This is a genomic window from Fimbriimonadaceae bacterium (genome assembly GCA_023957775.1).
In the GTDB taxonomy this organism is placed as follows: domain Bacteria; phylum Armatimonadota; class Fimbriimonadia; order Fimbriimonadales; family Fimbriimonadaceae; genus JAMLGR01.
Window position 1 is genome coordinate 285,527 of record JAMLGR010000001.1, and the last position, 53,745, is coordinate 339,271.

Consider the following 53,745-nt stretch of genomic DNA (forward strand, 5'->3'; position numbering starts at 1 on the left):
CGAGTCCACCTTCACCTTTCCGCCGCCGCTGCTCGCGTGCACGAACTTGCCGTCGCCGATGTAGATGCCGACGTGGTTGATCCGGGTGCCGCGATTGGTTTTGAAGAAGACGAGATCGCCCTTCTTGAGCGACGCCTTGCCCACGGCCTGACCGACCTTGGCCTGCTCCCCGCTGGTGCGGGGCAAGGCCACGCCGGCCGCCCGGTAGACCTGGCTCGTCAGACCCGAACAGTCTGTGGCCGACCGCGACGCGGCGCCGTAGCTGTACCGGACGCCCCGGTAGCCGAGCGCCCTCTCGACGATGCCCTTCCCGCTCGTGTTCGCCACGACCAACTTCTTGTTCTTCGCTCCGGCCGTCGCCGAACTCCTGCTCTTCGTGCTGGTGGTCCGACTGGCCACCTGCGCCGAACTCACGGACTTCAGCAGGTCGCCCCGCACCCATCCCACGGTGCCTTTGGGAAACTTAAGCTTGTACCAGGAGCCTTCGCGATCGAGAACGGTGACGCGCGTTCCCCGTCCCACTTGGGTCACCTTGCCGGCGCTGGTCGAGGGGCCTCGGCGGATGATCACGCTCTCCGCGTTGATGGCCGCATAACGCGAGCGGATCGCGCCGGTGTCCACGGCGTTCTGAATCTTGCCCTTCGGAACGATCAGTTTCGCACCGATTTGGAGCCGATCCCAGTTCACCTTCGGATTGAGCGCGACCAACTGCTGGCGCGTGATCCCGAGGCGCGAAGCGATCAGCCAGTCGTTCTCGCCCTTCCGCACCACGTAGGTTCCGGTGGGAGCCGCCGCCGGCTTGGCGGACGCCTGCTTCGGAGCGGCTTGCTTGGGCGGGGCTGCGACCGGGCCCGATCCGTTGGGAATGGTCAGCTCGTGGCCGATCTGCAGCTTGAGCCAGTCCACACCCGGGTTCGCCAGGTGGATGTCATGGACCGTGACGCCGTACTTCTTCGAAATCGTCCAGTCGCTCTCACCGTTGCGGACCACGTGCGTGATCGCCTTGGGAGCTTGCTTGGCCTCCACCACCGGCTTTGCCTGAGGCGCCGGCTTCTTGGCCGCAGGCTTCTTCGCAGGCTGGTTGGCGTCCGCCAAACCCAGCACAAGTCCACCCGATAAAACTACAGCCCCGAGGGCCAATATCCCAATGCGCAAGTCGATCCTCCTTTTTGCCTGGGCTTTCCCTTACGGAGCGAATCGCAACCCACTCCCCGCCGACAGTCTCCGGGACCATACCATTGTCGGCACGTTCCTGTCAATGACTGTAGTGTCGCTTACACTATCGCGAAGCCCGTCCCTGCCCTGTTGTCTCTCTGAAACCAGAGACGATCCGAACCCTGTTCTCGATGCGCACGGGGTACGATTGCGCCGCCGATGCTCAGTGTCCTCGTCGTGAATTGGAATACGAAGAGCGTGCTCGGCGAGTGCCTGCAATCCCTGAAAAAATACGGGCCAGGTTCCCCGTTCGAGGTCTTGGTCCTCGACAACGCCTCCTCGGACGGCAGCGCCGAGATGGTCCGCAGGGACCACCCTTGGGTCCAACTCGTCGAATCGGTGCGCAACGTCGGCTACGCGGCCGGGAACAACGCCCTCTTCGAGCGGGCGAAAGGCGATCTGTTGCTCACCCTGAACCCCGACACGTCGTTCGAAGACGACACGCTCGATCGAAGCGTCCACAAGATGGAGGAGCGCCCCGATGTGGCCGTTTTGGCTCCACGCCTCGTCGGGCTCGATGGCAACACCCAGCGCAGCGTCCGCGGCTTCCCCAGCGCCCTGGGCATCCTCGGCGAGCTGACGGGGCTCGGCAGGGCGTTCCCGAACAGCGTGTTCGGCAGCTACGGGTTGCCGGCCTTCGACTACGAGGCCGCGTCCCCCGCCCCGCAACCCATGGGCACGTACCTGCTCTTCCGGCGCTCGGCCCTCGAAGCGGTCGGGGACGCCCGGCGACCGTTCGACGAGCGGTTCCCCATCTTCTTCAACGAAGTCGATCTGCTCAGGCGCCTCGCAGACGAGGGCTTCGCTTGCTGGTACTTTCCCGATCTGCATGTGATCCACCACGGCGGAGAAAGCACGCGCCAGGTCCGAAAGAGCATGATCTGGGAATCGCACCGGAGCTTGCTGCGTTACCTGTGGAAGCACCACGGGGTCTGGTGGAAGGCTCCGGCCTTCGGCCTCCTCGGGCTTGTGGTCTGGGGCGCCGCGCTGGTGCGCGCGCGAGGAGTGCATGCCGGATTTCGACCTTAGCGTCACGATATGCAGCTGGAACACCGAGGACGACCTTCGCGTGTGCCTCGCCAGCCTTGAGCGCGTGCGCGACGAGGCGGTTTTCGAAGTCCTTGTGGTGGACAACAACTCGGAGGACGGCTCGCCCGACATGGTCGAACGGGAGTTTCCCTGGGTCCGGCTCTTCCGTATGGACCGCAACCTGGGCTTCACCGGCGGCCAGAACCTGGCGATGGCCGAGCGGAAGGGACGCCACGCGTTCCTGCTCAACTCCGACGCCGAGGTCCACCCTGGCGCCCTGCGCACGCTGTTGGGCTATTGCGAAGCCCATCCCGAGGCCGGCATTCTCGGACCCAAGATCCTGAATCCCGACGGGTCGCTCCAATTGAGCTGTCGCCGCTTCCCCAACCCCGTTGCGGCACTGTTCCGGAACACCCTGATCGGCCGCTGGTTTCCGAACAACCGCTTCACCCGGGAGTACCTCATGGCCGATTGGGCGCACGAGACGCCGCGCGAGGTGGATTGGGTGTCGGGTGCCGCGCTGTTTGCTTCGGGGGAACTCATCGACGCCATTGGAACGTTCGATCCGGAGTACTACATGTTCTGCGAAGACGTGGACTGGTGCTTCCGCGCGTGGAAGCACGGCTGGAAGGTCGTCTACGTGCCCGACGCCGTGGTCACCCACGCGATCGGGCGGAGCACGGACAAGGCGCCCAACCGGATGATCGGTCGGTTCCACCGTTCGATGCTGCGCTTCTACACGAAGAACATGCTGCCCACGATCGTCCTGCCCCTTCGCCCCTTCGCTTGGCTGGGCGCGGCGATCGCCCTGGCGGCGCGAGCAGGCAGCTTCATCGTCAAGAACAAAATCGACGAGATTCGGAGGCGCAGAGCTTGACGAAAACTCGGACCCTTCCACCTTGGCTCTGGCTCGCCGTTCCCCTCTTCTTGGCCCCCTTGCTGGGTGGGCAGGTGGCCGCGGAGCCCCGGCCCCTTCCCGCCGACGCGATCGGCGCCCTTGCAGCGGCGGTCGGAGGGGACGGCCCAACCACCGCCCACGTGTTCCTCGGGTTAATGGCCGTCCTGGGGCTCTTGGTCGCCCTGATCGGACGAAAGGTGATCCAGCTGCCCGCGGCGCGTCTCACGTCGGTCCTCCTGCTCTTGGCGGGGGTGCTCCTGGTGACCTCGGCGGGAACCCAGTACCGGGCGTCGACCCTGGCCGAGCTCGTCGAGTGGGGGTTTTACTTCGCGGCGTTCTTCGCCTCCGTGGCGCTGGCGGGCAGGGGACTGGGCCCACGGGCGCTCCTCGCCGCCTTGGTGGCGGGATGTGCCTTCCTCAGCCTCAAAGGGCTCGTCGAGTACGGGCAGATGAGGCAGATCGACCCAAGCTGGCGGATCTTTGCGGGCTGGGTCAACGCCAACGCGTTGGCGGGCATGCTCCTGCTCGGGCTCCCGCTGGCGATGGCCCTCTCCGTCACGTCCGAGCGACTCGGTCGACTCCTCGCCGGAATCGCCGCGTGTCTGATCACCCTGGCCCTGCTGTTGACCCAGAGCAAGGGAGGGCTGATCGGGGGAGGCGTCGCGCTCGCGCTCTTCCTCATGCTGGCGCCGCTGCGGTCCGCGAAAGCGGAGCGCGCGGCCCTTGCCGTTCGTCTCGGCGTACTCCTGGTCGCGATGGTCGCCATGGGAGGACTGCTCATGGCGTCCCAGCGAGGCGGCGGGGGTGCCACGGCTGGAAAGGCGCCGCAGGGTGCGCTGGCCCGGGTCGTGGACACGTCGGGAACCGAAGCCCAGTCGTTCACGTTCCGGAAGAACCTGTGGCAAAGCGCCGTGGCGTTGGTGCGAACCAACCCGCTGGGGTACGGGATGGGAACCTACCGCTACCAGTCGGCAAAACCCGGCATCACCCCGCAGACGCACTTCGCCCATCAGAGTTTCCTCCAACTGGCGGTGGAGGCCAGTCCGATCGCCGCCGTGCTGCTCGTGCTGTTCGGCGTGCTTTGGCTTCGCGAATCCCTCCGCAAAGATTCCACGCTGCCCGGCCAGACCCGGACGCTGAGGATCGCCGTGGCGGCCGCGCTCGTCGGCTCCGCCGCCCACAGTTGTTTCGACAGCGACCTGTACCAGTTCGGCATCGGCTTCGCTTTCTTCGCCCTATTGGGCATCGGCACCGAGCTCTGCTCCGACGCGGTGACGCCCGAGTACCTGGCTCCCCGATGGAAGGGGATCGGCATCGCCCTGGCGATCGCCCTGGGGGTGGGGGCGATCCTCGCGTCGGCGTCGGAGCTCGCTCTTGGACGGCTGGTGGGGGCCGTGGTCCGTCGGGACCGATTGGAAGCCCAGAGTGCTCTTTCTACCGCCAAGACTTGGGCCGCGAGCGATGGCGACACGTGGCGCTTCGCGGCGCTGTTGGAGCCCTCGCCCAAAGAGCGCGTCGCCCTCCTCGAGCGCGCCGCGAGAATCTGCCCCTCGCCCAAGAACGAGCGCGCGCTGGCCGCGGAACTGGTCGCCGACGGCCAAGCCGACGCGGCGCAAGCGGCCCTGTCCCGGGCGCTCCTGCTCGATCCCAACAATTTGCTGGCCCTGCGCCAACGCATGGAGCTGCGGTTGGAAATCGGGGATCGGGCCGGCGCCCACGACGATGCGCGGCGACTGGTCGCCATTGAATCCACTCCGTACTTCACGGTCCGAGCCCTTCCGGAGATCGTGCCGACCGAGACGTACGCGGCGCGGCGCGTCCTTGCCCAGGGCGCCCGATCGCCCGCGGAGAAGGTCACGGCGCTGGCACCCGCCGTTGCAGGCGGGCTCGAATACGCCGCGCGAACGGTCCCCTTCATCACCCAACAGGTCGAGTCTGGGGCCGCCGACCCCTCGCGCATCGACGAGCTTCGCAAGGAGCTCGAAGCCTTTCAAGCGGACGCCCAGACCCTGGCCGCGCTTTACCGCGAGCTGGGCCGTTCCGACGATGCCGGCGTCGCCGAAACTTCCGTTTCGGCCTTTGGCGAAGCGCTCGCGGGTTTGCCCAGCAGGTAGCGCCTGACGATGTCGCGGGCGAACGGGGCGGCGAAATCGCTGCCGTGTCCCACATTCTCGACGCTGACGCACACGACGATCCGGGGAGCCTCGAGCGGTGCCAGCCCGACGAACCACGAGTCCGTCATCTGCTGGCCGCGCCGCTCGGCACTTCCCGTCTTGCCTCCCCACTCGATGCCCGGAATCTGAGCCGCGCGCGCCGTTCCGTCCGAGATCACCAACCCCATGGCGCGCGTCAGCCGGGCCCAGCCGTCCGCGCTGACCCCGTCCACCTCGTGCGCCACCTCCGGCTGCACCTCGTGGAGCTTCCCATCGTTCCCGGGCTCCTGGCGGGCGCGGAGCAGGTGCGGGCGGTAACCAATCCCTCGGTTGGCCACCACGCTGGCCAGGAACGCCATCTGAAGGGCCGTCGCCGAAACCTCGCCCTGGCCGATCGCCAAGTTTACCGTGTCCCCCGGGTACCACCGCACGGGGTCGCGCCACCGCGCAAGCCACTCGTCGGTGGGCACGACCCCGGGCGTCTCGCCGATGAGATCGATGCCGGTCCGGGTCCCCAAGCCGCACAGAAGAGCGGTCTCGCGCATCACATCCTTGCCCGCCCGCATGGCCAGATCGGAGAAGTAGGTGTTGCAGGACTTCTCGAAGGCGCGCTCAAAGGTGATCGTCCCATGGTGGCCGAGGCACTTCGATCGACGATTGCCCACCTGGTAGTAGCCGGGGCAATAGACGGTGCGGTTCGGGTCGAAAACCCCCGCCCGCATCGCCGCCAAGGTGGTGACGATCTTGAACGTCGATCCCGGGGCGTGGTACGTCCCGATCGCCCGATTGATCATCGGATGACCCGGATCGTCGTTGAGCTGCTTCCAGTCCTTTTGGCTGATGCCTCCCTCGAACATCGCCGCGTCGTAGCTTGGCGAACTCGCCAGGCACAGGACTTCGCCGGTCCGGGGATCGAGGGCGACGATCGCGCCGCGATTTCCTTTGAGGAGGTCGACCGCCAACCGTTGCAGGTCGTAGTCGATGCTGAGGATCAGTCGTTCGCCCGGAACGGGGCTGTCCCGCCCGACCGTTCGGGTGGGGCGCCGCTTGGCATCGACTTCGAAACGTTCGCTGCCGGGTTCGCCCATCAGGTACTTCTCGTACACGCGTTCGATCCCGAGTTTCCCGACGTAGGGCGCGGCTTTGAGCTCCTGGTCCGCCAATCGCTTCACATCGTCGCCGTTGGGCGTCCAGACGTACCCCAGCACATGGGCGAGGCTCAGCGTGTCGGTGTAGGCCCGCATGGGCTGGGTCGACACCTCGATGCCGGGCAGGTGGGACCCCGCCTCGGCGATCCGCGTGGCCACTTCGATGGAGGCGCCGATGTGGATCGGCGCCGGCAGATACGGGCGCCACGCGGCGGCCTTCACCTTCTCGCGCAACTGCTCGGGGTCCGTGGCCAGCATGGCGGCAACCTTGTCGATCACCCAGGGGTTCTGCCGGACCACCGCCGGACGGGCGGAGATCACCACTCGTGGCTCGACGCTCGCCAACACCGTTCCATTGCGGTCGTAGATCAGACCCCGAGGCGCGAGCTGCGATACGGACACGCGTTGGAAGTACTGCGCGCGTTCGCTCAAATCCGAGGCGGCGACGACCTGGAGGTACCACAGCCGGATCAGCAGGACCACGAAGGCGGCCAGCAGCAGCGCGGGAAACAGCCCGTGGCGCGCATCGAGTTCGGGCTCCCTCGGCGCATGGATGACGGACATCGCTTTGTTCTACGCGTCAGCGATGCGTTCCGTGCAGGTTGCAGGTGCGTTTGGGCTCTTTGCCCACGGCGAATTTCCGCGTGACGGTCTCCGGGCAGTACCGGTTGGCGCGCAATCCGCTGTCGACGCAGACCTCGACCGAAACGGTCTGCTCCTCCCGGCGGCGCCCCTCGCCGTTCGGCGGGTTTTCGCGGGGAGGAGGCTCGGTGCGTCGCGTGGGATCGTCCGGCGGCGGCTCGTTGCCGATCGGGGGGGTCGTTCCAATCGGGGGAACGGTGTCGGGAAAGCCGTCCTGCTCGTCAGGCGGCGGATTCTCGTCGGGGATCGGGGGCGGTTCGACCACCACGTCCTTCACGGACATGTCGACGTACTCCGTCTTCCCGTCGAAGCGCTTGCGAAGCGAGCCGTCCTTGAACATGGCCTGGGCCTTCTTCATCACGCCGACCCAGGCGTCGATCGTGACCTTGCCGCCGAAGACGCTCGACGCCATCGGCTCGTAGGTCCATCGGTTGCCATCGCGCTGGGGGTTCGCCACCCAACCGATGCCGATCAGCTCGTCGGTGTAGCCGCAGAACCAGGCGTCCTTGTTGTCGGACGTCGTCCCCGTCTTCCCCCGGGCGTTGTCGATGACCCGGGCCTTGGTCGCGGTCCCGTTGGTCACCACGACGCGCAGGAACGAATCCATCTGCGACGCCACTTCGGAGGAGAGCACGTTGCGGCGGATGTTGGGCTGGAAGTCCTTGACGACCTCTCCATCCGGTCCGATCACGCGCCGGATCATGAAGGGCTCGAACCGGTCGCCGTGCAGCATGAAGACGCTGTACCCTTCGGCCATTTCGAGGGGCGAGACCTCGCCGGAGCCGAGCGCGAGGGACATGACCGCCGGAAGTTCCGAGTGAAAGCCGAACACGCTCCGTGCGGCGGCAACGACGGCCGACGGGCCCACTTTCTCCATCACGCGGACCGCCGGGATGTTGATCGAGAGGGCGATGGCCGAACGGACGCTCACGCTCCCCCCGGTGTGCCCGCCCGAGTTCTTCGGAGACCACACTTTGCCGGTGACGGGATCGGTGAGCGAATACGGGTCGTTGCTGATCGAGTCGCGCGGGCCGATCGCGCCCGAGGCGAGGGCGGTCGCGTAGACGAACGGCTTGAAGCTCGATCCGGGTTGCCGGCGCCCCTGGGTCACCGCGTTGAACTGGTCTTTGTGGAAGTCCACGCCGCCGACCATGGCGAGCACGCGTCCGTCCCGGTCCAGGAGCACAAACGCGCCGTTGTTCACCTTCCGCGAGCGGTTCTTCCTCACCAGGTCGGCGATCTGTTTCTCTGCCTCTTCCTGAAGGTCGGTGTTCAGCGTCGTTTCGATCCGGTAGCCCCCTCGCGAGAGGTCGAGTCCGGGCATGCGCTTCTTCAGCTCGTCGTCCAGCACGGCCATCACGAAGTGCGGCGCGCGGATCAGCCGGGCGCCCGTTCCCGGCGGTCGCGGGTTCAGCCGGAGGGGTTCGTGGATCGCCTTGTCGTAGGTCTTAGCGTCGATCATCCCCTCGTCGCGCATGATGCCGAGCACGACGTTGCGGTTTTCAATCGCGCGCTTCGGGGAGCGGAAGGGGTTTTCGTCGCTCGGGCGGCGCACGCAGCGGGCCAGCAACGCCGCTTCCGCCACGGTGAGCTTGTCCAGCGGCTTGCTGAAGTAGACGTCCGCGGCGGACTTGATGCCGTAGGCGCCGCTGCCGTAGTAGATCTGGTTCAAGTACAGCTCGAGGATCTGGTTCTTGTTGAGCTGACGCTCGACGGCGATGGCCAAGGCCACGTCGTCGAGCTTGCGGCCGACGGACCGCTCCGTGCTCGTGTACACGCGCTTGACCACCTGCATGGTGATCGTGCTTCCCCCTTGGCTCGTCCGGAGATCGCGGACGTTGGCCACCGCGGCTCGGGCAGCGGCCCAGTAGTCCACCCCAGGGTGTTCGTAGAAGCGCTTGTCCTCGGCCGCCAGCGTGGCGTCGATCACGATCTTCGGGATCTCCGCGAACTTGACGGGCTGCCGGTACTCCGAGCTCACCGAGTAGAGCACCTTGTTGTCCGCACTCACGATCACCGAGGGATTGCGGCTCACCTCGGCCATCACGTCGGGGAGCGACCCGATCCGAGCCTGCGCCTCGCGCAGCTTGATCGACATGACCACGCCGAGCACGGTCGCGCCCGCCAATCCCAGCAAAAGGATCAACGAGAGCGAGGTCTTGATGCGGCGCGCCCACGGACTGCGCGCCTTGCGGCGTCTTCGGCCTACGGATTTCGTCGCCACGGTCAAAGAGTATACGTCTGACGGGTGGTCAGCGGTTCATGCTGCGGGCAATCGCAGCCAGTTGCGGCTTGGGAACGCTGCCGACCAGAGCGTATGTGACGTTGTTCGCGGTCCAGATTTGCACGTTGAAATCCTGCCCTGCCAAGGTTCGGATCCGGCGCTCGTCCACCCGGTTCCTGACGATGAACAGCGAGAGCCGGGCCGTTCGGCCCAGATACGTCTGCGCGAGCACCGGCTCTCCGCCGAGCCGGAGGAGGCGCGCGGATTCCAGCTGGAACCCGGCATCGGCAGGAAGAGTCGCCGCGGGAAGGCCCGACTGCTTGGCGAGCCGCCGCATCTGCATCTCGGGCGTGACCTCGCGCGCGCCGCGCCGGGAAAGGTCGAACTCGTTCGGCCTAAAAATCGGCTCAAGCTGGACGGTCGTGAACTCGAAGAAGCCCAGGCGCGTGCCCACGCGGTCGAAGATCTCGCGTTTCAGGATCATTCCCGAACGCGGGTCGATCCACAGGCGCTGCACCACGTTGCCGTTCGGGTCCGAAAGCGCGACACTCTGCGTTCGGAACCCGGCCACCGGCCCGCCCGGACTCGCCTCCACCTTGAGCTGTCCTTGGCGCACCAACTGCAACATGCCCCGAAGCCTTTCGAAGGCCTCCTCCCGCCGAGCCGGAAGCGTCAGGATCTCGTTCGTGTCCGGCATGAAGTGCCGGCGACGGTTGCCGTCCTCGACGATGACTTGGCCCGCAAATTCGGAATCCGGCGGGAACTCGATGCGCGTCCGTTCTCCGTCCCGGCGAACGAACTCGACGTGGCGCGTCACTTCCGAACCCACTTTGAACTCGACGATCCGCGTCCCGGAGTAGCGGAGCTTGGGGCCGTTCGCCATCGCGTTCCGGAGGGCCTCGGGCAGCGCACCTTGCGCAGAGACGGTTCCCGCCAGGGCGCAGAACGCGCCGAATGCGGCACCGAGTTTCAAGGTTCGGGTGGGGCTCATAGCGTTTCCAAATCCAGTTCGTTCCAATCGTACGGCGAGGCCGCCGGAGCCGGCCGGTGGGACGCGGCGAGATCGTGCGGGGTCAGCCCGACGCCGGCGATGTCCGTCGTGCGGACCGTCTCGCGGTGCGTCAGGATGAGCGACGCCTCGAGCGAGGGCTCTGAAGCGCCCGATCCCGTTGGCACCGGGCGTGGCTGCGCGAAGAAGAGCGCCGCGGCGAGAGCCGCACCGGCCGCCAGGCCCACCGTCGGACGAAGGAACCACGGACGCGCCGGTTTGGGGGCGAGCGACCGCAGGCGCTCGTTCAATCGGCTTCGCCACTCGAGGCTCGGGGTGTCCTCGGCGAGGGCGCGCACTTGCTCCCGGACGCGCTGCTGGCCACGGGATTCCAGCGCGGCCTCGAACCGCTCCCTCTCCTCCTGCGTCGCCATGCCCGATTCCACCCGCGACGCCAACTCGATCAACGAATACTCCATGTCCCTATTCCAAATCCTTTGGATCCACGTAGGCCTTCATCACGGCCTGAAGGTGCGCCCGCGCAAGGAACAGCCGGCTCTTGACCGTTCCCACGGGCACGCCCAGCACCTCGGCGATCTGCTCGTACGAGAGGTCGTCCCGATCGTGCAGCAACAGCACCGAGCGCAACTTGTCGCTCAGCGAGGCGATCCCCTGCTCCATCGCCAACGCCAACTCGTCGTCCAACACCGCCCCCTCGGGGTTTCCGCGATGATCGGCGATCTCGAAGGGCTCCTCTTCGCCGTGGAACGCATCGAGCCGCATCTCGGCAGGCGACCGTCGCGAGCGACGCGCGCGGTCCACGCAAAGGTTGTGCGCGATGCGGAAGAGCCACGTCCGCACCGAAGAGCGGCCGTCGAATCGATGGATGCTCTGGAATGCTCGAATGAACACCTCTTGGGCGATGTCCGAGGCGTCCTCGCCGTCGCCGACCATCCGACGCACAAAACCAAAGACGCGGCTCTGGTACGCGTCCACGATCTTGCCGAACGCTTCCACGTCCCGACGACGGCACCGCTCGACGAGCGCTTCTTCGGTTGCCGCCTGCGCGCGTCGATCGGGGCTCAGTCCCATGGCCTCAAGGCAAAACTCCATCGTTCCACGGTAAAGACGCTCCCGACGACGCAGGGTTCACTTCGGGGTCGTTCCCGATGGGCCTTGTGGCGAACGATGGGCCCGAGGCGCTAGAACCTCAAGCCCACCATGACGGCGAACCCGTTGACGCGCTCCTCGAACGATCCGAAGTAGCGCGCCTCGACGAACATGTCGCTCCCGAACTGCTTGAACTCCTTCCCCACACCGAACGAGTACGCAAAGCGCGTCGAATCCTCGGTCCGGGTGATCGTCGAACTGCCCGAGGTCGAGGTGCGCGGAACCTGCGCGAACGTCACGCCCGCGCCCGCGGTCCAGTAGAACTCGGCGTTCCTCGTGACGACGTTGAACAACACGGGCACGCTTCGGAAGTCGCCCTTGGAGTGGTAATCGGCCGAAACCGTGGTCGCACGCGTCCCGTTTCGGGTCGCGCGCTCCGAAAGCTGGTACTCCAGCCCGGCGACGAGCCACTGCTTGCCCTCGGCCCGCGCGCTGACGTGGCCCGGAAACAGGTAACCCAACTTGACCGACAGACCCTTCGTGGGGGCGTCCTGCGCCATCGCGGCCGTCGCGGCCAACGCGCAAACGCCGCAGGCAATCCCTCGCATCTTCCTCGAACTCATCCTCAATCCTCCTCGTTCCTGTAGACCAGACGGTCGTTCCACCGATTCTGGCGCGTTCGGCGGAAACATTGCGTCCCGCGGCGTTTCAAACCTCGCCTGCTTTCACCAGGATGCGGTACGCGAGCCGCGCGGTCTGCACCAGGTCCGCCCGCGACACATGCTCGTCGTGCGTGTGGATTTGCTGCATCCCCGTTCCCAACACGATGCACGGCACGCCCGCGGCGTTGAACACGTTCGCGTCGCTGCCTCCCAACGTCGTGCGCAGCTCTGCGCCGAAACCCAGCTCGCCCGCGGCGGCCGCCGCCACGGCGACCACCTTCGCCTGAGGTTCGATCGAATAGCCCCCGTAGTGGCGGGCGTGGTCGATGATCACCTGGGCTCCAAACTTCTCCGCGGCCGCCTCGAAACGGCACACCATGTGGTCGATCTGCGCGTCGAGCTCCGCGACGCTCGTGCTCCGCGCTTCGGCACGCAGGTGCACCTTCGGGCACACGATGTTGGTTCCCGTTCCTCCCTCGATCACGCCGATGTTCGCCGTGGTCTCGGGCCCGATGCGGCCCAACTTCATCCCGCTGATCGCCTCCGCGGCGACCTCGATCGCGCTGATCCCCTTCTCGGGGTCTTTTCCCGCGTGGGCGGGCTTGCCGAGGATGGTCACGTCCAGCTTGTCGTGCGAACCCGTTCGCGTCACGAACGAGCCCACCGGCGGACCCGTGTCGAGCACGTAGCCGAAATCGAGGCCCAGCGAGGCGATATCCAGGGCGGCCGCCCCCTTGAGTCCGATCTCCTCGGCGACGCTGAAGAGGAGGCACACGTCGCCATGCGGAGGCTGGATCTCGATGAGGGCGCGCACGGCCTCGATGGCCGGCGCCATGCCCGCCTTGTCGTCCGCGCCCAGAATCGTGTCGCTTTCACTGAAGAGCACGCCGTCGCGCTCTCCGATCTCAAGCCCGCGGGTGGGTTCGACCGTGTCGAAGTGGGCGGAGAGAAACACCTTGGGCGCGCCGGGCACGTTGCCGTCCAACCAGGCGATCAGGTTGTTCGCGTTTCCCCCGATCTTCTCCCCGGCGCGATCCTCCTCGACCCGAAGGCCCATCTCGGTCAAGATCCCCTTCACGTGCGCGACGCTCTCGGCTTCGGCGAGCGAGGGCGCGTCGATCAGGCACAGCTCGCGAAAGAGGGAGACCAAGCGTTCCTCGTTGACCATCGCACCAGTCTAACCCGCGCCGAGGCAAAGCGGCCGTTCCTCGATGAGAACGGGGCAACCTGGGAGCGTCCTCCACCGTCTCCTCCATCGTATGTGGATCGCCCTGACCGCCCTCGCCGTGGTGCTCGCCCTCGTCATCGCGCAGTACAACGCCATCGTTTCCCTGCGCCAGATGGTCCGCAACGCCTGGTCGGACGTCGACGTGTACCTGAAGCGTCGGGCCGAGCTCATTCCGAACCTCGTCGCCGCGGTGAAGGGGTACGCGTCGCACGAAGCGGCTGTGCTCGAGGGCCTGGCGGAGGCGCGGTCGCGGGCAATCCAACTCAACGTGCCCAATTCCGAGAAGGCCGCGGCGGAGGGACAGGTCGGGGAGCGCCTCGTCAAGGCCCTCGTGTTGGCCGAGAGCTATCCCGAACTCAAAGCAAACGAGAACTTCCTCAACCTCCAGCGCGAGCTGGCGGACACCGAGAAGCACCTCGCCTCGGCCCGCCAGTACTACAACGCGTGCGTGCGCGACCTCAACATCAAGATCGAAGCCTTCCCGAGCAGCCTCGTCGCTGGGGCCATGGGTGCCAAACACGGGGAGTTCTTCGAACTCGAATCGGTCGCCGAGCGGGTCGCGCCGTCCGTGGGCTCCGGGTCGGCCCCGAAGGTATAGTCTCGGCGGCATGGCCGAACTCCTAGCGACCACCCTGATCCGGGACGTCCCCGATTTCCCAAAGCCGGGAATCATCTTCAAAGACATCTCGCCCGTTCTCCAGCACCCGGCGGCGTACAACGAGGTCGTCGACCTTCTGTGCGAGGACGCCAAGGCCCGCGGCGCCGAGACGATCGTCGGCATCGAGAGCCGCGGGTTCTTGTTCGGCGTGCCGATCGCGCTGCGGCTCGGCCTGCCGTTCGCCATGGCCCGCAAGCTCGGAAAGCTCCCGTTCGACCGCATCTCCGAGGAGTACGCCCTCGAGTACGGGACGAACACCGTGGAGATGCAGATCGATGCCATCGACCCCGGCCAACGCGCCTACGTGGTGGACGACCTGCTCGCCACCGGAGGAACGGCCGCCGCGGCCGCGCGGCTCGTCGAACGCCTCAACGGCAGCGTGTGCGGCTTCGGCTTCATGGTCGAGCTCTCCTTCCTCAAGGGCCGGGAGAATCTCCTCGGCTATCCCATCACCGCCTTGTTGGAGTATTGATCCTTATGCGACCCGCCAAACCCCTTCTCGCACTGCTCGCGCTCGGCGTCATGTTCGCCGTGGCCGCGGACGCCCTCACCGTGGACGCGCTGCTCCAGGAAGCGGCGAAGCACGACGGCAAGCCCGTGACGGTCACCGGCAAGGTCGTCGAGTTCAAGCAGAAGACCTCCCGTGCCGGCAACAAGTACTTCACCCTCCAGCTCAAGGGCAAGTCGGAGAACCTCAACGTGTACGGACACGGCGAACTGACACCCGCGCCGAAGAAGGACGACCGCGTCGAGGCGAGCGGGGTGTTCCGCCGGGAAAAGAAGGTTCAGACCTTCACCGTCAAGAACGAAGTCGACGTCTCGCCGGTCGAGGGCAAGAAGTACGGCGTCAAGATCCTGAAGGAGTAGCGTCGCCATGCACTCCGGTCGGCCGGTCCTCGTGGGCGTGTACGGGCCGACGGCATCCGGCAAGTCCGAGCTCGCCGAGGCCCTCGCCAACGAGCTGGACGCCGGCTTGGTCAACGCCGATGCGTTCCAGGTGTACCGCGGGCTCGACATCGGCACGGCCAAACCCGTTGTTCGGGACCGGTACTCGCTCCTGGACGTGGTCGATCCGCAGGATAGCTTCAGCGTCGGGCAGTGGATCGCCCTGGCGCTGGACGAGTTGGAGACCCTCTGGAGTGCAGGCCGCTCGGCCGTCGTCGTCGGGGGAACGGGCTTGTACCTGCGCGCACTGTTCGAGGAGTATGCCGAGCTCGCGGGCCCTCCGGACGCGGGCGTGCGCGAGGAGCTCGCCGCGCGCGAAAGCGACGAGGGGCTTGGCGCGCTCGCCGCGGAACTGCAGCGCCTGGCGCCGGAGCGCGCGGCGACGATCGATTTGAGGAATCCCGTGCGCGTCAAGCGCGAATTGGAGAAATTGCGCTCAAATGCACAACCCGCCCCCTTTCAACTTCCCCCCTTCGGCAAGGTAAAAATCGGACTCTGGCTTCCGAGCGAGGCCGCGGAAGCGCGGATCGCCGCGCGCGTGGAGTCGATGTTCGAGCAAGGATGGGCTCAAGAGGTTCACGGGTTGCTCGACGCGGGGGTTGCAGAATCGGCCCCGGGAATGCGGGCGATCGGCTACCGCGACATCGCCGCAATGTTGCGGGGTACTTTGTCGAGAAGCCAAGCGATCGAGCAGATCGCGAGTGCGACGAGGCAATATGCTAAGAGGCAACGCACGTGGATGCGTGCGGAGCCAAACCTCCACCCGTTGGAGGGAGGATTGAAATGCGCGCCGGTTGGGCGCGCGATGGAGTTGATTCGCGCTCGGCGCGAGGAGTTGAAATAGCCGAATGGGCAAATCGATCAATCTACAGGACATGTTCCTGAACCAGGTGCGCAAGGAAGGAATCGGCGTCACCGTCTACCTCTCGAACAGCGTCCAGCTCCGCGGTCAGGTCCGCGGGTTCGACGCGTTCACGATCTTGCTGGAAACACCCGGCAAACCCACCCAGCTCGTCTACAAGCACGCGGTGGCGACCATCGTGCCCGCACGAACCGTTGGGACGTACCGAAACACGGAGCACCCGCCGTCCGAGCATCACGCGCCGCCCGAGGACGAGTGATCCCCTTCACGAAGATGCACGGGATCGGAAACGATTTCGTGGTCGTCGACGCCGTGGCGTCCAACCCGCTCGAGGGAAGGGACGCCGCAGTGCTCGCACGTGCAATCAACGACCGGCGGTTCGGCGTCGGCGGCGATGGCCTCATCGTGGTGGACCGGCCCTCGGACGTGTTCCGCATGCGGATGTTCAACCCGGACGGCTCGGAGAGCGAGATGTGCGGCAACGGCGTCCGCTGCGTCGCACGGTTGTTGAAGGAGCGCGGCCACGCCGATTCGCCCCAGATCGCCCTGGATACGGGTGCCGGGCGCCTGACGCTCGATCTGCTCGAGGATCGACGCGTGCGCGTCGATATGGGGCCGGCCCGCCTCACGCGAGGCGCCATCGGCATGACGGGCGCCCCCGACGAGCGTTTTGTCGACCAGCCGATCGCCGTGGGAAACACGACGTTGTCGGGGACGGCGGTCGGGATGGGCAACCCCCACCTCGTGCTCTTCGTCGACGATGCGGGGGCCGTCCCGCTGGCCCGGTTGGGTGCAGAGCTGGAGCACCACGAAGCGTTTCCCAACCGGGTCAACGTCCACTTCGTTCAAGTTCTCGATCGTTCGACGCTCCTCCAGCGGACGTGGGAGCGCGGGGCGGGTGCGACGCTGGCTTGCGGCACCGGTGCGTGCGCGTGCGCAGTCGCGGGTTTCCTCACGGGAAGAAGCGATCGCCGAGCCACGCTGCGGCTGCCCGGCGGCGAGTTGGAGATCGAATATGCCCTGGACGGGAGGGTGTTGATGACCGGTCCCGCCGAAACGGTCTTCGAGGGGCACTGGCCGTTCAGGCCCGAGCCGTCCGGTTAAGCGGCTTCGCCTTTGTTGAGGAAGCCGTGCAGGTAGTACCGGGCTCCGCCGACATAGTCGAGAAACTCGAGCCCCACTCCGCCTCGTCCCGCATCGCGGGCGACGATGGCGAGGATGCGTACGGGTTGCGTGCCGAGGGTCATGTTGATCTCGACGAGCGCCCCGGGCGTCAATGGCCGGTCCGGAACGACCCAGACGCCGCCGAGGCTGATATCCTCGGTCTTGCCGCCAAAGTGCTGGACCTCGACCCCGTCTTCGGACTCGATGACCGATCGGAGCGACACGGAGGCCTCGATCGGGTGGCGCGGGAACCGTCGGCGATCCACCTCTTCCCAACCGAAGTGGCCCACTTGGATCCGCCACCCGTCCCCGTCGGGCACCACCTCGGCGATCTCGGCTTCGGCCTTGGCGTACTTGCCGTCGCTTTCGAGGACGAGCATGACGCGTTGCCCGGGTTTCAAGCGCTCGGAGGCGGGCTCGCTGCAGGTCGCGGCGAAGGGGCGCACCGAGACGACCGTCGACGTCAGGGCGTGGGGGGTCGCGTCTTCATAGAAGATGATTCCGACCTCGCTCCCGGGCGTCGCGGCATGCTGTGATCCGTTGACAGGTTCCACGATGGTAATGATCGGGAGACGATTTGGCGTTCCTCACCTGGCAACTCGTGGAATTCCCGAGGATCTTAATAATCGCCCGAACGTGCCCGCTCGATGTCCCGCCGTGTCTCGTCCTTGGCCAGTTGCCGCCGCTTGTCGTACTCGCGCTTTCCTTTGGCCAGGGCGATCTCGACCTTGACCTTCCCGTGGTTGAAATACACCTTGCTTGGGATCAAGGCCAGAGATTTCTCCTGCGCGCGCCTTTCGATCAAGGTGAGCTGCCGCCGGTGCAGCAGCAACTTCCGGTCGCGTCTGCGGTCGGGTTGGAAGTGGGCCGCGTGCTTGTACGGCTCGACGTCCATGTTGATCAGCCAAAGCTCCCCGTTGCGGAACAGGCAGTACGCATCGGTCAAGTTGGCGTTTCCCTGCCAGACGCTCTTCACCTCGGAACCGATCAGCACGATGCCGGCCTCGAACGTGTCGAGGAACTCGTAGTCGTACCGCGCGCGGCGATTTTGAATCGCCCGCGGAGGACCGGAGCCGCTATCGGAAGCCTTCTTTTTGGCCATTGGGAGGACCGCTAGGGTACCCCTTCGACCACGGGAAACTACATTCCGACGCCGGTGTAGTAGGGCAGCCCCTTCTTCCAGAACAGCTTGGCCAAGCCCGAGCACACGGCGATCCAGACGAGCTGGGTCGCGAGCGCACCCAAGGCGTCGCCGCCGGTCAGGCGCCCGATGAGAATTTCCGTCGGCGCTCCGGTCGTGAAGTAGAACGGAAAGAGGTGGGCGACCTGGCGCGCCCAGTCCGGCAAGACCGCCACGGGAAAGAGCTGGCCGGACAGGAACATCATCGGGATGTAGTACAGGCCGAAGATCGACTGGGTCTCCTGGAAGAACAGGGCGATCATCGCCATCATCATCACAAAGCTGAAGCTCACGAGGTGGCCGAGCAAGACGCTCGTCCAGAACATCCAGCCGAACTCCAGGGTCGCCTCGCCGAGGAACCCCCGGTAGGCGAACAGCAGCAGCACGAAGAACGGGGCGAAGAGCGAAAACCGGATCACGCGCCACGCCAGATTGCGGAAGAACGTGAACTGGAAGAAGTTGATGGGCCGGATCAGGTTGGTGGAGAACTGCCCCTCCTTGATCTCCATCGCCACGTCCCACATGATGTGGCTCGTGATGAAGCTGCCCAGCAGCAGCATGCACAGGTAGTAGAGGACGAAGTCGCTCGTGGTGAATCCGGCGATGGGCCCGCTCTTCCCTGCCGCGGCCCACACGAGGGGCATCGTGACGGCCGTGACAACGTCCGTCATGATCCAGATCACGCCCGCGGCCCGGTAAGCCAACCCGTCCTGGAAGTAGACGGAGAACACCGCGCGCCACTTTCGAAGCGTCCGAGGCATGGGGGATTATGGTTTGTGGTTTGTGGTTTGTGGTTCGATCAGTGGGAGACGGCGGACGAGAAACGACTCGGTGCGGGGAACCACGCCTCGAACTCCTCGTCCGTGGCGAGGTTGTTGCCGTACAGCACCTCGCCCACCAACGCGTACCGGCGCGTGAGAAAGTGGCGCAGCCACATGTGCGCGTCAAGCTCGCCCCGATCGAGCATCTCCCGCAACTGCTCGGCCCGGTAGCACCCGGTCTCCACTCCCGCGCGATCGACCGACCACTGGCTCCACCAGCCTCGAATTCCGAATCCGACTTTCATGTCTACTCCTTTAGACGCGAACGGCGCCTGCGAGGTGGCATCTTCGCGTCGGAGGTCCCACCGGCCCTGAGGTAAAACCCCTTCGATGCCCGACCGATACGAGCCGTCCACGTTTGAGGCCAAGTGGCGCGAGCGATGGAAGGAGGCCGACCTGTTCCGCACGCGAGAAGAGCCGGAGCGGCCGAAGTTCTACGGGCTCGACTTCTTTCCGTACCCCAGCGGCGCGGGCCTCAGCGTCGGGCACTGCCGCAACTACATTCCGACCGACGTGCAGTGCCGCATGAAGTTCATGCAGGGCTGCAACGTGCTGCACCCGATGGGATTCGACGCGTTCGGGCTCCCCGCGGAGAACGAGGCGATCGCCAAGCAGACCCACCCGCGCGAGATGATCGAGCGGTACGCCGCCAACTACCGTCGCCAGATGGAGCTGGTCGGCATCTCCTACGACTGGTCGCGCAGCTTCTCCTCGAGCGATCCCTCCTACTACCGCTGGACCCAGTGGATCTTCAAGAAGCTCTTCGAGCGCGGCCTGGCCTACCGAAAGATGGCCAGCGTCAACTGGTGTCCCGTGGACGCCACCGTGCTCGCCGACGAGGAGGTCGTCGGGGGCCTGTGCTGGCGCTGCGACTCGCCCGTGGAGAAGCGCTGGATTCCCCAGTGGTTTTTCAAGATCACGGAGTACGCGCAGCGGCTCCTCGACGACCTCGACGGCCTGGATTGGCCCGAAGGGATCAAGCAGCAGCAGCGCAACTGGATCGGACGCAGCGAAGGGGTCGAGTTCGAGATTCGCATCGCACCGCCCCGTCAGATCGAACGCGAGGAGCCCGAGGCGGACTTTCAGCTCCTGACCCTGGACAAGAAGAACAGCTTCCGAGTGTTCACCACCCGGATCGACACGATCTTCGGCATGACGTTCTGCGTGCTGGCACCCGAACACCCGCTCGTCGAGAGGCTGTTGGGCTGGGTTCCCGAGGACAACGCGGAGGAGATCCGACTCTACCGGGACGCCGCGAAACGCCTGAGCGATACGGATCGTCTGGCGACGACCCGCGAGAAGACGGGCGTCTTCACGGGGGCTTATGCGGTGAACCCCGCCAACGGCGAACGGGTGCCGATCTGGGTCGCCGACTACGTGCTCGCGGGCTACGGAACGGGCGCGATCATGGCGGTCCCGGCCCACGACGAGCGCGATTTCGAATTTGCCACCAAATTCCGAATTCCCATCGTCCAGGTCATCCGTCCCCCCGAGGGCGAGTCGGAGGAGCTGCCATTCGACGCGAAGGAGGGCACGATGATGAATTCCGGCGAGTACGACGGGCTCTCGATCCACGACGGGCAGAGGGCCCTCGGCGAGTGGATCGAGGCGTTGGGCATCGGCGAACGCAAAGTCCAGTACCGCCTCCGAGATTGGCTGATCAGCCGCCAGCGGTACTGGGGCTGCCCGATCCCGGTGATCCATACCAAGGAGGAGGAGATCCAGCTCGTCCCGGACGAGTGCCTGCCGGTCGAGCTCCCGGACGTCGAGCACTACGAACCGAGCGGCGACGGCACCAGCCCGCTGGCGCAGATCGACGAGTTTGTGAACACCACCGACCTGGACGGCCGCCTCGGCCGGCGCGAAACGGACACGATGGGCGGCTTCGCGTGCTCGAGCTGGTACTTCCTGAGGTTCTGCGACCCGCACAACGACGACGCCCCGTGGGACCCCGAGCGCGTGCGGTACTGGATGCCGGTCGACTCCTACGTCGGTGGGGCCGAGCATGCGGTCATGCACTTGCTGTACGCCCGGTTCTGGACCAAGGTGCTTTACAACGCGGGGCTCGTGCCCGTCTCCGAACCCTTCCAACGCCTCGAAAACCAGGGCCAGGTGCTCGCCCGCACGCCGTACCGGCTGCCTCGCGAGGACGAGCGGCTCGCCGTCGGCGAAGAGGGAGTCCGGATCTCGTTCGACGAGGCGCGTGCGCTCCGCGAAGACCAGATCTTCTACCGCTGGGCCCGGATGAGCAAGTCCAAGGGCAACGTCGTCACCCCGGACGAGGTCGTCGAGAACGAGGGCGCCGACGCGCTGCGCGTGTACGAGCTGTTCGTCGCACCGTTCGAGCAGGACGTGCAGTGGTCCAACGAGGGTCTGCAAGGCGCGGTTCGGTTCCTCAGCCGGGTGTTCAAACTCGCCCACGAGCTCTTGCCCGTCTGGGAGCCCGAGTGGCGCGCCTCGATCGGCGTCGAAGAGATGGGCGCCCGCGAGCGCGACCTGAGGCGCGCGACGCACCAGACGATCCGCAAAGCAACCGAAGACATCGACCGATTCGCGTTCAACACCTACATCGCGGCCTTGATGACGTTCCTCAACACGCTCACCGACGCCATTCGGGGCGTGGACCTCGATCAGGCGAGCCGTGCCCAACGCCTGGCGCTCAGCGAGGCGCTCGAATCCCTGGTGCTGATCCTCAGCCCGGCCGCCCCGCACAGCGCCGACGAAATCTGGGAGTCGCTGCGCACGGAGAACGCTCCCGCCTTCACATACCTCGGCGAGTGGCCTTCCTGGGATCCCGAGATCGCCAAGGACGAGTCGGTCACCGTCGCCATTCAGGTCAACGGCAAACTCCGCGACACGGTGGAGTTGCCCGCAGGGGCTTCGAAGGAGGCTCACGAAGCCGCTGCCCTCGCGTCCGAACGGGCGAAAACGCACCGCGAGGGCAAGGAGATTCGGCGCGTGATCGTCGTGCCCGACAAACTGGTGAACATCGTTGCCAACTGAATCCAAGAGCTACCGTCTGCCCGCGGGCATCGTGCTCGCGATCGGCATCGCCATCCTCGCCTGGGCCTTGACGTTCCGCGGCTGTTCCAAGGCCGAGGACTCGCCCGACGAGATTCCCGTCTACCGGACGGCCGCCGAGGCCAACCGGGCCATGGACGAGGCTGCCAAACTGTCGATCCAGCCCCTCCTGGACTTCCAGAAGGGCGACCCGTTGGGCGAGCCGCAAAAGGCCGACCTTGCGCGCGCCGAGCGGCTCCTCAAGGGCGTCGTCGCGTTCGAGCCCGGCTACTTCACCGCCTTCACGGCCGTGGGACGCATCGAATTCGTTCTCGGGGATTACGCCGAGGCCGAGCGCTACCTCCGAGAGGCCGTCCGGCTCGCTCCCGAAGAGCTGAAGGACGAGTGGGTGGTCATCGCGGCCGAAACGCACTACTGGCTATCCCGCACCCTTTACGCCAGCAAGCTGTACGCGAACGCGCTCGACGAGGCCGAGATCGCGATGAAACTGGCTCCCGACAACGTGGAGAACCTCTTCGCGCGGGCTCAGGCGTTGATTCAGGTCGACAAGCCAGATCTCGCTCGCAAGGACGTCGCGAAGGCGCTGGAGCTGGATCCCGAACACGTGCCCAGCCAGCGGCTCAAAAAGCTCCTCGACCTCGCAGAGGGCTAGTCGGCCTTGAACCACTCGCGGCGGGAGGTCTCGACGATCTCCCGGGCCGCGTCCTTCATCTCCTGGAGCCGGACCGAGCCCATCGATTGAAGCAGGCCCGACGGATCGTAGGGCGAGCCTGTCTTCATGAGCCAGTAACCTGCAAGAAACGCCCGACCGCGAAGATCGTAGGGCGGCGGGCCGTGCGCGTCGAGCGCAAGCAGCCCGAGCGGAACGTCGCCCATCAACTCGGCGCGCGCGATGCCCAGCGCACGCTCGCGGTCCTCCTCCGTCCACTCCTGGACGGCTTTGAGCACGGTGGTTTGGACCGTGTCGAACATCTCGGCGCTCCACGTCCCCCGATGCGCAAACATGAGGCGGGGCGCGAAGCCGTCGGGGTCCGGTCGGAGCATCGCCTCCTGCCGGTAGCTGAGAGCGAGCGACTCGCGCACGACCTCGTGCAGGACGGAACCCTTGCCGACTCCCAGGCCGCACAGCGCAAGGAGCCGCTGCGGCAGGGCGACGTCACGGCCCGAGAAGGGCTTGCCCGCCCATGCGAGCACGTGCACCCGGCCATGGTACTCCCGCCAAGCCTCCACCGGCGGCGCGTCGGGCAACGGGCGGGGCAGGGCCACCGCCTGCCAACCCGCAAATCGGCTCTCCAGCGCGGCGCGAGCCTCGCCTGGCTCGAACGCCCCGGCCGCCGAAAGAACGACCGTGTCCGGCCGAAACAACCGCTTGGCCAGCTCTCGAACCGTGCCCGTCCGAACGCGGCCGGCGTCTGGGGTCCCGGAAGCGAGGGCCTGCCACCAGGGCTCGTCGTGCTGGAACGGCAGCTCCTCCAACGCCCGCTGCACGTCGGCCTCTTCGAGCGAGGGGCGCCGTAGGACGGACTCGAGAAGGGCGGCGGCGATGGCCATCTGTCCCTTGGGCAGGGTGATCGTCACGCGGATCGAGTCCGGCGTCAGGATGCAGCGCATCCGGTCGCCACCTTGGAGGGCGTAAGCGAGCATCTGTCCTGGCGTGAAGTCTTGGGTCGCGAGCGGCAGCACGCGGGCGAGCACCTTCGCGGCCGCCAGGTCGCGGGGTCCCTGTTCGGGAACGGGCGCGATCGCCTGGACGCACACCAGGCCGTCCGCGGGCATGATCGTCTCGACGATCCGCGGCGCCTGCATCGCGGTCCACGCAAGCGTGGCCAGGATCATCGTCCCAACCCCACGACCACGACCGAGCGCTCAGGGCCCAACGACGCCATGCCTTCGCGGAAGTCCTCGAGGGTCATCGCCCGGACGTTCTCGCGAAAGATCTCGGGACGGAGGCTGGCCCCCTGGGAGAGCAGGTGCCCCCGGGACGCGGCGATGGCGGCGGCCCCGCCCAGCTTCTGCCCGACCCACAGCTCGAGCAATTCCCGACCGAGCGGGTAGAGCGCGTCAATCTCGGCGGGGGTGAGCGAGTCGATCATCAGTCCGAGGCCGCTGGTCGAACTGGTCCGTCCGAGCACGACCAAACCGTCGATGGCACTGGGGGTGTACGTGACGAAGGCGTTGTCGAAGCGGCTCGCGACGGCCAACGCGGCGCTGAGCGACCAGGTGGCTCGGGGGTCGAGCAACCCTGGCACGATCGCGGCTCGGGCCTCTCCGAATGCTCCTTCGATCTCGACCCGCCCGGGTTTTCCCTCCCGGCGCATCGCCTGCGCGGGCTCTTCTCCGGGCGATTTCTTCGCAAGAAAGGCCCTTCCAGATTGGATCGCCTCCTCGAGATCAATGGGTCCCACGATCGTCAGGGCAAGGCGCCCTGAGCCGAAGAGGTCGCGGGCGACCGCCGCCAGGGCCTTCGGGGTGGTCTTGCGGATGGCACCGATCGAGCCAAGGGCATCGAGGCCGTACGCCCCGTACGCTTGGGTCCATGCCGCGCGTCCAAGGCGGGCCTCATCGGTGTCGAGCGCGAACTCCTGTTCGAGGATCCGAGACTCCCGGTCGATCGCCTCTTGCGTAAACGTCGTTTGATCGAGCACTTCCATGAGGGCTGCGATCGCGACGTTCACCTTCGATGGCGGGGCCCATACGGTGAACTCCATGCTGTCCCGCCCGGTGGCGGCCGTAAGGAACGCCCCTTCCGCCTCCAGCCTCCGATCGAGGGTGCCCTGGGAGCCCTTGGCCGCGAGGTGCTCGAGCAGGTGCCGCTGGCCGTGCGTGACCGCGCTCTCCGCGACGCCCCGCGTGGAGGCGAAGAGGCTCACGACGACGTACGGGGACGCCACGCGCTCGGCCAGCACGACCGCCCCGTTGGGCATCAGAGACCGCATCCGAGGTGCGTCCTGCGGCGGTTGCAGGAGAAGCGCCGCCAGTCCGACGATCGCTAACATCGCCCAGCCGCCTTAGTGGAAATAGCTCGCCCCATTGATGTCGATCACGACCCCCGTCAAGTACGACGCCTCGTCGGAGAGCAAAAATGCGGTCGCGGCCGCACAATCTTCGGGCGTGCCCATCCGCCCCGCCGGAATCGTCCCGAGGATCTCGGGAAGACGGTCTTGCATTCCCTCGCGCACCATCGCGGTATCGACCCAGCCGGGCGCGATCCCGAACAGTTGGATGTTCTTCGGCGCGAGCTCGACGGCAAGGGAACGGGTGAGGCTGATGAGCGCGGCCTTGGACGCCGCGTAGAGCGACGCGCCCGACTCGCCTTTGAAGCCGACCCGGCTCGCCACGTTGAGAATCTTGCCTCCCCCGAGCTCGGCGAAATGGCGCACGGCGGCCCGGGTTGCATCGAGCGGCGCCTCGAAGTTCACAGCGAACGTTCGGTGGCGGTTGGCGTGGAGGACCGCGCTGGAGGCCTCGCCAAAGTCGATGGGCATGTAGACGCCGGCGTTGTTCACAAGCGCATGGACGGCCCCATCGCGCACGGCGCGCTTGAAGAGGCGCGCCCCCGCGTCCGCCTGCGTGAGGTCGGCTTGGTAGAGGCCGACGGCGCGGTCGCCCAGCAGTTTGCGCGTCTGCTCGGCCTCCTCCGCGTCGAATCCGTAGTGCAGGGCCACGTCCCATCCGGCCTCGGCCAGCCGCACCGCAATCGCCCGCCCGATTCCGCGGGAGGAACCGGTCACCAACACCCGCTTGGTTTCCACGGGAGGAGTTTACATAAAGAGTAAAATGAAACCGCGCGCTGCAAACAGCCAACCACTAGGGGTGCCCCATACGGGGCTGAGAGTTTCGCCTCGGGCGAATAACCCTTTGAACCTGATCCGGCTCGAAACCGGCGGAGGAAATGTGGAGCGGACGCCGATGGAGCCCCGTTTCACGAGAACGGCCATGGCGGCACGCAAGGAGTAGCAAATGAACACCGCGCAAAGGCCCCTGCGGGGCTTCACGCTCATCGAACTGCTCGTCGTGATTGCGATCATCGCGATCTTGGCGGCGATCCTCTTCCCCGTCTTCGCCCAAGCCAAGGAGGCCGCCAAGCGGATCGCGTGTGTGAGCAACGCGCGCCAGATCGGGCTCGGCGTGATCATGTACAACGCCGACTACGACGGCACCTACCCCATCCACTACGCCTACAACTCGCAGCCGCCTGCGGGCCAACCCGGCCACAAGGGCGTCGAGGTGGAGCTGATGCCGTACGTGGGGGGCAAGGAGCGCCAGACGGCCGCCGGCACCGTCGCGCCTCTGAACCCGCTTTTCAAGTGTCCCTTGGACTCCGGCGGGCCCTACACGGCCCTCGACGTGCCGGGTTCCACCTCGTATTGGGATGCCTACGGCAGCAGCTACCGCTTCGGCGGGTGCATGTTCTCGATGGTCGAGGGCGAGTCCTCGAGCAACAACGTGCTGCGCGACTTCACCCGTCTGGTCAACGAAGGCGCGGTGCAGTTCCCCGCCGAAACGCGGGTGATCCGGGGCGAGATGTTCCCGATCTTCGACCGGAAAAACTTCCCGCAGGCGTGCGAGGTGTACGGCTACGACTGCGACCCGCCGTACAACTACTACCGCCAGTGGCACTCGACCGGCGGCACGATGATCTTCGCCGACGGACACGCCAAGAGCGTTTCCGGGCGCGGCGGCTTCGACAACGCGCGCGTCAACCCCGAGGGGAACCGATCGGGAGACCCGCATCCGACGAGCGGAAGCTGGTACTGGGAGTGCGATTAGGCATTCCCAGCCACCTCCAAAGGTAGGTCATCACCTCGACGAACACGTGCGGGCGGCTGGTGGCCTTCCCGATGCTGTGGTCGTCGCGGGGATAGAGCATGAGGTCGAAGTGCTTGCCGTGTTCGATCAAGGCCTGCATGAGGCGCGCGGTGTCCTGGAACAGCACGTTGTCGTCCAGGATGCCGTGGATCATCAAGAGGTGGCCTTGGAGCCCGTCGGCGTACGAGATCGGGCTGGTCTTCTTGTAGATGTCCTCGTGCTCCTTCACGCTGCCGAGCCGCCGGGTGGTGTACCACTCGTTGTACGATCGCCAGTCGGTGACGGGCGCGACCGCGACGCCGGCTTTGAAGACGCCGGGCTTGGTCAGCATGACCATGTCGGTGAGGAACCCGCCGTAGCTCCAGCCCCAAAGCCCCACGTTCTCCGCGTCCACATAGCCAAGTGAGGCGAGGTACTCCTTGGCCGCCACGGCCTCGTCGCCGTCGATCAGCCCCATGGCGTCCTTGTAACCGCTGTTGAACTCGCCGCCGGTGCCCCAGCTCGCCCGGAAGTCGACCTGCAGCACGACGAAGCCCAACTCCATCGCCGCATAGTTCTCGAAAAACCCGTTCCACGCGCGCTTGGCGCTGTTCGCGTACATGTTCGAGAGGAACGCGGGATGCTTCTTCGACTTGTCGAGGTTCGGCGGCTCAATGAGCAACCCATGGACGGTCGCCCCATCCTTCGCCTTGAACGTCACGTCGCGCATCGTCGCCCACGGGACCTTGTCGAACTCGGCGGGCTGGCTGTGGGTGAGGCGCTTGACGCCGGGTTCGACCGAATAGAGCTCCCACGGCACCGTTCGGCTGCTCGCCAGGGTCGCCATGCTCCGTCCGTCGTCGCTCATGAGCGGCGAGGCCGCGTCGTCGAAGTTCTTCGTCGTGGCCATGCCGTCTTCGATCGGGACGATCGTGCGCGGCTCCTTGCCGGGATCGAGAATCGTAATCTCGGAGACGAGCGGTCCTCGGTTCATGGTCGTCAGGACGATGCGGTCGGAGTCTTTCGGGCGGGCGAGCGCGACGACGTCTCCCTGGCCCTTGTAGACCAGTTCGGTCTTGCCTGCACTATCGATGCGCACGACGTGGCGCAGGGTGAACGCGCCGTCGGCGATTTCGGTTCCCAGCAGAAGGTGCTCGCTGTCGCGCTGCCAAACGAGGGGGCGCCAGTCCGGGATGTAGTTCTTCGGCGCCTTCTCGTGGAAACGCGTGGTCGTCCAGCCGAATTCCGGATCGGCGATGGTGATCGTGAACTCTTGGAAGTCCTCGGAGATCCAACCGATCGCGAGCCGTCCGCTGTCGGGCGACCACTCGACGTCCTTGACCCACAGGTACCTCGGAAGCTCCTTGGCCCACTGGATCAGGCCGCCGTCGATGCCCACGAACCCGATCTGGTTGTTCACGCTCCGCTCGCCGGCCCACATGCGGCGGATATTCACGACCTCCGCGCGGTCCTTGCTGAAGTCCATCATCACGTGCTTGCCCATCTTGCTGTCGTCCGACCACGTCACGGCGATCCGCTTGCCGTCCGGCGAGACATAGAAGCCATCGATCGACGTGTTGGGTTTGGAGACGAACGTAAGCTGCTTGATCCGCCCTGTGGCGCGATCCAAGCGGAACAGGTTGTTGGAGGAGAGGTAGAGCAGGTACTTGCCGTCGGGCGAATACTGGACCCCGCCCAGCGAGAGGCCGCCGTTGGCGGGGGTCGAGAGGTTGGAACCGTCGGGGTTCACAGTCCACGTGCGGCCTTTGTAGGAGAAGAGGATCTCTTTCGAGTCGGGCGACCACTGGAAGCTCGAGATGCCCCCGTCGTACAGCTTCGCCTCCTTCTTCTCGAGGTCGGTTCGCGAGTCGTCCTGCCGCGGCAGGTCCTCGATGCTGTCGGCCTCGACGATGCGCCTCTTGGCGCCACTGGGATAGTCCATCACCCAGACGTCGAGTTTCCGCTCGCCCGTCTCGTTCCACCCGAACACGATCTTGGACCCGTCGGGCGCCATCGTCGCTCCGGCTGGGCTGCGTCCGTTGACCAGCGGGTACTGGTAGTACCTCTCGAGCGGGATCTTCGCCTTGGGAAGTTCTTGGGCGAAGGCGCCGACGGCGACGAGAGCGGCGAGAAAGGCGAGTGCGGTCTTCACACCGTGGGTTTACCCCGGTGCGTCGTTTCTCGTCTTTCGTTTGTCCTTTGTCCTTTGTCGGGACCGGTGGTTGGGGGACCGCCCCACGCCCGTGGGGATGAACCGCGCTACGAACCAGATCACGGGTACCTTGCCCGCGCTCGACGAGTTCGACACCGACCCGGTGCCCGTACCATAATCAATACAATGGATAAGCATCGAAAGGCGGTCATAAAGCACGAGACCGACGCCTGGGTCGCGCACCTTCGAGACTACTTCGAACAACTGCGGCGCGATCGCGAGGCCGAAGGGGTCAAGCCCGTGCCCTCGTGGGTCGAGCCTCTCGGCAGCTTCGCCGAGGATCGCCCTGAGCGACACAAGTAACGGTTGAGAATTGCCGCAGGCTTGTAAGATCGAGCCTTTATGTCCCCCGCAGATCCTCCAAATCGAGCTTGCCCGTGTACACGGCCATGCCGATGGCCACATCGATCTCCAACGCCTGCAGGGCCCGGATCTCCTCGAGGCACGCGACGCCTCCCGCCGCGGTGATCGCCATGGTCGTGGCCTGCCGCAGGCGGCCGAACCACTCGAGGTCCGTGCCCTGCATCGTCCCTTCCCGGTCCACGAACGTGCACAGCACCCCAGCACAGAAGGGTTCGAGGGCGGGCAGCAGAGCTTCGGCCTGGAGGCCCGTCCCTTGCGTCCATCCGCGCACCACGACTTCCCCGCCCTTTGAATCCAAAGCCACCAGCAACCGCTGGCGGCCGATGGATTCGGTCAGCGACCCCAGGAACTCCGTGTCCAACCTTCCTTCGCGGAAGGCGGAGGTTCCCACGATGACCTTCGCGGCCCCCAACTCGACCAGCGCCCGCCCCCGGTCCACCGTGCGCACGCCGCCTCCCACCCGGGTGACCGCTTGGGACGCCAGCGACTCGACGATCGCCGAGTTCTCTCCGCGTCCGAGCGCCGCGTCGAGGTCGATCACCTGGATCTCGGGAAAGCCATCGAACCGCCTCAGCATCTCCTGCGGTTCGGGTCCTTCGAGGGCCTTTTCGCGCCCCTGGACGAGCTGAACGACCTTTCCGCCCATCAGATCGATGCACGGCACGATCATGGGCGCACCCGCAATCCGGCTCCCGCCAGCTCGGCCTTGAGCGAAGCCACGGTGTGGTTCCCGAAGTGGAAGATCGAGGCGGCCAGCGCCGCATCGGCCCGCCCTTCCTCAAACACGCGCACGAAATCAGCAGGCGAGCCCGCGCCACCGCTCGCAATCACCGGCACCGGCACGGCATCCGCCACGGCGCGGGTGAGGGGGACGTCGAAGCCCGTCTCTACGCCGTCCGTGTCCATCGAGGTGAGCAAGATCTCGCCCGCGCCTCTTCGCACCCCCTCGCGAGCCCACTCGAGCACGTCCCGGCCCGTGTCCAGGCGGCCTCCGTGCGAGAAGGCGGTCCATAGATGCCGGGAGTCGGGAGACGGGAATCGGGAATCGGGAGACGGGAATCGGGAATCGGGAGACGGGAGACGGGAGTCGGGAATCGGGAATCGGGAATCGGGTGTGGCGTGGGCGTCGATGGCGAGCACCACGGCTTGGGAGCCGAAGGCCTCGGCCAGCTCGGTGATCAGCTCCGGGCGGGCGAGGGCCGCGCTGTTCACGGCCACCTTGTCCGCCCCCGCCCGCAACAGGCGCTTCGCGTCGTCGGCGTTCCGCACGCCGCCTCCGACGCACAAGGGGACGAACACTTCGCGCGCGACGGCCTCGACGATCTCGACGATCGTGTCCCGCTGATCGGTCGACGCCGTGATGTCCAGAAACACGACCTCGTCGGCCCCCTGCTCGGCGTACCGCCGGGCCAGCTCCACGGGGTCGCCGGCATCCCGCAATCCCACGAAATTCACCCCTTTGACCACCCGACCCGCATCGACGTCGAGGCAGGGGATGATCCGGGCCGTCGGGAGCCCCTCTGGGGCTGGGTTTGTGGTTTGTGGTTCGTGGTTTGTGGGTTCCGCAAGGGCCTGTTCCAACCAGGCCAGGCCCGCCTGGCCCGACTTCTCCGGGTGGAACTGCGCGCCGGCCACCCGGTCCAAGCGCGACGCGGCCGCGAACGGCGACCCGTAGCTGCCGACGAGCGTGGTCTCGGGACCGACGGGAGCGGCGAACGAGTGCGCAAAGTAGTAGAACGCCCCGCTTGATACCTCGGACCAGCCCATGTGCGGCACCTTCGGTACGTCCTGGAGACGACGCACCTGGCCCGGCAGGAGGCCCAGACCCGGGACGCCGGGCGCCTCCTCGCTCTCCTCGTAAAGCGCTTGGAAACCCAGACAGATACCCAGCAACTTGCCGCCGGATGCCACGTGCTCCAGAAGGGCGTCGCGCAGCCCGGCGGCGTCCAGCGCCCGCATCATCGCCCCGAAGTGCCCCACGCCGGGCAGGAGCACCGTCCTCAAACCCTGGAGGTCTCGCGGTCCGGCCACCGGGCGGTGGGGCACGCCCAGGGCGTCGAGCGCATTGCCGACCGACAGCAGGTTCCCCGCCCCGTAATCCACGACTCCAATCGGTTGGTCTGTTCTCATCGCCCGCCACTTCTTTTGAGTGAAGGCGCGGATGAATCCGCGCACTCCCACACCTTCACAACAGCCCCTTCGTCGACGGCAACTGGTCCCGCAGGCGCTCGTCCGTCGAACAGGCGAACCGCAAGGCACGGGCAAAGCCTTTGAAGACCGCCTCCACCTTGTGGTGCGTCGAACGCCCGTAGAGCACCTTCACGTGCACGTTCGCGCCCGCGTGCACCGCGAAGCCGTCGAAGAAATCGTGCAGCAACTCGGCCTGCAGGTCCCCCACGAACCGCGCGCGGACGAGGTCTCGGTACACGAGCGCGGGTCGCCCTCCGAGGTCGAGCGCGACCACCGCGAGGGTTTCGTCCATCGGCTGCACGAAATAGCCGGCCCTCAAGATGCCCTTTCGATCTCCCAGCGCGCCCGCGACGAGTTGGCCCAACACGATCCCGAGGTCCTCGACCGTGTGGTGCTGGTCCACGTCCAGATCGCCCGTCGCGTGCAGCGCCAGATCGAATCCGCCGTGACGGGCGAACAACTCCAGCATGTGGTCGAGGAACCGGATGCCCGTGGCGACGTCGTAGCTTCCGCTCCCCTCGATCGCCAAGGAGCCCCGAATCTGCGTTTCGCGCGTGACGCGCTCGATCTGCGCCGATCTCACAGCCTCACCTCCACGCTGCGGGCGTGCGCCTCAAGCCCCTCGGACCGCGCCAGGGTCGTCACGGTGCCTGCGAGCCCGGCAAGGCCCTCGCGGGACAACTCCTGGACCGAGATGACCTTCACGTAGTCCGCGGCGCTCAGCCCACCGCGCACGCGCGCGACGCCGCCCGTGGGCAGCACGTGGTTCGTGCCTGCGGCATAGTCGCCCGCGGCCTCCGGACTGTAAGGGCCCACGAACACGCTGCCCGCGTGGCGAACGCCCTCCAAGTACTCGGCAGAGGGCACGCACAGGTGCTCCGGCGCGTACCGGTTCACCATCGCCATCGCCTCGGCCACGGAACCGACGAGGACAATCGCCCCATTGGTGTCCAGGGCTTTTCGCGCCGTTGCCGCGGTGGGCAGGTCGCCCAACTGACGCTCCGCCTCCGCGGCCACCTCCTCCGCGAGGCTCTCGGAGGTCGTGATCAGCACGGCCGACGCGTCGTCGTCGTGCTCGGCCTGGGCCAGAAGGTCGGCTGCGAGCGCACGGGGATCGCCCTCCAGGGCGACGATCACCACCTCGCTGGGCCCAGCCACGAATTCGATGCCGACCTCGCCCGCCAAGAGCCGCTTCGCGGCCGCCACGTAGATGTTCCCCGGCCCGACGATGCGATCGCATCGCGGGACACTCTCCGTGCCGAACGCCATCGCGGCGATCGCCTGGGCGCCGCCCAACCGGAACACATCATCCACGCCAAGCCGGTGCGCCAGTCCGTCGATCGCGTCCGAGGCTTGGGGCGAGGCCAGCACGATCTGCTCCACCCCGGCCACCTGCGCCGGCACGACGGTCATGAGCACCGTGCTGGGAAGCGGATACCGGCCGGACGGAACGTACGCGCCCACCACGTCGAGCGGACGCACGATCGTCGAGAGGCGCACTCCGGGCATCGGCTCGCACTGAGCAGGCTGCGGCAACTGTGTTTTGGCGAAGGCCCGGAGGTTGGTCGCGGCGTTGTCCATTGCCCGGACGAGGTCCGGGTCGAGGCGTCCCTCGGCCGACTGGAGGTCGTCGTACGGCACGCGCGGCCAGTCCGCGGGCGGCTCGCCCGCCCCCGCATCGCCGAGGCGGACCGCCCACTCCCACAACGCCTCGTCGCCGCGCCGCCGCACGTCGTCGAGAATCGGGGCGACGGCCTCCAGCGCCTCGGCCATCCGACCCGCCCGCCGTCCGAACACCGTTCCCGCATCGTTCGCGCGCAGGATCCTCATGGCACGATCTTGTTCAACGGGTACTCCACGATCCCCTCGGCGCCCGCGGCCTTGAGCCGCGGAATGATGGTCCGCACGGTCGACTCCTGCAAGATCGTGTTGACCGCAAGCCAGCCGTCTTCGGCCAGTTGCGACACCGTCGGCCTCTTGAGCGCCGGCAGTTCGGCCACCACGTCTTTGAGCTTCGATTCGTGCACGTTGAGCATGAGACCCACCTTATCGAGGGCCTCGATCGCTCCCTCGAGCAGCATGCGCAGGTCCGCGAGCTTCTGGGCCTTCCATGCGTCGGCCGCCGCTTCGCGATTCGCGATGAGCTGGGTGTTCGACTCGAGCACCGTTTCCACGATGCGAAGCTTGTTGGCCCGCAGCGAGGAGCCGGTCTCGGTCACTTCCACGATCGCGTCGGCCAGCACAGGCGGCTTCACCTCGGTGGCGCCCCAACTGAACTCGACCCTCGCGCGCACGCCGTTCGCCTCGAGGTAGCGCTGCGTGGCGCCCACCAGCTCGGTGGCGATGGTGAGCCCCTCCAAATCCCTCACGCTCTGCACGGGCGAGTTCTCGGGCACGGCCAGTACCCAACGCACCTTTCCGAACGACTGCTTCGCGTAAACCAGGTCGGCCAGAGCCACGACGTCGGTCCCGCTCTCCTCCACCCAATCGCGTCCCGTCAGCCCCGCGTCGAGCACGCCGTTGGCCACGTAGCGCGCCATCTCCTGCGCCCGGATCAGCATGCACTCGATCTCCGGATCGTCGATCGACGGAAAGTAGGAGCGGCTGGAAATGCCGATCTGGAAGCCGGCGCGCCGAAACAGATCCACGGTCGCCTGCTCGAGGCTGCCTTTCGGAATCCCCAGCTTCAGTTTCACTTCGATCCTCCATAGACGGCCTGCGGGTCGTACGTGCGCTCCTCACTCACGACCCAGCTCCCGTTCTCCCACGTGCGGAAGAAGCACGAGGCGTACCCCTCGTGGCAAACCCCCGGCCCCACCGGGTCGACTTGGACGAGCACCGTATCGGCGTCGCAGTCCACCTCGATGCGCTTGACGAGCAGTTTGTGGCCCGAGGACTCGCCCTTCGTCCACAGCTTCTGGCGCGTGCGGCTGAAGAGGGTCACGCACCCCGTCTCGGTCGTGAGGCGGAACGCTTCGGGGTTCATGTAGCCCACCATCAGCACGCGGCTGGTGGCGGCATCTTGGATGACTGCGGCGACGAGGCCGTCTTGTTTTTCGAAGTTGAGATCCATGGTCGTTGGTCGTGGGTCGTTTGTCGTTGGTCGTGGGTGGCCATGCAAAAGGCCCACATCCTGGGAGGGATGCGGGCCTTGGAGTTCGTTTCGAGTCGAGTGGCTACGAACAGCTCAGCGGCGCGCCCTCCGGAAGAGGCCGGCGTGGTGATGATGCCGATGGTGCACGGTTCGGATCGCCATTCGAAGCGAGATTGTAGCACACCCCGTTGTACAATCTCACCCATGTCCACAAGCATCAAGCAACATCTGGTGGAGCGCATCGAGGGAGCGTTGGGGCGCTTTCGAAACGACTTGGAGGCCATGCCGGACGGCTCGCTCGGTACCAGCCCGGGCGGCGTCGCGAGGACGCCCCTCGACATCACCTACGAGATCGTCGTCGTGAATCGCGCACTCGCCATGCACCTGCGCGGCGAGCAAGCCCCCGAATTCGAGTTCGGAAAGTGGCACCACGCGCCGGACGATTTCGCAACCCTTGAAACCGCCCTTGCCGAACTCGATGCGAGCACCCACGAGGTGCTGGAAGCCTTCAAGGCGATTCCGGAAGATCGCCTCGATGTGAAACGCGGGCCGATGAGCGCCATCGGAACCGCCAGCCTCGTGGCCACTCACCTCATGTACCACGACGGCCAGTTGAACTACCTCCAGTCGATGCACGGCGACGACCAGGTGCATTGGGGCTAACGACGCGTCGGGCGGCGGCGTAGGAAGCCTCATGAAGCTGCTCCGCCACGCGAAGAAGATCGCGATCGCTCTGTTGTGCCTACCCGCGGCTTGGATGCTTTTGGGGATCGCCAACCGGAGCCGGGGCGACGTCCAACCCACTCCCCTCCCCGTCGTGTTGCAAAGCATCCAGGCGCTGGGAGAGCTGCACACCACGCGGTACGCCTACAACAACGTCTTCGAGTACACGTCGTCGAGGCAACCGGAAGAGTGGGTCGAACGCATGGGGATGGGTGGCGTGGTCCGGGGCGCCACGCGCAACCGCGCGCTCGTGAGCGCGCACGGCACCGTCGAGGCTGGTGTCGACTTGAGCCGGGCCACCGTACGGTACGACTTGGACGCCCAGGGTCGAACCCTGGTCGTCTCGCTGCCCGCACCCACGGTCTATGCTCCCCATGTCGAGGCCAAGGTCCACCAAGCCAGCCGAGGCATGTTCTGGCGCGACGACAACCTCGCGCTCAAGGCGCAAGGCGACGCGGGGCGCCGGTTCGTTCTCGCGGGGCGCGAGCAGGGCATTTTGGACTCCGCGAGGGAGGGCGCCCGCACCCAGGTCGCGGCGCTGCTCAAGGACCTCGTCGACGTGCCCGTCCGCGTGGAGTTCGGCTCGTAACGCGGGGTTACCCGCCCAACAGTCCTCGGGCCACCTCCGCCACGTGCGCGGCGGTGAGCCCGAACTTTTCGGCGAGCACCTTGGCCGGGGCCGAGGCGCCAAACCGGTCGATTCCCACGTGCGCGTCCGCGTACTTCGCCCAACCCAGGGTCGCGGCGGCCTCTACCGAGACCGTGGGCACGCCCGGCGGCAACACGCGCTCGCGAGCTTGCGGATCGAGGCGCTCGAAGAGGTGCCACGACGGCAGGCTCACCACGCGCGTCAAGGTGCCCTCTTGCTCGAGCAGTTCCGACGCTTCGAGCGCGAGAGAGAGTTCGCTCCCGGTCGCCACGAGCACCATCTCGGCGGGCAGTTTCGAGGCCTCGCGGAGCACGTACCCTCCCCGCAGGGCGGGGTGATCCCCTCCTCGGACGGGCGGCGTGACCTGGGGCACTCCCTGCCGCGTGAGGATGAGGGCGCAGGGCGTCTCGGTGCTCTCCAGCGCGACCTTCCAGCACGCGGCGGTCTCGTTGCCGTCGGCCGGGCGCATCACGTTGAAGTTCGGAATCGCCCGCAGGCCCGCGAGGTGTTCGATGGGCTGGTGTGTCGGACCGTCTTCGCCCAACAGCACGGAGTCGTGCGTGAACACAAAGATCGACGGGCACTCCATCAGGGCCGCAAGACGCAGAGCCGGCTTGCAGTAGTCGCTGAACATGAGGAACGTGCCCCCATACGCCCGCATGCCGCCATGCATCGTCATGCCGTTGATCGCCGCGGCCATTGCATGCTCGCGCACACCGTAGGCCATATTGCGACCCTCGGGATGCTCGGGCTGCTGCACCACGGAGTCCTTAAGCTTGGTATCCACGCTTCCCGTCAGGTCGGCGCTTCCCCCGACAAGGGTCGGGAAGTGGGACTCGATGGCATTCAGGACCTGACCGCTGGAGGCCCGCGTCGCCATCTTCTCGGTGAACTCCGGAAGGTCCTTGGCCCACCCCTTCGGCGCGACGTGCTCGATCGACGCGGCGAGTTGGCCCGCAAGGTCCGCATGCGTCTCCCGATACGCCTCCAGGCGCGCCATCCACTCCGATTCCCAGCGCGCGCCGCGCTCCACCGCCTCTCGGAACTCGTGCCGAACGTCGTCGGGCACGAAGAACGAGGGTTCGAGGGGGATGCCCAGCACCTCCTTGGTCAACCGAACCTCCTCCTCGCCCAAGGCCTCGCCGTGCGCCTTTGCGGTCCCGGCCCGGTTGGGGCTGCCGAAACCAATGACGGTGCGAGCCAATATGAGGCTCGGGCGGTCCGCGACGGCCTTCGCGGCCCCGATCGCCTGGTCCACGGCGTCCACGTCGAGCCCGTCCACGTGCTGGGTGTGCCACCCATAGGCGTCAAACCGCTTCGCCACGTCTTCGGTGAACGCCAGGGAGGTCGATCCATCGATGGTGATGCCGTTGTCGTCGTAGAGGACGATGAGCTTGCCGAGCTTCTGGTGCCCTGCCAGCGACGCGGCTTCGCTCGAGACGCCCTCCATCAGATCGCCGTCGCTGCACAGGACGTAGGTGTGGTGGTCGACGACCGGGTGTCCCTCGCGGTTGAACGTGTTGGCGAGGAACCTCTCGGCAAGCGCCATCCCCACCGCTGTGGAGAACCCTTGGCCCAACGGTCCGGTGGCGATCTCGACACCCGGCGTCAACGTATTCTCAGGGTGTCCCGGCGTGATGCTTCCCCACTGGCGGAACGCGCGCAGATCGTCGAGCGACACGTCGTATCCCGTGAGATGCAGCAGCCCATAAAGCAACATCGAGCCGTGTCCCGCCGACAAGATGAACCGATCCCGATCGAACCAGCGGGGGTTGCGCGGGTTGTGCCGCAAGTGGCGCGTCCACAGCGCGTACGCCATGGGCGCCGCACCCATCGGCAGGCCGGGGTGGCCGCATCCGGCCGCTTGGACCGCGTCCATCGCCAGGCCACGCAAGGTGTTGATACACCGCACTTCGATGCTCGTCGAGACCGCGCTCATCGGGGGGGATGCTACCTCAGGCCCCGTGGATTCGAACTCTGGCGGGGTCTCAGGTAGTCTCTCCATCGTGCTCAGGGTCGCCACGATGCTGTTGCTCGCCGCCTTGGGGTCGGCGACGCTTGCGCAACCTCGCGAAGGCACCTACCGCCCAGCTCTCGGCCCCCCTGCCAACTGGCAGATCAACGAACACCACACGCTGATCTGGGACGGCGCACCCTACCTCCCGGTCGGTCTTCGGGTGGCCGGCACCACGGAACGCGTGGCGGAAGCCAAGTCTGCAGGCATGACCGACCTCGTGTTGGAACTGCCCGCCAGCGGCGTCGGGTGGGACGCGACCCTGAAGGCGGCCGACGACGCGGGCATGCGCTACATCCTCTGCCTCAACTCGCTGGCCCCGACGGCCAAGGGGGTGGTCGTGGAGCCGCAGGGTTATCGCGTGCGGGGCATCACGGAGAAGCGTTCCGTCTCGCTGCAACTGCCAGGCGCCTCTCGAGCGCTCATCGTCCTGATGACCGATCGGGACGGGGTTGTCGAAAGCACAAAACTCGTGCCCATCACCGATGGGTTGCTTCAAACGGTGGTCGAACCCAAGAACAGCCTCGACCACACGCTGCTCGTGTACCCGGAGATGGCGAGCCTCGATTTGCCCGATTTTTGGGAGGGGTTCGATCGGCACCGGGACGCCCTGGTGGGCGCCCTCCTGCGGCACCGTCCAGGCCCGGGTCTGAGAGGCATCCTCAACCCGCTGGGCGCGTTGGTGCGGCTGGCGACCCGGGACGTCGGAACGGTTCCGACCAGTCCCTACTTCCGCGACGAGTTTCAGAGCTACCTCGAGACGCGCTACCGCAACGTCGAGACCAACCAGCGCGCCTGGTCGATGAGCTCCTCCCCGATCACCTCGTTCACACAGATGGCCCGCCTGGTGCCTCTGTGGAACGGCACCAAAGGCGTGTCGCTGCTTTGGGACCCGGTCTCCGGGGAGACCTATGTCTGCAACTCCAAATACAGCACGATTTGGAGCGATCTGCAGAGCACGATCGGGAGCATCGTGGCGAGGCGCTACAACCGACTCGTCTCGGCGATCCAAGCCGCGTGCGACGTCCCCGTGCTGCAGGAGTGGGCCGGGTGGGCGTCCGCCTACGAGTCCATGTCCCCGGCCGTGGACGGCCTTGGCATGGAGTGCTCCAGCACCAGTCCGTCCGAGATCGCCGCGACCGCCGGCAGAGCGACCAGCTCCCTGCTCCGCTGGCGCACCCCCGGTTGGCTCGTGGCCACCGACGTCGAACTCGCCGGCGCGGTGAACCCCGCCGACTCCCTCAAACCCGTGCTGGACGACTTGGGCTCCCTCGGGGCAAGAGGCTGGTTCGTTCGGAACGCCGACGCCACGCTGAAGGCGGCGATCGCCGCCGAAGCGGCGCTGCGCTCGAGGGACGCCTCGTTCTCCCAATGGTCGCCCTCGGCCGTGTACTTCCCCGAAAATGCGACCAATCCCGCCGTGGCGCAGCGGCTCGCCGGCGGCCGGTGGTGGCTGCCCTCGCCGGCCAACGGCAACCGCATCGACCTCGGCTCCGACTTCTTCGGCTACCGGTACGAGTCCGGGGCGACGAGTTTCATCGCCTTGTGGACCCTCCGCGGGACCGCGCGCGTGCAGTTGCGGATGCTGGACCCCAAGGTGGCCCAGTTCGAGAGTGCGGACGGGACCGACCCGCAGCCGAAACTCAACCGCAAGGGCGTCGAGGTCACGATCCGGGACGTTCCGCTGATCATCACCGGAACGACCGAAATCCCGGTGCCCGAGCCCGCGCTCAACGAGACCATCCAACGGTTCGATCAGTTGCTCGGAATTGCCGAGGCTCAGGGTCGGGACGCGTCCGAGGAGCGGTTCTTCTTCCGCGACGCGCTCAACGGGTTTGACCGCAACCCCTCCGGCAGCTTCGCCTTGCTGCGCCAGCAGACGTCCAAGCTCAACCTCAAGCTGGCGACGTTCTCGTGGATCGAAGGGGAGAGCAGCCGTTCGAACACGTTCAGCGAGGTCTTGTCGGTACCCGGCTGCAGCGGGGGCGCCGTGCTTTCGCTCCGCTCGCAACTCAACCCGGGCCCCGACGGCTACTACGCCGAGTACACGGTACCGGTCAAGAGCGATGCCGAACAGGAGGTGTGGATCGCCGCTAGCATTCCTCCCGGTTCGACCTCCTCCGTTCGCGTCTTCGTCGGCGGCCAGACGCTCGCCATCTCCGCCCCGTCCGTCGGGCGCTACGGCGCAGGGTACGGCTGGTACCGCCTGGGAACGACCCGCTTGGGCGGCAACTCGCAGACGCTCCGCCTCCAGGTCGATGCCTCGCGCGGGGTCGAAGTCGCGATCGACGCGATCATGATTTCACCGACCCGGCAAAAGCCCTCCGGAGTGTTTCCGCCCGAGATCGTGTCGTTCCAGCCGCCTCCCCGCTGAGCGGATCGGAGTCGTGTACCACGCCCGCTCGATGGGGGTGCCGATCCTGCCCCCTTACAGGAACGGATTCGGGCGATCCCGCATGGCCTCTTCGGCAAGCTGCTCCTGCCGCTCGTAGAGGGTTGGGTCGAGTTCGACGCGACCGTAGAGGCACTCCCGTCGTCCCAAACGGACCGCCCAGCCGGCATCGCCGTAGCTGTAGTGCCACCACTCATCGCGACAGTTGGAGAATCCCGCCGAGAGCATAGCCCGCACCAGCAGGGATCGGTGGTGGGCCGCCTCCTCGGACAGCCCCAGCGTGTAGGTTCGGCTAGCTTGGAAGCGATCGAAGGGCGCATTGACGTCGATCACGTTTCCGTCGGCGTCCACCAGGTTCACGTCGAGGGCGGCCCCGGTGCAGTGGCCCGGCGGCGCCTTCTGGTCCGTCGGGGCGACCAATCGACACACGGTGCGTCGGAGCGAAGCAAAGCTGCGGTCGGGGAACGCCTCCGCCGCCGAGCGCATCATGAACTCGTAGATACGCTGTTGGCGCGCCAGGGGTCGCCACGCTTCCGTCACCCCCAGGAAAACACCCTCGGGCAGGGTTTCTGCGGCTCGTTGGGCCATGCGCGCAACGGTTTCGCGGCAGAAAGGAATGGTCTGCTCGCGCAGGATGCGCACGCTTGGAGCCGCTTCGCGCAAATCCACGAGAGGCTCCCCGCACTCCGATTCGGCCACGCGGTTCAACGCGCGAATCGGCTCCGGGGCGCCCTGGGTGCGATCCCAACGAATCATCGGGCCATCCTTCGCGCCGCGACGAGGATGCGCCACAGCAACGACGAGCGGGATGTCGGGGCGCACTTCGGCACCTCGATCCGGTCTGCCGCGGCGAAGGTGAATCCTGGTTCGAAGACCCGCCCGTCGCCGGCGCGGATCGACCCTGTGCCCGCCCTCACGACCGTGCGCTCCATGTCGGCGTCCAGCGCCAGACCACCGACCTCTGCAAACACGTCGCGAAGCCCCATGCCGCGGAAGTAGGCCACGCGACCGGGACGGCGGACGGCCCCCTGGACCGTCACGAACAGGCGCTCGTCGATCACGCCGACGCGCAAGGTGTCCCCCGGTTGAAGCGGCATGCCGCCATCCGCGTCCAAACGGATGCGCGCCACTGTCTCACCGTCCCGTTCGACGGTGATGTCGCGCCGGTTCGCGTGAGGCGTGAGTCCCCCGCAGGCCGAGATCGCCAAGGAGACGGTCGAGGCCTGATCGTGCGGCACGTTGCGCGGCGTGTACACGCCCCCCAACACAAAGACGTCCCGAGGTCGCGTGGCCAGGTGGAAGAACACGCGGTCACCGGGTCGAAGGAGCGGGTTCTCGCGCCGCCCTCCCCAGTCCGCCCGAATGTGGCTGCCGTCGTCGCGCACGATCTCGACCGCCGAGAGATCTGCCGCCGGACTGGGATGGGCGAGGGCGACGATGTCGGACAGGGAGATGCCATCGGTTGCCTCGATCTCGCCGCTCACCTCGACGGCGCCTCCAAACCGGATCGGAAGGTCGTCCCGCTCGAGGATTCGAATGGAAACTGTCGCGCGCTCCAGCGACAACTTGAGGAGCAGCAGCGCCTCGAGTCTGCGCGCCGCGTCCTCTGGGGACTGGCCACCCACTTCGACGGCTCCGAGGATGCCGAACGATCCCACCCCCTCCTTCGAGAGGGTCACGGTTCGATTCAGCGTGGGCTCCTGCTCGCACGTCACCAGCAGTCGATCCCCGCCGCGAATCGGGCGACCCTGCCCGGGCGCCGCAGCGGCGAGGAGGATCGCGATCAGGAGGACGCCGAGACGCACGACCCTGATTTTGGCACGTCCGCTTCGGCGGCAAAAGAGAAGGCCCCGCGCCGCGGGCGGCGCGGGGCCTGGAGAGGCACTCCCTACTGGGTCACCCGCCAGATCGCGCGGTCGAGCCACGCGTGCCACGCTTGCGTCGTTTCGGCGGCGACCTCGCGGAGACCGATCTTCATGCGCATCGTCCGCGTGCCAGCTTGGACAAACCGGCTGAGCGATCCCGGCGCGGCCACAGTGATCGTGGTGTCCGAGGTGCCGATGAACCGATCGTCGATCTGGACCCACGCCGAGGCGGTGTAGTCCCACAGTCGGATCCACTGCTTCACCCCGGAGATCTGGATCCGGGACTCGAGCGAAACCTCGAGCGCCGAAGGCGTCGCCGTAGGACACGTCGTGGTGAGCAACACTTCGATGTTGGCCCCGACCTCCTCGGCGGCGAGGTTCTTGCGAACGTCCACGTACTGATCGTTGCTCGTGAACAGGTCTGCGACCGTCCCGCTCACGCGAAGGCCCGGTCCCACGGTCATCGTGGCCGGCACGACGTCGATCGGCCCGCCGCCGCCGTTGACGGTCAGGGCGCTCGTCTTCACCGTGCTCTGTCCGTCGGGGTTCGTGACCGTGAGGTCCCTCGCCCCTGTTGCGGCGCCGCCGGAGGCGCTGACGTTCAGCACGATCTGCGTCGGAGTGACGAAGTTGATGCTGTTGACGGTCAGACCGGATCCGCTGAACAGGGCGGCGATATGGTTCGGGAACGAGGGGTCCGGATCGAAGAAGCCCGACCCGCCGCTCGACGTCCCATTCACCGTGATGTTCAGGGTCTGCCCCTGATTGATCGCGTTGGGAACGAGGGTCGTGATCGAGGCAGGAGGCGGCGCGATCAACTGGGTGACCCGCACGGCCCACGAGTTCGTCGCGTTGCAATACTCCTGGAACGTCCACATCGTCATCCCGTCGAGCGGGTCGACGAGCGTAGCCGAGTAGTCGCCCCACCGCTGCGTCCCCGATTGCACGTTGTAGTTGCTTCCCGTGGCCGTCACGAACGTGGGGGACTGGATCGTCCCCAAGAGGTCCGAAGCAAACCGGCCCGCCACCTGCACGTCGGCCCTTCGCGTCGATCCTGCCACCGAAGATCCGAGCACCATGTGCCCCTGGCCCGACATCGCCACCGAGGGGATCCAGTAGCCGAGGGGAGTGGCCGAGGCATCGAAGAGCGTGCCCGACTGGATCAGCGTGGGAACGGTCGACAGATTGCCGACCTCGTACCAGCGCGAACCGTTGCGGTTGCCGCTCGAGCTGGCCACGCCGCTCGAGTTCACTTCGATGTTGTGCGCGGTCCAGAGGGTTTGCACGCCGGTCAATTGGTTCTTGTGCAGGGTCGCGGCGAACAGTCGGTCGTCGAGACCGTCGAGGGCCCCGGTGCTTCCCATGGCGACTTGGTTCTGCGGGTACCCCGTTGTGGGAACCGTGAGCGAGAGGTTCCCCGAGATCGACGGGGTGCCGCCTGGATCGTTGATCCTGCGGAACATCAGCTTGCCAAAGGTCGCCGCATCGACGCCGACGATGTAGCCCTGGGTCGAGGACGGATCATCGTTGTCGACGCCGCGAGGGGCGAACGGACCGACCCCGCCCGAGAGCAGGTTCCGGAACGCGGTGACTTCGATCGGCCCCGCTCCCAGCACCGAGCTCTTTTTGATGACCCAGGCCGTGGTGTTGAAGGACCCGTTGAACATGTTGCAGCCCACGTAGAGCGCGTTGGCGTCGATCCCCAGCGAACAGTAATCGGCGAACTGGCCGGTGTTCCCCGCCGGAGCGGGCAGGTTCTGCTGGAACTGGAAGAACGTGAAGCTGGCCATGCCGGTGATCGTCGGCCCGCTGCTGACGGCAAGGACGATGCGGTTGTTCTGGTTGACCGTGGTGATCATCAGCACGAACCAGCGTCCGGAAAGTCGGTCGTAGCGCACCTGCGGGTCCGAAACGCCGGCGCCGTTGCGGACCGAGTTGAAGAACGTGGAGGTCGACGTATTGAGCGGGCCGACGGAACCGTTTCGGTCGAAGACCTTGATCCGCCCATTGACGACCACGAGGATCTGCGTGGGTCCCACCGCGCCGTTGCTGTCCGGAGGAAGGTAACCGGACTCGGGAAGAGTGGCACCGAGGAAGTCCGTTCCGACGGGCTGCGGAGTGTAGCGCCCACCCCCCCCGCGCTCGGCCTTCTGTGCGCCCCGAGGAGCCGGGGGCCATTGGGACACCTTTGGCGAGTCGGGGTTGGGCTTGATCCACCAGCGGTCGATCTCATGCTCCGGCCCCATATAGTAGGGCGGCGGCGTTTGAAAGTTCGGCGTGGCCCGTTGGCGCGCCATGATCTCATCGACCGTCTCGTTGATTCCCCTCTCGCCAACCCAGGGGGTCAGCGGCGTGTTAATGGGAGGCCCCGAAACCTGGCCTCGCTGTTGAACCTGTTGTCCTGCGTTTGCCGTCAGGCTCAGGCCGAGACAGCCCAGCACGGCAGCCACCAAGGTGGCGCGAAATTGAGTCTTCATGTATGAGTGATCCTTTCGTGGTATGAGGGAGCGCACCATCGAGGGCGCCACCTATTCCGACTGAAACCAGCCCATTATAGTTCGTATTCGGCCGCAAGGGGCAGGGGTCGGCATCAAAACCCGTATGCGCCGACTAGTCCGAGGGGCTACTCCCGACGATAGCCGGGGCGGTTGGGTTGACCCGGAACTCCGCCGGCGGGTTTGGGGGGCGCCTCGGGCTCCGCGTGCGCTTGCGGAGACTGGACCTGGGCGGGTTCGGAGGCTCGCGCCAGCGCCACCAGGCGATCGAACTCGCCGGGGTCCTTGGCCTTCGCGCGGGCATCTTCGACCGTCGCGAGACCGCGTTCCACCAAGATCGTCAGGCACTGGTCGAGCGTCTGCATCTTGCTCTTGGCGCCGGTCTGGATCATCGAGCCGATCTGGTAGCTCTTGTTCTCGCGAATGAGGTTGCGGATCGCGTTCGTCGCGACCAGCGTCTCGAACGCCGCCACGCGGCCCCGCCCATCCGAGCGCTTGATCAGGGTCTGCGACAGGACGCCCACCAGGTTCACCGAGAGCTGCATGCGGATCTGCTGCTGCTGGTGCGTGGGAAAAACGTCGACGATGCGGTCCACCGTCTGCACCGCGTCCACGGTGTGCAGGGTGCCGAACACGAGGTGTCCGGTCTCCGCCGCCGTGATCGCGAGATGGATCGTCTCCAAGTCGCGCATTTCGCCGACGAGGATCACGTCCGGGTCCTGGCGCAGGACGTACTTGAGCGCGTTGGCGAAGCTGTTGGTGTCCACGTCGAGTTCGCGCTGGTTGATGAGGGCGACGTGGTTGTCGTGGACGAACTCGATGGGGTCTTCGACCGTGACGATGTGCACGCGCTCGTGCCGGTTGATCTGGTCGACCATCGCCGCCTGCGTCGTGGACTTGCCCGATCCCGCGGGGCCGGTTACCAGAACGAGGCCGCGCGGGCGCTCGATGAAATCCCAGCACGCGGCCGGGAGTTGGAGCTCCTCCATCGATTGGATGCGATAGGGAATCACGCGGAACGCGGCTTGGGTGAATCCGCGCTGTTGGTACAGGTTGCCGCGGAAGCGGGCGACTCCCTTGATCTCGTAGGCGAAGTCGAGTTCGAGGTCCCGCTCGAAACGCACCCACTGATCGTCGTGGAGAAGCTCCCGGATCGCGACGGTCAGCTCCTCGCCGGTGTAGTGGGGGACTTCGACCTCTTGGAGATCGCCGTGCACGCGGAAATACGCCTTGCCCGTATCGGCCTTGAAGTGGAGGTCCGACCCCATGACCTCGACGCAACGGATGAGGAGTTCGTCAATTCGCTGCATTCGCCGTCTCCACAAGTCCCTGGTTCATCGCTCGGCGCTGGAACTCCGACGCGTTCGAACACTTGGCCAATGCGTGTTCGTAGTCGATCTTGCGCTCGCGCAAAAGATTGAGCAGGCTTCCGTCGAGCGTCTGCATCCCCATGTCGCCCCCCATCTGGATGTCGTGGTAGAGCTGGTGCGTCTTGCCGTCCCGGATCATCGTGCGGATCGAGGGGGTCGCGGTCATCACCTCGAACGCGGCCGTTCTTCCCTTGCCATCCTTGGTCGGCAGCAGCGTCTGGGAAATGACCGCCTGCAGCGTGACGCTGAGCTGGGTTCGAATCTGGGCCTGCTGGTCGGGCGAGAACACGTCGACCATGCGGTCGATCGTTTGGGCGGCATCGACCGTGTGCAGCGTCGAGAGCACGAGGTGGCCGGTCTCCGCGGCGGTGATCGCAAGCTGGATGGTCTCGAGGTCGCGCATCTCGCCGACGAGGATGACGTCCGGGTTCTGGCGCATCACGTGCTTGAGCGCTCCGGCGAACGAGTGCGTGTCCGTGCCGAGTTCGCGTTGGTTGATCACGCTGATGCGGTCGGAGTGCACGTATTCGATGGGATCCTCGATCGTCATGATGTGCGAGCGCTTCGTGACGTTGATGTGGTGGATCATCGCGGCGAGCGAGGTCGACTTGCCGGAGCCCGTGGGACCGGTGACCAGGATCAGACCGCGGGCGATCAGCGCGAGGCTCTTGCACACCTGCGGCATCAGGAGATCGTCGATCGTGCGGATGTTGAACGGGATCACGCGGAAGACCGCGCCCACCTGGCGCCGCTGCCAGAACATGTTCACCCGGAACCGGGCGCAGTTCGGCACCTCGTACGAGAGGTCGAGTTCGCGGAACGAGTTCAAGCGCGCTCTGCGCTCGTCGTTGAGAATGCCCAGGAGGAGCGCGTCGGTGTCCGCCGGACTGAGGGCCGGATGCTCCGACCGGACCAGGTCGCCGTGGATACGCATGACGGGCGGCTGGCCTGCCTTGATGTGCAGGTCGCTCGCCTCCTTCTCCACCAGTTCGCGCAAAAGCGCGTCGATCTCAACGCTCATAGACGCTCCTCAGCGCCGGAGCAACTGCTTCAGCTCCGACGCGATTCCCGCGTAGTTCAAGGCTGTCTCCTCGGTGATGACACCAGCCTTTACGTAGCGAACCAAGCTCTGATTCATCGTCTGCATGCCCCAGAACTGGCCCTCGTTCATCGCGTGGTACAGGTCGCTGAAGTGGCCGTCCTCGATGAGCTTGCTGACCGTCGGGGTGCAGATGAGAATCTCGTTGGCTACGACGCGGCCGTTGCCGTCGGCTCGCGGGACGAGCTTCTGCGCGATGATCGCGCGGAGGGCGTTGGCCAGTCGCAGGCAGAGGTGGTTCTTCTCGTGCGGGGGAAACATGTTGACGATGCGGTCCATGGTCTCGTACGCGCTCGACGTGTGGACCGTCGAGAAGACGAGGTGGCCCGTTTCGCCGGCCTGCATCGCGACGCCCATCGTGGTCACGTCGCGCATTTCGCCGATGAGGATCACGTCGGGCGCTTCGCGGACGACCGCTCGGAGCGCGGGCTCGAAGTCGGCGGTGTCGATGCCGACCTCGCGCTGCGTCACGTACGCGTTCTTGTCGCGATGGACGAACTCCAGCGGGTCCTCGATCGTCACGATGTGGCACTGCCGGTTCTGGTTGATCATGTCCAGCATCGCGGCCAGCGTCGTGGTCTTGCCGCAACCGGTGGGACCCGTCACGAGGATCAGTCCCTGGCGGTGCTTGGTCAATTCCCCAAGAACGGGCGGCAGGCCAAGCTCCTCGAGCGTGAGAATCTGGAGCGGGATGATCCGGCAGACGATGCCGAACGAACCTCGTTGCATGTGGATGTTCGCCCGGACGCGGCATTTGTCGCCCACGGCGAAGGCGAGGTCCATCTCCATCGTGTCGTCGAACCGCCGCAGTTGCTTTTCGTTCATCAGCGCGGTGATGATCCGCTGCGCGTTCTCGGAATCGATCATCGGCCACTCGCCGGGCACGGGCTTGATGAGGCTGTGCTGGCGCATCATGGGAGGCGAATTCGCCTTGATGAAGATGTCCGAGGCTCGCTCGTGGAACCCCACTTCGATGAGCTCGTGGATGCCGATACTGGAAGCTTCACGCATGGATATGGACTCTCCGAGGTCGAGGCGCTACTTCTTTCCCTCCCCAGGGGTTCGAAGGAGTGCCAAGTATACCAAGGCGCCCGCTGCAATGGCAGCCAGGGCGCCCAACGCAATCAAGACGGGCGCGGACGGACCTTTCGTGCGAGACTTCGGCGAAATCGCCGCGGCCTCCTTCGCGTTTTCCGGGATCTGGATCAACGACGGGTCTTGGGTCAACAAGCGCACGCGGTATTCGATTCCCGGAGGGCTCTGGGTGACCCGTCCCTCCACGACGACCGCGGGGCTGGAGAACGTACGGACGATCTTCTCGCTTGCAGCCTCCCCATCGAACATGATCGAGATTCCCGTCACAGGGCGCCCCGAGTCGGGGTCTGCGAACGCCTTGACGATCGGCTCCAGCCGCAGAACGCCCATTGCCCGATCGATCAGGTGGTCCGTCGCGAAACTTGCGGTGAGAAAGCGCAGGCGCTCGTTGGCCGGGTCGAGCAGTTGCGACTCGAGGTGGATGCCGCGCGCGGGCGAGCCCGCGTACTCTCCGATCCGCGCCGCCTGACGCTGAAGCAGCTCCGGAGGGTAGTCAGATGCGAGGGCGGTCACCCGGACCATCTCCGCCGAGGTCGGATGCTCCCGCACGACGATCGATATCTCGGGCCGGACCTGCTCGAACAGGCTCTTCGACTCCTGCGCGCCGGCATGGCCGACACCCAGACAGGCGAGCAGCAGCACGACGGTACTCGAGCGGATCACGGGTGCAATCTACCCGCGATCGCCGGGCGCCGCCCTCTCAGCGAATTCGATATTTCGCCAGAACCTCTGGTTATTTGCCCCCGTCTATCCAAGAATTGCTGGAGAAGCGAACGCTCGTAGCGCAGCGATCGTAGACAACAGGAATTCCAACAGAACGGCGCCGAGGATGGATATAATCGCCAACTGGTCGCGAGGAAGCGAGTCAAAGCAATGAGCAAACCCGAACCGATGAACGACCCCCAGGGCGGCATCCTGCTGACCCCCGAAGGCCACGATCTGCTCCAAAAGGAGTTGGAGCACCTCACGGTGGTCAAGAGGCCGGAGATCGCGGACCGCATTCGGGAGAGCCAGCAGCACGGCGAGTTCAGCGAGGACAACAACGAACTCGACGAGGTCAAGTTCGAGCAGGCGATGGTCGAGGAGCGCATCGCCACCCTCAAACAGATCTTCGGCAGCGCCCACGTGCTCGATCCCAAGAAGATCCCCACGGACGAAGTGGGAATCGGCTCGCGCGTCACCGTACTGGACATCGAGTACGCCGACGAGTTCGAGGTTCGGGTGGTCTCCAGCATCGAGGCCGACCCGCAGGACATGCGCATCAGCAACGAATCGCCGATGGGCTTGGCCCTGTTGGGCCAAAAGGCCAAGAGCGAAGTCGAGTTCGACGCTCCCGACGGCAAGAAGAAGCTGAAGATCCTTAAGATCGCGCGCTGAGGCTCATTCGCTCGTCGCGGCCCTCGCGACTTCGTTGCCCGCTCCCGTCTTGAGCGCGCTCAGCACCTTCTTGAGCCAGTCTTGCCGCGCCTGGACGAGGTAGAGCAGGTTCAATCGTGCCAGATCGCGCATCGGATGCTCGCCCTCGTTGGCACTCAGTTCACGGTGAAGCTCGTCGAGGAACACCTTGTTCTCAAGGGCCCAGTTCTTGACGATCCGGATCTGGTCGGCCGCCTTCAACCGGCCCAGGAAGTACATCCGCGTCCGAAGCGGATCGACCATGAACGCGAACTCCTGGCGGTCTGGCGGAAAGAGGAGCCAACTGTCGAGGAGCGCCGACCCCGAGGGGGTGAGGTCGTATTCGGTCCGCTCCCGGTTGGGCACACCGACCTTGCGGGCCTCCACGACCAGCCCATCCGCCAGCAGCCGGCGCAGCACGCGGTACACGGATCCGCTCTCTGCGCTCCATCGGGCTCCGCGCATGCGCGTCATCTGTTTGCGCATGGCGTATCCGGAGTTGATCCCTTCCGAGACCATAGCCAGGATCAGATATTCAAGCTCGCTGTAGGGTCCGGACAACGACATAATTCGCTCAATGGGAACTCCGGAGGATTTCGCTCCGTAATTTCTTGTTTCACTGTATCGCGTTTGGCGACAACTTGCCAATGGAAGTTCGCGATTGGTGGATGAATTCCTTCTGCAGACCATCGGCCCGTTCGCAAAAAAATCACGTCGCCAGTGACGAGTGGGAGTGGTATCATGGGCGCATTCCCCAGGGCATCCCGGCCCGCGATGGCGTCCGATGTCCAAGACAGCACAGACTATGCAAGGCAAAACTCCCCAGCAGCAGGCTCAGATCCCGCTGCCCAAATCGAAGCGCGGCATGCGCGGCTTTTGGACCGAAGTGGTTCGCGAGCTCAAGAAGGTGACGTGGCCCGCCAACAAAGAGACGACGCGGCTTACCGGCGTCGTGCTCGCCGTCTGCACGTTCCTCGTGCTCGCCTTGATGGTCATGAACTGGGGCGCCGACACGCTGTTCAAGATCCTCTCCAACCAGAACTAACGACATGCCGAAAGCCTGGTACGCAGTCCATACAATCGCAGGTCACGAGAACAAGGTGCGCGACGTGCTCACCCGACGCGCCCAAGTCGAGGGTTTTTGGGACCTGGACCTCTTCGAAATCCTGATTCCCACGGAACAGGAGCTCACGACGCGCGGGGGCAAGCGCATGATCGTGAACAAGAAGGTTTTCCCCGGCTACATCCTCATCCAGATGAACCTGACCGACGACACGTACAAGCTGGTGAAGTCCACCAGCGGCGTGACGGGGTTCGTGCAGAGCGGCAACAAGCCGGTTCCTCTCGAGGAGTACGAGGTGCGGCGCATCATGTCGAACCTCGAGAGCAGCAAGGAAGCCCCCAAGGTCTCTTGGAACAAGGGCGATGCCATCCGCGTCGTCGAGGGGCCCTTCAGCGACTTCTCCGGAAAGATCGAAGAGGTCAACAGCGATCGCGAGAAGCTCAAGGTGCTCATCAACATCTTCGGCCGCGACACGCCGGTGGAGCTCGAGTTCACGCAGGTCGAGAAGCTGTAGGGCTCGGGAATCGGGAATCGGGAGTCGGGAAACGGGAATCGGGAATCGGGAGTCGGGAATCGGGAGTCGGTTTACGACAGACGACCAACGACAAACGCCAAACGCCCCCCGTCGCCCGTCCTTTCCCACAGGGCGCTCTTGCGGGCTTCCGCTACACTGAACGCGCCCCCCAACCGCCATGCAGATTCCCGCCACCGCCACCCATTGGAGCATCCCCACGCGCGACCGGATTCGCGAAGGGGAGTTGGCGCGGGCGCTCGACGTGCCCGAGCTGATCGCCTGCCTGCTCATCAACCGCGGGATCACCGAACCCGACCAGGCGCAGCATTACCTGAACCCCAGCCTTGACGACCTGGGCGATCCGTCCCTGCTGCCCGACTACACCGAGGCGTCCCGCATCCTGCTGGACGCGCGGGAGCGGAAGACCCGCGTGTTCGTCCACGGCGACTACGACGTGGACGGCGTGAGCAGCGCCGCGATCTTCGACCGGTTCCTCAAAAAGGTCGGGTTCAACGTCCACACGCACGTCCCGCACCGCATGAAGGAGGGCTACGGCATCCACAGCAGTGCCGTCGAGGCGGCCAAAGCCATGGGCGCGGACGTGTTCCTCACGTGCGACTGCGGCATCTCCGCCTTCGACCAGATCGCGGCGGCCCGGGAAGCGGGCATGCGCGTGGTCGTGACCGACCACCACTCGATCGGCGAAACGATGCCCCAGGCGCACGCCCTGATCAACCCGCACCGCCCGGACTCCCAATACCCGTTCACAGAGCTGTCCGGCGCCGGGGTCGTGTTCCGCTTCTGCGAAGGGCTGACTCGAGAGCTGGGGCTTCCCGTGGACAAGTACCGCAACGCGTTTCTCGACCTCGCGGCGCTCGGCACGGTCGCAGACGTGATGCCGCTGGAGGGTGAGAACAGGATTCTCGCCCGCCACGGTCTGACCGCCTTGGCGGCCACCAAGAAGATCGGGTTGAGGGCGCTTTTGCGGGAGTCCGGGGTGGAGCTGAAGGCTAGCAAGGGGCTGCGCGCCTACCACATCGGCTACGTGCTCGGCCCACGCCTCAACGCCGCGGGCCGCATCGACGACGCCGCGATCTCCCTCAAGCTGCTGCTCTCCCGCGACGAGCAAGAGGCCACGCAGCTTGCACGCCAAATCGAGCAGATCAACGAGCAGCGCCGGGCCGAACAGATGCGGATCCTCGACGAGGCCTCGCAGATGGTGCTCGAGACCGGGGCCAACGACCGTTACGTGATCGTGGTCGCGAGCGAGGGCTGGCACGCGGGGGTCATCGGCATCGTCGCGGGTCGGCTGGTAGAGCAGTTCCGGCGGCCCGCGTTCGTGGGTTCGATCGACCCCGACACGGGCAAGGTGAAGGGCTCCGCCCGCACGATTCCGTCGTTCCACCTCTACCACGCCCTGCAGGCGCACACGCACCTGATGGACGGCGGCGGCCACGCGATGGCCGCGGGCTTCTCCGCGGAGTCGGGCCGCATCGCCGAGATCGCGGACGCGCTCGATACCTACGCCCGCGGCATCCTCACGGAGGAGGACTTTGCGATCACGAGGCGCGTCGACGCCGCGGTGGACCCAGAGGAGATCACCCCCGCGTTCGTCGCCGCGCTCAATGCGCTGGAGCCGTTCGGCGACTCGAATCCGGAGCCTGTGTTCGTCGCCAGGGATATGTCGTTCGCCCAAATCACACCCACGCGCAAGCCGGAGCACGTGCAGGTCACGCTTCGGCGCCAGGATGGGCCCGTGGTCCAGGCCATGGGTTTCGGCATGGGCGCGCGCCTGGCCGAGGTGCAGGCGGGCGCTCGTGTCGACGTGATGTTCCAGCCCGAACTCGATGAGTATCGGGGCGTCACGCGGCTGAAGTGGATCTTGAAGGACTACGAGCTCTTCGGCTAGCGTCGGAACCGCCAAGCCGATTCCTTTGGCATTTCAGTGACGAGCGCCCGCTTTACCAAGTCGAACGACCGATTCTGGTCGTTCCAGTGATAGGTTCGCTCGACCCAAACGTCGTGCCCAGTGCGAATCGACTCATCAATGCCTTCGTGGCGCGGGAAGGCCCGGACCGTTCCCGTTTTTTCGAACCCTTCAACGGTGCCGTTCTCGAACTTCCCCACCATCACGAGCCGCGGCGGGTCGTTTTCGATGAGCGCGAAACGCCGTGCGCAGCCGGTACCCCAGCAAGACCAGAAATTCAGGAACGCCCGGCCGTGGTGCCTCACGATCCGTGCGGGATCTTCGGTATCTACGTAGGGGTTGTCGAGTTCGATTCGCGCGAGCCGCCGTCCACTTCGGGACCACTCGATATCGACGAGCAGGTCTCGGGAGGGCATCCTCGCCCACGAAAGGAGGTCACCGGCGACCAGGACGCCCGCGACCGGGCCGCGGAGCAGTGTTCCGCCCAGGTCCGGAAAGGCGAAGAGCCAGATCGCGATCGCAAGCACAGTCAGATACTACAGCGAAGGG

Annotated in this window: 52 protein-coding genes and 1 riboswitch (1 of these 53 running past the window's edge); of the genes, 20 read left to right on the top strand and 32 right to left on the bottom strand. The window is 66.0% G+C overall.

Annotated features, from left to right (window positions below):
* Positions 1–1,104, bottom strand: the 5' portion of a protein-coding gene (locus M9921_01355) for an NlpC/P60 family protein (GenBank protein ID MCO5295481.1). The gene continues 180 nt to the left of window position 1, outside the view; only the first 1,104 of its 1,284 coding nucleotides appear in the window; the start codon lies at positions 1,102–1,104; its stop codon lies beyond the left edge, outside the window.
* 270 nt (positions 1,105–1,374) lie between these two features.
* On the opposite strand from M9921_01355, the gene M9921_01360 reads away from it, so the two are divergent.
* Genes M9921_01360 through M9921_01370 form a run of 3 tightly spaced genes read left to right on the top strand, consistent with a single transcriptional unit; the run spans position 1,375 to position 5,256 of the window.
* A complete protein-coding gene (locus M9921_01360; protein ID MCO5295482.1) occupies positions 1,375–2,244 on the top strand; it encodes a glycosyltransferase family 2 protein in 870 nt (289 codons plus the stop codon).
* Positions 2,225–3,121 (top strand): glycosyltransferase family 2 protein, encoded by an 897-nt coding sequence (locus M9921_01365; protein MCO5295483.1) that lies wholly within the window; start codon positions 2,225–2,227, stop codon positions 3,119–3,121. Before M9921_01360 ends, M9921_01365 begins: the two co-directional genes overlap by 20 nt.
* Positions 3,118–5,256, top strand: coding sequence for an O-antigen ligase family protein (locus M9921_01370; GenBank protein ID MCO5295484.1), 2,139 nt, complete (start codon positions 3,118–3,120; stop codon positions 5,254–5,256). The genes M9921_01365 and M9921_01370 overlap by 4 nt, the downstream gene beginning before the upstream one ends.
* Here the strand turns inward: M9921_01370 and mrdA are convergent.
* From mrdA to M9921_01405, 7 genes are all read right to left on the bottom strand, one after another.
* On the bottom strand, positions 5,163–7,007 hold the full coding sequence (gene mrdA, locus M9921_01375; protein MCO5295485.1) for a penicillin-binding protein 2: 1,845 nt from the start codon (positions 7,005–7,007) through the stop codon (positions 5,163–5,165). The genes M9921_01370 and mrdA overlap by 94 nt on opposite strands.
* A 16-nt stretch (positions 7,008–7,023) precedes the next feature.
* Positions 7,024–9,309 carry a PBP1A family penicillin-binding protein gene (locus M9921_01380; protein ID MCO5295486.1) on the bottom strand — a complete coding sequence of 762 codons (2,286 nt, stop codon included), beginning with the start codon at positions 9,307–9,309 and terminating at the stop codon, positions 7,024–7,026.
* 28 nt (positions 9,310–9,337) lie between these two features.
* Positions 9,338–10,300 carry a hypothetical protein gene (locus tag M9921_01385; protein MCO5295487.1) on the bottom strand — a complete coding sequence of 321 codons (963 nt, stop codon included), beginning with the start codon at positions 10,298–10,300 and terminating at the stop codon, positions 9,338–9,340.
* Positions 10,297–10,776, bottom strand: a complete 480-nt coding sequence (locus M9921_01390) for a hypothetical protein (protein MCO5295488.1) — start codon at positions 10,774–10,776, stop codon at positions 10,297–10,299. Before M9921_01390 ends, M9921_01385 begins: the two co-directional genes overlap by 4 nt.
* Before the next feature lie 4 nt (positions 10,777–10,780).
* Positions 10,781–11,410 (bottom strand): sigma-70 family RNA polymerase sigma factor, encoded by a 630-nt coding sequence (locus M9921_01395; protein MCO5295489.1) that lies wholly within the window; start codon positions 11,408–11,410, stop codon positions 10,781–10,783.
* An 89-nt stretch (positions 11,411–11,499) separates the two neighbouring features.
* Complete coding sequence (locus M9921_01400; GenBank protein ID MCO5295490.1) at positions 11,500–12,015, bottom strand: hypothetical protein; 516 nt, start codon at positions 12,013–12,015, stop codon at positions 11,500–11,502.
* A gap of 100 nt (positions 12,016–12,115) precedes the next feature.
* Positions 12,116–13,237, bottom strand: a complete 1,122-nt coding sequence (locus tag M9921_01405) for a M20/M25/M40 family metallo-hydrolase (protein MCO5295491.1) — start codon at positions 13,235–13,237, stop codon at positions 12,116–12,118.
* 91 nt (positions 13,238–13,328) lie between these two features.
* On the opposite strand from M9921_01405, the gene M9921_01410 reads away from it, so the two are divergent.
* Genes M9921_01410 through dapF form a run of 6 tightly spaced genes read left to right on the top strand, consistent with a single transcriptional unit; the run spans position 13,329 to position 16,866 of the window.
* Positions 13,329–13,895 carry a LemA family protein gene (locus M9921_01410; protein MCO5295492.1) on the top strand — a complete coding sequence of 189 codons (567 nt, stop codon included), beginning with the start codon at positions 13,329–13,331 and terminating at the stop codon, positions 13,893–13,895.
* 10 nt (positions 13,896–13,905) lie between these two features.
* Positions 13,906–14,427: an adenine phosphoribosyltransferase gene (locus M9921_01415; GenBank protein ID MCO5295493.1), complete on the top strand. Its 522-nt coding sequence runs from the start codon at positions 13,906–13,908 to the stop codon at positions 14,425–14,427.
* A gap of 5 nt (positions 14,428–14,432) precedes the next feature.
* Positions 14,433–14,822, top strand: a complete 390-nt coding sequence (locus tag M9921_01420; protein ID MCO5295494.1) for a hypothetical protein — start codon at positions 14,433–14,435, stop codon at positions 14,820–14,822.
* Between the two features lie 7 nt (positions 14,823–14,829).
* Complete coding sequence (gene miaA / locus M9921_01425) at positions 14,830–15,744, top strand: tRNA (adenosine(37)-N6)-dimethylallyltransferase MiaA (protein MCO5295495.1); 915 nt, start codon at positions 14,830–14,832, stop codon at positions 15,742–15,744.
* A gap of 4 nt (positions 15,745–15,748) precedes the next feature.
* A complete protein-coding gene (hfq, locus tag M9921_01430) occupies positions 15,749–16,021 on the top strand; it encodes an RNA chaperone Hfq (GenBank protein ID MCO5295496.1) in 273 nt (90 codons plus the stop codon).
* Positions 16,018–16,866, top strand: coding sequence for a diaminopimelate epimerase (dapF, locus tag M9921_01435; protein ID MCO5295497.1), 849 nt, complete (start codon positions 16,018–16,020; stop codon positions 16,864–16,866). Before hfq ends, dapF begins: the two co-directional genes overlap by 4 nt.
* On the opposite strand, the gene M9921_01440 is transcribed toward dapF, so the two are convergent.
* From M9921_01440 to M9921_01455, 4 genes are all read right to left on the bottom strand, one after another.
* The gene (locus M9921_01440; GenBank protein ID MCO5295498.1) at positions 16,863–17,480 is read right to left on the bottom strand and encodes a PilZ domain-containing protein; all 618 of its coding nucleotides are present in this window, start codon (positions 17,478–17,480) and stop codon (positions 16,863–16,865) included. The two genes, dapF and M9921_01440, sit on opposite strands and share 4 nt — an antisense overlap.
* 65 nt (positions 17,481–17,545) lie before the next feature.
* The gene (smpB, locus tag M9921_01445) at positions 17,546–18,028 is read right to left on the bottom strand and encodes an SsrA-binding protein SmpB (GenBank protein MCO5295499.1); all 483 of its coding nucleotides are present in this window, start codon (positions 18,026–18,028) and stop codon (positions 17,546–17,548) included.
* Between the two features lie 38 nt (positions 18,029–18,066).
* Complete coding sequence (locus M9921_01450) at positions 18,067–18,867, bottom strand: ABC-2 family transporter protein (protein ID MCO5295500.1); 801 nt, start codon at positions 18,865–18,867, stop codon at positions 18,067–18,069.
* Between the two features lie 38 nt (positions 18,868–18,905).
* Positions 18,906–19,172 (bottom strand): hypothetical protein, encoded by a 267-nt coding sequence (locus M9921_01455; protein MCO5295501.1) that lies wholly within the window; start codon positions 19,170–19,172, stop codon positions 18,906–18,908.
* An 85-nt stretch (positions 19,173–19,257) separates the two neighbouring features.
* Here M9921_01455 and leuS point away from each other — a divergent pair, with 85 nt between their 5' ends.
* Complete coding sequence (gene leuS / locus M9921_01460; protein MCO5295502.1) at positions 19,258–21,930, top strand: leucine--tRNA ligase; 2,673 nt, start codon at positions 19,258–19,260, stop codon at positions 21,928–21,930.
* A complete protein-coding gene (locus M9921_01465; GenBank protein ID MCO5295503.1) occupies positions 21,920–22,600 on the top strand; it encodes a tetratricopeptide repeat protein in 681 nt (226 codons plus the stop codon). Before leuS ends, M9921_01465 begins: the two co-directional genes overlap by 11 nt.
* Here M9921_01465 and M9921_01470 read toward each other — a convergent pair.
* From M9921_01470 to M9921_01480, 3 genes are read right to left on the bottom strand one after another with little or no spacing between them, the layout of a single operon-like run.
* A complete protein-coding gene (locus M9921_01470; protein ID MCO5295504.1) occupies positions 22,597–23,784 on the bottom strand; it encodes a hypothetical protein in 1,188 nt (395 codons plus the stop codon). The two genes, M9921_01465 and M9921_01470, sit on opposite strands and share 4 nt — an antisense overlap.
* Entirely contained in the window at positions 23,781–24,944 is a 1,164-nt protein-coding gene (locus M9921_01475; GenBank protein MCO5295505.1) for an insulinase family protein, read from the bottom strand. The genes M9921_01470 and M9921_01475 overlap by 4 nt, the downstream gene beginning before the upstream one ends.
* 12 nt (positions 24,945–24,956) lie before the next feature.
* Positions 24,957–25,700 carry an SDR family oxidoreductase gene (locus M9921_01480; protein MCO5295506.1) on the bottom strand — a complete coding sequence of 248 codons (744 nt, stop codon included), beginning with the start codon at positions 25,698–25,700 and terminating at the stop codon, positions 24,957–24,959.
* Positions 25,701–25,747: 47 nt separating this feature from the next.
* A riboswitch (TPP riboswitch) is annotated at positions 25,748–25,858 on the top strand.
* A gap of 50 nt (positions 25,859–25,908) precedes the next feature.
* On the opposite strand from M9921_01480, the gene M9921_01485 reads away from it, so the two are divergent.
* A complete protein-coding gene (locus M9921_01485) occupies positions 25,909–26,718 on the top strand; it encodes a DUF1559 domain-containing protein (protein MCO5295507.1) in 810 nt (269 codons plus the stop codon).
* On the opposite strand, the gene M9921_01490 is transcribed toward M9921_01485, so the two are convergent.
* Complete coding sequence (locus tag M9921_01490) at positions 26,648–28,888, bottom strand: prolyl oligopeptidase family serine peptidase (protein MCO5295508.1); 2,241 nt, start codon at positions 28,886–28,888, stop codon at positions 26,648–26,650. The genes M9921_01485 and M9921_01490 overlap by 71 nt on opposite strands.
* A gap of 186 nt (positions 28,889–29,074) precedes the next feature.
* On the opposite strand from M9921_01490, the gene M9921_01495 reads away from it, so the two are divergent.
* Positions 29,075–29,251 carry a hypothetical protein gene (locus M9921_01495; protein MCO5295509.1) on the top strand — a complete coding sequence of 59 codons (177 nt, stop codon included), beginning with the start codon at positions 29,075–29,077 and terminating at the stop codon, positions 29,249–29,251.
* Positions 29,252–29,288: 37 nt separating this feature from the next.
* On the opposite strand, the gene M9921_01500 is transcribed toward M9921_01495, so the two are convergent.
* From M9921_01500 to hisI, 6 genes are read right to left on the bottom strand one after another with little or no spacing between them, the layout of a single operon-like run.
* Positions 29,289–29,981: a HisA/HisF-related TIM barrel protein gene (locus tag M9921_01500; protein ID MCO5295510.1), complete on the bottom strand. Its 693-nt coding sequence runs from the start codon at positions 29,979–29,981 to the stop codon at positions 29,289–29,291.
* Positions 29,978–31,441 (bottom strand): imidazole glycerol phosphate synthase subunit HisF, encoded by a 1,464-nt coding sequence (gene hisF, locus M9921_01505; protein ID MCO5295511.1) that lies wholly within the window; start codon positions 31,439–31,441, stop codon positions 29,978–29,980. Before hisF ends, M9921_01500 begins: the two co-directional genes overlap by 4 nt.
* 55 nt (positions 31,442–31,496) lie before the next feature.
* Positions 31,497–32,084 carry an imidazoleglycerol-phosphate dehydratase HisB gene (hisB, locus tag M9921_01510; GenBank protein ID MCO5295512.1) on the bottom strand — a complete coding sequence of 196 codons (588 nt, stop codon included), beginning with the start codon at positions 32,082–32,084 and terminating at the stop codon, positions 31,497–31,499.
* Positions 32,081–33,331 (bottom strand): histidinol dehydrogenase, encoded by a 1,251-nt coding sequence (gene hisD / locus M9921_01515; protein MCO5295513.1) that lies wholly within the window; start codon positions 33,329–33,331, stop codon positions 32,081–32,083. Before hisD ends, hisB begins: the two co-directional genes overlap by 4 nt.
* Positions 33,328–34,197 (bottom strand): ATP phosphoribosyltransferase, encoded by an 870-nt coding sequence (gene hisG, locus M9921_01520; GenBank protein MCO5295514.1) that lies wholly within the window; start codon positions 34,195–34,197, stop codon positions 33,328–33,330. The genes hisD and hisG overlap by 4 nt, the downstream gene beginning before the upstream one ends.
* Positions 34,194–34,574: a phosphoribosyl-AMP cyclohydrolase gene (gene hisI / locus M9921_01525; protein MCO5295515.1), complete on the bottom strand. Its 381-nt coding sequence runs from the start codon at positions 34,572–34,574 to the stop codon at positions 34,194–34,196. The genes hisG and hisI overlap by 4 nt, the downstream gene beginning before the upstream one ends.
* A gap of 225 nt (positions 34,575–34,799) precedes the next feature.
* Between hisI and M9921_01530 the strand changes: the two genes are divergently transcribed.
* Together M9921_01530 and M9921_01535 are read left to right on the top strand one after the other, a co-directional pair.
* Complete coding sequence (locus M9921_01530) at positions 34,800–35,258, top strand: DinB family protein (GenBank protein MCO5295516.1); 459 nt, start codon at positions 34,800–34,802, stop codon at positions 35,256–35,258.
* Between the two features lie 31 nt (positions 35,259–35,289).
* A complete protein-coding gene (locus M9921_01535) occupies positions 35,290–35,907 on the top strand; it encodes a DUF4230 domain-containing protein (GenBank protein MCO5295517.1) in 618 nt (205 codons plus the stop codon).
* 7 nt (positions 35,908–35,914) lie between these two features.
* Here M9921_01535 and tkt read toward each other — a convergent pair whose 3' ends face one another.
* Complete coding sequence (gene tkt / locus M9921_01540) at positions 35,915–37,906, bottom strand: transketolase (GenBank protein MCO5295518.1); 1,992 nt, start codon at positions 37,904–37,906, stop codon at positions 35,915–35,917.
* A 67-nt stretch (positions 37,907–37,973) separates the two neighbouring features.
* Between tkt and M9921_01545 the strand changes: the two genes are divergently transcribed.
* Positions 37,974–40,355, top strand: coding sequence for a hypothetical protein (locus tag M9921_01545; GenBank protein MCO5295519.1), 2,382 nt, complete (start codon positions 37,974–37,976; stop codon positions 40,353–40,355).
* A gap of 54 nt (positions 40,356–40,409) precedes the next feature.
* Here the strand turns inward: M9921_01545 and M9921_01550 are convergent, their stop codons facing one another.
* From M9921_01550 to M9921_01580, 7 genes are all read right to left on the bottom strand, one after another.
* Positions 40,410–41,129, bottom strand: a complete 720-nt coding sequence (locus M9921_01550) for a hypothetical protein (protein MCO5295520.1) — start codon at positions 41,127–41,129, stop codon at positions 40,410–40,412.
* Positions 41,126–42,178, bottom strand: coding sequence for an SLBB domain-containing protein (locus M9921_01555; GenBank protein MCO5295521.1), 1,053 nt, complete (start codon positions 42,176–42,178; stop codon positions 41,126–41,128). Before M9921_01555 ends, M9921_01550 begins: the two co-directional genes overlap by 4 nt.
* A gap of 83 nt (positions 42,179–42,261) precedes the next feature.
* Positions 42,262–44,715, bottom strand: a complete 2,454-nt coding sequence (locus M9921_01560) for a hypothetical protein (GenBank protein ID MCO5295522.1) — start codon at positions 44,713–44,715, stop codon at positions 42,262–42,264.
* Between the two features lie 146 nt (positions 44,716–44,861).
* Positions 44,862–46,043 (bottom strand): type IV pilus twitching motility protein PilT, encoded by a 1,182-nt coding sequence (locus M9921_01565; protein MCO5295523.1) that lies wholly within the window; start codon positions 46,041–46,043, stop codon positions 44,862–44,864.
* Positions 46,030–47,124: a type IV pilus twitching motility protein PilT gene (locus tag M9921_01570; GenBank protein MCO5295524.1), complete on the bottom strand. Its 1,095-nt coding sequence runs from the start codon at positions 47,122–47,124 to the stop codon at positions 46,030–46,032. Before M9921_01570 ends, M9921_01565 begins: the two co-directional genes overlap by 14 nt.
* A gap of 9 nt (positions 47,125–47,133) precedes the next feature.
* Complete coding sequence (locus M9921_01575; protein MCO5295525.1) at positions 47,134–48,213, bottom strand: PilT/PilU family type 4a pilus ATPase; 1,080 nt, start codon at positions 48,211–48,213, stop codon at positions 47,134–47,136.
* A gap of 27 nt (positions 48,214–48,240) precedes the next feature.
* Positions 48,241–48,960 (bottom strand): hypothetical protein, encoded by a 720-nt coding sequence (locus tag M9921_01580; GenBank protein ID MCO5295526.1) that lies wholly within the window; start codon positions 48,958–48,960, stop codon positions 48,241–48,243.
* A 210-nt stretch (positions 48,961–49,170) separates the two neighbouring features.
* On the opposite strand from M9921_01580, the gene M9921_01585 reads away from it, so the two are divergent.
* A complete protein-coding gene (locus M9921_01585) occupies positions 49,171–49,674 on the top strand; it encodes a transcription elongation factor GreA (protein MCO5295527.1) in 504 nt (167 codons plus the stop codon).
* Positions 49,675–49,677: 3 nt separating this feature from the next.
* Here M9921_01585 and M9921_01590 read toward each other — a convergent pair whose 3' ends face one another.
* The gene (locus M9921_01590) at positions 49,678–50,259 is read right to left on the bottom strand and encodes a PadR family transcriptional regulator (protein ID MCO5295528.1); all 582 of its coding nucleotides are present in this window, start codon (positions 50,257–50,259) and stop codon (positions 49,678–49,680) included.
* A gap of 238 nt (positions 50,260–50,497) precedes the next feature.
* On the opposite strand from M9921_01590, the gene secE reads away from it, so the two are divergent.
* The 3 genes from secE (at position 50,498) to recJ (ending at position 53,178) form a co-directional block, all read left to right on the top strand.
* Entirely contained in the window at positions 50,498–50,737 is a 240-nt protein-coding gene (gene secE, locus M9921_01595; GenBank protein MCO5295529.1) for a preprotein translocase subunit SecE, read from the top strand.
* 4 nt (positions 50,738–50,741) lie between these two features.
* The gene (gene nusG, locus M9921_01600) at positions 50,742–51,269 is read left to right on the top strand and encodes a transcription termination/antitermination protein NusG (protein MCO5295530.1); all 528 of its coding nucleotides are present in this window, start codon (positions 50,742–50,744) and stop codon (positions 51,267–51,269) included.
* Between the two features lie 178 nt (positions 51,270–51,447).
* Complete coding sequence (gene recJ / locus M9921_01605; GenBank protein ID MCO5295531.1) at positions 51,448–53,178, top strand: single-stranded-DNA-specific exonuclease RecJ; 1,731 nt, start codon at positions 51,448–51,450, stop codon at positions 53,176–53,178.
* Here recJ and M9921_01610 read toward each other — a convergent pair.
* A complete protein-coding gene (locus M9921_01610) occupies positions 53,175–53,723 on the bottom strand; it encodes a hypothetical protein (protein MCO5295532.1) in 549 nt (182 codons plus the stop codon). The genes recJ and M9921_01610 overlap by 4 nt on opposite strands.
* Between the last annotated feature and the right edge of the window lie 22 nt (positions 53,724–53,745).

What these genes read in the sequence shown, in the direction of transcription:
- M9921_01360 (MCO5295482.1), top strand. Translation starts at nt 1,375, where the DNA reads ATGCTCAGTGTCCTCGTCGTGAATTGGAATACGAAGAGCGTGCTCGGC.
- M9921_01365 (MCO5295483.1), top strand. Translation starts at nt 2,225, where the DNA reads ATGCCGGATTTCGACCTTAGCGTCACGATATGCAGCTGGAACACCGAG.
- mrdA (MCO5295485.1), bottom strand. Translation starts at nt 7,007, where the DNA reads ATGTCCGTCATCCATGCGCCGAGGGAGCCCGAACTCGATGCGCGCCAC.
- M9921_01385 (MCO5295487.1), bottom strand. Translation starts at nt 10,300, where the DNA reads ATGAGCCCCACCCGAACCTTGAAACTCGGTGCCGCATTCGGCGCGTTC.
- M9921_01390 (MCO5295488.1), bottom strand. Translation starts at nt 10,776, where the DNA reads ATGGAGTATTCGTTGATCGAGTTGGCGTCGCGGGTGGAATCGGGCATG.
- M9921_01395 (MCO5295489.1), bottom strand. Translation starts at nt 11,410, where the DNA reads ATGGAGTTTTGCCTTGAGGCCATGGGACTGAGCCCCGATCGACGCGCG.
- M9921_01400 (MCO5295490.1), bottom strand. Translation starts at nt 12,015, where the DNA reads ATGCGAGGGATTGCCTGCGGCGTTTGCGCGTTGGCCGCGACGGCCGCG.
- M9921_01405 (MCO5295491.1), bottom strand. Translation starts at nt 13,237, where the DNA reads ATGGTCAACGAGGAACGCTTGGTCTCCCTCTTTCGCGAGCTGTGCCTG.
- M9921_01410 (MCO5295492.1), top strand. Translation starts at nt 13,329, where the DNA reads ATGTGGATCGCCCTGACCGCCCTCGCCGTGGTGCTCGCCCTCGTCATC.
- M9921_01415 (MCO5295493.1), top strand. Translation starts at nt 13,906, where the DNA reads ATGGCCGAACTCCTAGCGACCACCCTGATCCGGGACGTCCCCGATTTC.
- M9921_01420 (MCO5295494.1), top strand. Translation starts at nt 14,433, where the DNA reads ATGCGACCCGCCAAACCCCTTCTCGCACTGCTCGCGCTCGGCGTCATG.
- miaA (MCO5295495.1), top strand. Translation starts at nt 14,830, where the DNA reads ATGCACTCCGGTCGGCCGGTCCTCGTGGGCGTGTACGGGCCGACGGCA.
- hfq (MCO5295496.1), top strand. Translation starts at nt 15,749, where the DNA reads ATGGGCAAATCGATCAATCTACAGGACATGTTCCTGAACCAGGTGCGC.
- smpB (MCO5295499.1), bottom strand. Translation starts at nt 18,028, where the DNA reads ATGGCCAAAAAGAAGGCTTCCGATAGCGGCTCCGGTCCTCCGCGGGCG.
- M9921_01450 (MCO5295500.1), bottom strand. Translation starts at nt 18,867, where the DNA reads ATGCCTCGGACGCTTCGAAAGTGGCGCGCGGTGTTCTCCGTCTACTTC.
- M9921_01455 (MCO5295501.1), bottom strand. Translation starts at nt 19,172, where the DNA reads ATGAAAGTCGGATTCGGAATTCGAGGCTGGTGGAGCCAGTGGTCGGTC.
- leuS (MCO5295502.1), top strand. Translation starts at nt 19,258, where the DNA reads ATGCCCGACCGATACGAGCCGTCCACGTTTGAGGCCAAGTGGCGCGAG.
- M9921_01470 (MCO5295504.1), bottom strand. Translation starts at nt 23,784, where the DNA reads ATGATCCTGGCCACGCTTGCGTGGACCGCGATGCAGGCGCCGCGGATC.
- M9921_01475 (MCO5295505.1), bottom strand. Translation starts at nt 24,944, where the DNA reads ATGTTAGCGATCGTCGGACTGGCGGCGCTTCTCCTGCAACCGCCGCAG.
- M9921_01485 (MCO5295507.1), top strand. Translation starts at nt 25,909, where the DNA reads ATGAACACCGCGCAAAGGCCCCTGCGGGGCTTCACGCTCATCGAACTG.
- M9921_01495 (MCO5295509.1), top strand. Translation starts at nt 29,075, where the DNA reads ATGGATAAGCATCGAAAGGCGGTCATAAAGCACGAGACCGACGCCTGG.
- M9921_01500 (MCO5295510.1), bottom strand. Translation starts at nt 29,981, where the DNA reads ATGATCGTGCCGTGCATCGATCTGATGGGCGGAAAGGTCGTTCAGCTC.
- hisF (MCO5295511.1), bottom strand. Translation starts at nt 31,441, where the DNA reads ATGAGAACAGACCAACCGATTGGAGTCGTGGATTACGGGGCGGGGAAC.
- hisD (MCO5295513.1), bottom strand. Translation starts at nt 33,331, where the DNA reads ATGAGGATCCTGCGCGCGAACGATGCGGGAACGGTGTTCGGACGGCGG.
- hisI (MCO5295515.1), bottom strand. Translation starts at nt 34,574, where the DNA reads ATGGATCTCAACTTCGAAAAACAAGACGGCCTCGTCGCCGCAGTCATC.
- M9921_01530 (MCO5295516.1), top strand. Translation starts at nt 34,800, where the DNA reads ATGTCCACAAGCATCAAGCAACATCTGGTGGAGCGCATCGAGGGAGCG.
- M9921_01535 (MCO5295517.1), top strand. Translation starts at nt 35,290, where the DNA reads ATGAAGCTGCTCCGCCACGCGAAGAAGATCGCGATCGCTCTGTTGTGC.
- tkt (MCO5295518.1), bottom strand. Translation starts at nt 37,906, where the DNA reads ATGAGCGCGGTCTCGACGAGCATCGAAGTGCGGTGTATCAACACCTTG.
- M9921_01550 (MCO5295520.1), bottom strand. Translation starts at nt 41,129, where the DNA reads ATGATTCGTTGGGATCGCACCCAGGGCGCCCCGGAGCCGATTCGCGCG.
- M9921_01560 (MCO5295522.1), bottom strand. Translation starts at nt 44,715, where the DNA reads ATGAAGACTCAATTTCGCGCCACCTTGGTGGCTGCCGTGCTGGGCTGT.
- M9921_01565 (MCO5295523.1), bottom strand. Translation starts at nt 46,043, where the DNA reads ATGCAGCGAATTGACGAACTCCTCATCCGTTGCGTCGAGGTCATGGGG.
- M9921_01570 (MCO5295524.1), bottom strand. Translation starts at nt 47,124, where the DNA reads ATGAGCGTTGAGATCGACGCGCTTTTGCGCGAACTGGTGGAGAAGGAG.
- M9921_01575 (MCO5295525.1), bottom strand. Translation starts at nt 48,213, where the DNA reads ATGCGTGAAGCTTCCAGTATCGGCATCCACGAGCTCATCGAAGTGGGG.
- M9921_01585 (MCO5295527.1), top strand. Translation starts at nt 49,171, where the DNA reads ATGAGCAAACCCGAACCGATGAACGACCCCCAGGGCGGCATCCTGCTG.
- M9921_01590 (MCO5295528.1), bottom strand. Translation starts at nt 50,259, where the DNA reads ATGTCGTTGTCCGGACCCTACAGCGAGCTTGAATATCTGATCCTGGCT.
- secE (MCO5295529.1), top strand. Translation starts at nt 50,498, where the DNA reads ATGCAAGGCAAAACTCCCCAGCAGCAGGCTCAGATCCCGCTGCCCAAA.
- nusG (MCO5295530.1), top strand. Translation starts at nt 50,742, where the DNA reads ATGCCGAAAGCCTGGTACGCAGTCCATACAATCGCAGGTCACGAGAAC.
- recJ (MCO5295531.1), top strand. Translation starts at nt 51,448, where the DNA reads ATGCAGATTCCCGCCACCGCCACCCATTGGAGCATCCCCACGCGCGAC.